We start from the raw sequence: 57,671 nt of genomic DNA on the forward strand, positions 1-57,671 counted from the left end.
CTGATGTTCTGCTCAGGCATGGTGCCAAGCGGGTTATAGCCCTTGATGTGGGCCACGGACAGTTGTTGGGTCGGATTGCTGCTGATCCTAGGGTGGTTGACATGAGCGGTGTCAACATACGCGAAGTTCAGCCGGGCGACCTGCCGTATCGCCCGGAATACGTGGTCTCTGATGTGTCCTTCATCTCGCTGACTTACGTCATTCCCGTCCTCCCTGCCTTGCTGGCACCTATTGCTAACTGCTTGTTGCTGGTCAAGCCCCAGTTTGAGGTCGGACGTAGCCTGCTGGGCCATCATGGCATTGTGACGGACGAGGACCGCAGGCAAGAGGCTCTGGAGCGCGTCTTAGCCTGTGCACGTGAGCATGGATTTGTTGTCCGAGCTACCACCCCATCGCCCATAAGAGGAGCTCATGGCAACGTGGAATATCTGCTTTGGCTGTCTTGGTCACAGTCGGCCTGAAGCCTGCAGTTCCCCACCTCCTGCGCGACACACCAGACTGGACAGAATCCAAAGTTGCGGTAGTATAAATGAGTTGTCAAAAACGAGTTCCTCGTCAAGATGATATGCGCCAGTAGCCCAACGGATTAGAGCAGCTGACTACGGATCAGCAGGTTGCAGGTTCGAATCCTGTCTGGCGCACAAGAAACCCTTGGAAACATTAGCTTCCAGGGGTTATTTAATATCAGGATCATTCCCTTTCAGACACGATTAGACACGACGGGCGAAAATGCTTTAGTTCAGTTGCCTGTCTCGCTGTTGTTCCATGATCTCGGCCACTTCATCCAGACGGTCAGGCCAGAGCGACGCATACACATTCAGGGTTATGCTGGCGTCGGCATGACCCAAGGCGTTCTGGACTGTTTTCACGTCTGCCCCTGCAGCGATGGATAGAGATGCGAAAGTGTGGCGGAGACTATGTATTGTGAGCCCAGGTATCTCAAGTCCGCTCCCGGCCACCGCTTTCACACAGATGCGGTTATACCAGTTCTTTATGTTGATGTGTTCTCCGCGTTTGGGGCGGAAAACGAAGGCTTCGGATGGTTTCCCTGAGCAGAGCCTTTTGAGGGGGAAGACGAGGAAACGGGAATCGCAACCCGCCTGCGTTCCCACGTTTTCGGAGATCCTAGAACCGGTTTGCCTTTGTCGTCTTCCGTCCAGGTTCGTAGGACGCTGACTCGCCGCTTCTCGAAGTCCATACCTGAGACTTTCAGTGCTGTTGCCTCGCTGATTCGCAGACCCACATATGCGAGGAATCGAATCAGGGTGCCGGACATGGTTGGATCAATCTTGTCTGCTTCCTCTGCCAGGTCTTCTACTTCCGCATAGGTCAGATATATCTTTTCGACTGTGACCTGCTTGCGAGGGAGTTTGATTCCTGACAGTAGGTCGATGGTAAGCCACCGGCGTTTAGGGGCTGCCGCATATCGGAGCACGCTGCCGAAAGTAACTTCCACTATGCTGTGAATGCTGTTGGGCGACAGTGGCTTGGGTTTGTGGGTGGTTCTAAATTCGCAAGGGGCTTCGCCTTTGTTGGGATCCTCGATTCCAGGTGTTTATGTCCGTCTCCGCTGTGGCGTTCACTGCACGTTGCCGCATCGTAGAAGCACATACTTCTTCTGTTCGCCGACGATATCGATTGATGCTTGATGCCTTCAGTTTATGCTTCGAACTCAGCTAGTCCTTGGTTGCCTCCCTGAAAATAATTCTTCTGAGTGTGTCCGGTACGTACTTGCCGCTTCTCAAATCCCCTCCGACTGCATCCCTGATGATTAGGCATCATTCAGCTTGGGGATATGCATCTTTGGGTACGATCTTCAATACCTTCATGCCTTTTTACCAGGTGGTGGTGGCAGCGTTCGGGGACAGAGATGTCACGGTGGTGCTGTCGGTTGGCCGTGATTTCGACCAGGCCAAGTTGGGCCGGGTTCCTCAGAATATATTCATCCACCAGTCTGTAGACCAGCTGGCTGTCCTTGAGAGGGCTGACCTGTTCATCACGCATGGCGGCATGAGCAGCGTGAACGAGGTTCTTTACTAAACGGTGTCCATGGCGGTGGTTCCTATGGCCGACGATAGCCGACAGTAGGGGCGAGAATCGCTGAGCTAGGGCTGGGAACGGTCCTGGTGAGCTACAGGAAGGTCAACGGACAGACGCTGGAGCGTGCAGCCTTGATTCTGGCAGACAAACATATCGCCGACAATGTCAACATGATCAGCAAGGATATGCGAAAGTCCGGCGGCAACCAGCAAATAGTTAAGGATCTGGACCACATCCTCAACCAAACCTGACCAACCCAGTACTCCGTGCGAAAAAAGATAGGACTAACATCCCCACGAGGAAACCTCTGTGCCTGCTTAACATATCAACCATTTCCGCAAAAGAGGCAGGGAAGTGTTGATCCGGCATTTAGGAGCTGGTGAAGTTCGTTCGAACAGATAAGAGTAAAAGCACATTGAACAACGAGAAGTTTTTTTATCCAAAATAGCTTGGTCCTAGCAATTATACCGATCTTCTGATTGCCTGCATGAATTTATTGCCTCACAAATGTGATGATTTCATATTCTTAAATACTATCTGTATTCTATATAATCGTCTTTTTGACATATTCGTATGACGTATGTAATCTCTTAATTATTAAAGGCGATTGCAAGGACGCAAGGAGAAAAATGGTTGTACACGTTGTCATCATGGGTGTTGCAGGTTGCGGTAAGACCACGACAGGTGAGGCGGTGAGCAATCGATTAGGCTTTGTCATGGCAGAAGGTGATGATTTTCATTCGCAAGCCAACATTGAGAAAATGAGTCGTGGCATTCCACTCACGGATGAGGATCGTTGGCCTTGGTTGAGGGCCATCAATCGGTGGATGATTCGTTGCGATACTCAAGGAAAATCAACTGTGGTCTCCTGCTCGGCTCTCAAGCGTGCCTACCGTGACATTCTTCGAAATGACGTTCCGGTGCTTTTTGTGCATTTGTCAGGATCTTCGCAGCTGATAGCCGACAGGCTCGCCAAACGGAGTGGCCATTATATGCCTGCTTCCTTGCTACCCAGTCAATTTGCTGACCTGGAACCATTGGAGGCTGATGAACCGGGCAGCACAGTATCAATTGACGGTACAGCGGATGAGGTTGCAGACCAGGTCGTTGATGTCATTGATGAATACCGTCGTGTATCGGAAGGAACTGATGCAGATCGGAAACATTGAAACTTGTGATGTGAACGTGACCTCATTTATGGCGCCCTCCGGGGGTGGGTACTGCCAAGTAAATGAAGTTCAAATAATACGACATCTTTAGAGAAAGGAAAACAAAGTAATCAAAATGATGTAGACATGGTGGAGTCCACGGATCATGTCCATAAAAAGTATTGCCTATATACTCTGACAAGGGAGTCGATAATGACTACATTAAGAACAGCTATCATCGGTTGCGGCAAAGTCGCCGACTTTCATGCTAAGGCCTTCGTAAACCTGCCTGATTCGCAATTCGTGGCAGTGTATGATCGCAATCTTCAAAGAGCCCAGAAATTCGCCGAACCGTACAATGTTCACGCCTATGATGACATCAAGGATATGATCAGCAAAGAGCATATAGATGTTGTCAGCATCTGTACACCCCATCCGGCCCATGCGGCGCCGGCGATTGAAGCTATGAAGGCCGGTGCGCATATTCTCGTTGAAAAACCGATGGCCTCGTCTTTGGAGGATTGTGATGCCATGTTGGCTATGGCTGAACAGGAGCACAAGAAAGTCGGAGTAATCTCGCAGCGTAGATTCTATAGACCATGTATGCGCATTAAGCAGGCGATTGATGCAGGGAAGATCGGCAAACCAGTGCTTGGCGCGGTTCGTATGCTTGGATGGAGAGACAAGCCATACTACGACAGCGATCCATGGCGGGGAACTTGGGATGGCGAAGGTGGCGGTGTTCTGGTGAACCAAGCTCCGCACCAACTTGATCTGCTGCTTTGGTACATGGGTGAGGTTGATGAGGTTTATGGCGTTTGGCGCAATTTCAATCACCCTTATATTGAGGTAGAGGACACAGCCGTCGCCGTGATCAAGTTTAAAAACGGTGCTTTGGGAAATGTTGTAGTCAGCAATTCCCAAAATCCCGCGTTGTACGGCAAGGTGCACGTGTATGGCGACAACGGCGCAGGGGTCGGCGTGCAGACCGATGGGGGAGCAATGTTCATCGCTGGAATGTCAACGATCACTGAACCCCCGTACAACGATTTATGGACCGTTGAAGACGAGGCCGATAAATTGGAATCTTGGAAAAAAGAGGACAGCGACTTCTTCAATGGCGTGGATTCGATGCACTATTATCATCAGCTGCAGGTCGAGGACTTCCTGAAGGCTGTCATCGAAGACAGCAAGCCTTTAGTCGATGGATATGAAGGACGTCGAACGGTCGAGCTGTTTACCGCCATCTACCAGAGCACCAAGGACGATGCTGTCATCAAGTTTCCACTGCATACCAGTCAGGATCGGTGATCGGTTATGAAACTTGGATTTAACGAAGCAACTTCTAGAGATTGTTCTGATTTATCAACCGATTTGAAATTATGCGAACGTGCAGGTTTTGATTCCATTGAAATCCGTTTGGACATGCTCAGGAACTACATGAAGGATCACGACCTTGATGAGTTATCAGATTTCTTCGCTACGAGCCATCTGAAGCCCCACGCAATGAATGCCCTCTATCTGTATGAGAAGCTATTCGCGCAAGACGATGATCCTGCCGAGCGAGAAACCGCCATGGACGATTTCAATCTGGCCTGCCGTGCAGCCCAGCACATCGGTTCCAGATATCTGATCGTGGTGGTGCCTCTGCATAGAAAGCCGGACGTTGAAGGCCCTTATGATGCGCCGTGGCCAGAAGTATTCTCCAACTGCGTTCGAATTCTGATGACCCTAGGGCAGATGGCTGCGCCATTCAAGGTGAATCTGTGCCTGGAGTTGGTTGGACATGAATACAGCGCTGTAAGGACGGTAGAACGGGCTTGGGATATTGTCAAAGCAGTCGATATGAGCAATGTCGGCCTTTGCTTTGATGCATGCAACCTCTATCTTTATCATCATCTTCAGGATTTTTCTGTAATGGAGTTGGTGAATCCGGAGAAGATCTTTGACGTGCACATCAATGACGCGGATGATTCTCCCATGCAAGGATTGATGCAATCCAACAGGGTCTTCTGCGGAGAAGGAAATATAGATCTGATGGACTTCCTTCGTGTGCTTCAACGCCTTGATTACCAGGGCAATGTGTCCATCGAAACATTCCGGCCCGAGTATTGGAGTTGTTCGCCGCAGTGGGTGGTGGATAATGCCTATCAGTCCACTAGATCAATGATGCAGAAGGCAGGTATCGTCTTCTAGCAACAACAGCTAACGATGCGGTGAGCAGGGAAATGCGACTATGCCGTCGATTGCTGACCGCATCTTTAGAGGGGACAAGAACGTCAACATACCAGGAGGTACACCGTTGACACCGACAATTTTTCTTATAGTTTTGGTGCTAGCAGTCGCACTGCTTGTCTACACCACCATCAAGCTGAAGATTCATCCGGTCATTTCCCTGTTCGTCATAGCCGTAATACTGGGTTTGGTGCTCGGCGGCTCTCTTGGCGACACTATGGACAAGATCAATAAATACTTCGGATCCACTCTAGCGGGCATCGCCATTGTCATCATCTTCGGCGCCATTATCGCCATGGGTATCCAGGACACTGGTGCAGCCACAAAAATTACTAATTTCTTCATACGAATCTTCCGAGGCAAGCACCTTGAGCTTGCGCCATCCTCTGCTGCTTTCGTAATGACGTTGGCAGTGTTTGGAAATATTTCCGAGGTCCTGACCGCGCCGATTTCTGCCATCATAGCCAAGCGCAAGAAGATCACCATGGCGCTGATTGCGCCTCTGGTCTGTTTGGGATTGACACTGACCCACGGACTTGTTCCGACACATCCGGGGATTCTAGCAGTGAGCATCATGTTCAAGGCCAACATCGGCAAGGTGATGGTATGGGGCATCATCATCAGTTTCATCGCTTTCGTTGCCTCTTATCTCATCAGCAGACCCTTCTTGGGCAGAGAATACATCGCGCCAAATCCTGAATTCGCGGATGGCTATGAGGAGGCGCCGGAAAACGCCCCGCTCGATCAGCTCTACATCAAGGAAGAAGGCACTCCTTCGACCTTCTGGTCTTTCATGCCTCTGATTGTGCCGCTGGTTCTGATAGCTGCCGGATCCTTGGGAACACTTGGCGTGAAGAAAGGCAGCACAGCATATGCAGTTTTCAATTCCCTGGGCAACACCACATTTGCCCTTTTCGTAGGGGTCGTCCTGGTTGCACTGCTGGTTGTCGGACGCAAGAACAAGGTGCTCGCCAGCGCTCGCAAAAGCGATGCATCCTTGTCCGACAAGTCTTCTGCCTTGGAGATCACTATGAACAGCTGGGTGGGTCGTGCCATGAAGACCGCCATCGACCCATTGATCATGATTGGCATGGGAGGAGCCTTGGGCGGAATCCTTCAAGATAATGCCATGGTCAAGCAACTAGGCTCCATGATTGTCAACCTCAGCGTTCCTGCGGTTACCATTCCCTTTGTGCTGGCGGCGGTGATGATGGGAGCCACAGGTTCGATGACCATAGCAGTCATGATCTCTGCGTCACTGGTCAACCCTATGATGGGCGCTTTGGGGTTGTCTCCGGTCGTCGCAACTCTTGCTATCGGCTGCGGCTCCATGGTATTCTGGCACGTCAATTGCAGCGGCTTCTGGATGATGACTTCGCTGTTCAATCTCAATACCAAACAGGGTCTCAAGTATCTGACCACACTGAATGCCTTGGGGGGAATCATCGGTTTCGCTGTGCTTTGCGGAGCTAGCGCCCTGGGTTGGGTCTGATTAGCCATTCTGGAATCTCGAATACCCAACGGGTCATTATCTGGTGCGGGCTAACCTGCATAAACAGGTGCCTGCACCTGTTTATGCCATAATTGCAATTTTTCATTCATTTGCAGAATTTCAAGGCTCAGGACTGTTCAGTTGTAGTCCGTACTTCGTCGACGATCCGAGTCATGGCCTCTCTAGCAAGGTCAGGTTCTCCCTTCCATATCGCTTCTGCCACCTGATCATGCGCCTCCAAAGCTTCCGTTCTGGGTTTGGCTGGGTACATGCCCAGTTCGACCCTGCTGGAGAGCATGGTGTTGACCAGCGGTGAAAGCGAGGCGAATAACTCATTGCCGCTGTATTTGAGAATTTCATCGTGAAATCGGATATCGAGCTGGTGAAATTCCTCTAAATTTCCGGATGTCCCGTCTTTGTGCATTTTCATTGCTAAAACCGGCATCAAGGCACGAACTTCAATCGGAGCTCTTCGCGCGGTGTCTTCTGCAGCTATCGGTTCTACTGCCAAACGTAGTTCAGTTAGGGAAAGCAGCTGTTCCTTACGATGAGAGGAATGTAATTTCCAACGCATGACTTGGGTGTCTAATGAATTCCATTGATCAAGGCTCTTGGCAATGAGCCCCACCCTTTTTCTAATATTCACAGCTTGCACGGATTGCAACGTTTGCGCTGTTTCTCTGGCTATAGTCCGGGACACCGAAAAACGTTGCTGTATGTCTGCCAGGGTAATGCTCGTTGTAGGCGGCCAACGTCCTTCGATGATGTCAATGGCAAGCAGCTCCGCAATATGAGTAGCATTGGGCCTAACGGATTTTTCGGTGTCGCAGTGGCTGGATGCTCCGCTGCGGGACTTTTGCGAAGCACTCAGTGTTTTGCCGCTTCCCGTTCTTGTCGGTGACGTTTCGAGACTGCTGGTAGTGCTCATACTTTACAGATTATCAATACCATATGGCCAAAGAGGGTTCCTTCTGGAAGTTTGGATAGACGCAGGAACGGTATGCCGCAATAGATGCCCGGCCGTCCAGCATTTCATCATAATCCGGGCGGCCGTTGCTCAGAGTACTCTGAAGCGCAGCATTCTTGTCATTGCGCCGTATAGCCACCATCAACAACAAACTCGGATCCAGTGGAGAAGGAAGAATCATCACTGGTGAGATATAGGGCCATGTTGGCTATTTCACGGGTTGAACCCAGCCGACCCATGGGGTGCAGTTTCTCGAGATCGCCACGCATCTGGGGATAGGCATCGACCATGCGAGTGCGGGCGTATCCGGGATGAATGGAGTTGATCCGGATTGGGTATCTATGCTGAGCGCAATAGAGGGCGGCCGACTTGGTCAGCAGTCGTACCGCGCCTTTGGCGGCGTTGTATGCGTACAGATTGGCTATGCCAATCAATCCTGTAATAGAGCACATATTAATAATGGAGCCGCCATGCTCCTTATGTGCGCAATAGCATGTTTGACGCCCAGCATGACCCCATCCCAAATCTACAGATAGGATTTTATGCCACTCGTCCATTGCAATATGCTCAGCGTCTTCAAAGAAGAGGATGCCCGCATTATTTACCAGTACATGGCTTCGCCAAACTTGTCGCGTGTGGCACTGAAGACAGGCTCCCAGCTGTCCTCCTTTGCGACATCTTGAGCTACGAGAACTGCCTTGTCCCTGCCTATGGCGTCTATGGCCTTCTGTCCACCTTGCTCATCCAGATCGGCGATGACCACCTTGGCTCCCTCCTGCACGAGCAGTTGTGCAGTTGACAGACCGGAGCCCTTGGCTCCTCCTGTAATGATTGCCGCTTTACCTGTCAATCGTGCCATAGTTGACCTCTTTGTCCATGACACCTTCTTTTATTCATGCTACTCGTGTGGCCTATAGCTGGATGGCGCTTCTATCATGCAAGCTTTAGCTGGATAAAGCGAGTCTGTCGGATTTGGACTTGACGGAGTATTGCTCATAAGGTAGATATAGGAAGAATCCCCCGTAGTTGTTAGGTCTCTATGCAAGGGCCCTTGGATTGCTAGGGCAGACGCCAAGGTTGTGCTGTTTCCATCTGTAAGGTGGTAAACGATAGGACCGACAGTAACTCCTAACTATAAATCCCCCCTCCTCCTCCTCTAGAATCCCACCTGTGCAACATTGCGCAAGTATTCTTATAGCCCAGGTATGAGCCCTTCATCGCGGGAATGGGTAGTATGCAAATCTAGTCCAGAGGAGAGTGTGTCAAAATTACGTATACAGAATCAAACTTTTCTGTCAGTTCAGCATATGCGTATCCCCTTGTTTTTGAGAAAACAAATAGAAATTATCATTGGATAATTTGTTTTTCAAATACGTTGAAATTCAGTAACGAAAAGCACGGACATTACCAATTATAGATATTGACTATCTTTTTGCAATCTGAAAAGATATCAAGACAAATATCGAGTAGAACTCTATCGTTTTCGTTGAACTCGGGAAAGGCGTTGAGCTTGCGCACAATCAGAGTACAGCGATTCAGTTCAAATAAGTCTAGGACACTCTGAGCAGAAATATTAGGAAATATGTTAACGCTTATCACTTCAGCCTAGTTTGCGAGCAATGACATGAAGGACGCGGGTGATAAGAGCTAAATCCCATCTGGAACCACCCAATATAGTTTCGAAACACAACCTGCTTTTATAGCAAAATATAGCCAGTTAGAAATATCTATAGAATCCTCATATTGGTATACGTCCCATACAAGGGTTCGCACTCCTTCTCGATTTCATGGCCCTCGTATGATATCGTTCCTGTCTTGTAAAAAGTAGGTCCGGTTCGCAGGCGTCAAGGATCTCCACTCGTCGAATGCCGGTCAGCAGCCGGGACCACATGTGTCTTCCAACGGAGTTGCCAGATGAGGACGCCGCAGCGCACAGCATCGATTCCATTTCGGACATGCTAAAAGTGGTCTTTTCTCCGACGATCTTCTTGTACTGAGCATCCGTGCTTCGAGGAATGGGTATCTTTACAGCTGTGTTGGACGGGATGATCCAGTTTCTTATTGGCATTATGGAAGACAGAGTGGAGCATCGACCTCAGCTATTTCTTTAGGTTGATGCCTGCGTCTCCGAGTATTCGCCCCTTACAGTCATGAGATTCGGCTGTGTCCAGTATGCGCGTAATAACATCAGGGATGAACTTCACCAGCCGCTTGTCCTGATAGTCTGCGAGGTGGCTTTGCAGGACGTTGATATGCAGTCTGTAGGTCTTTGGAACCGCTATCTCTCTTTTCTTTCCCAAGAAGACGGGTGGGGGGGGGATTATGAATCTAACGTGGCTGTCTTGTTCGCTTCCACCCCGTCTTTCTCTCCTTGCCTCGTTGCATCAGGTGCGGGCTTTCTCTGCGACGGATCCCGATTTGTCTGCGGTGAAGGTCTTCTTTCGCCGCCGCCCGTCCGGATAGTACCCTAGGTATATTTGCTGCTTCTACTGTATCTTGCTTTTGATGACGGGTTACTGTCCCTGTCTTTGTTCGTTTAGGCGGCCTTGTACTCGAAAGGTATCCCGGCTTCGATAGCTCTTTTGCGCTTCAGCTTCTGCCTTCCAAATTTTCTGTGACATTTGGGTGAAAACATCAGACCTTCGGTTGTGTATTAGTCGTGTATTTATGGTGTAAAATCGTTGATTTTCTGGCAATCTGTCAGGATAGTTCCTTATCTGCTTTTATTGCGCTGCTGATCCGTAGTCAGCAGGTGGCAGTTTTGAACCCTGTCTGGTGCACGAGAAGTTAATAGTTCCAGAGCTTCAAGGCTGGGGCCATTCTTGTTTTCAGAGTCGGGCATATTACTTATACGGGATTCCCCTTCGGACTGACTCTGGCCGCATAGTATTGCGGCAGATAAGAGTCGCTACATTCTCGGGCCGGTATCTGGTCAGGAGTCCTATGTGCAAGTATGGAAGCTCGATTTTCTGCGTTTTCCATACGTTCAGTGTGTGTTCATCTGTACCGGTAGGATCTCGGCAATCTCTACGGATGCCAGCGGCTTTGTTCGGCGGCGTAGCCATTTTCACTTTCATTGGTTCTCATGACTCGATTTGGCTTTGATATATAACCGGCACGGGGGACTGGGAAGACGCACTGAGATGGTCGTTAGGTCTTCGTCAGATATGTGGACAGGATTGGTTCTATATCGTTTTTCGATGTTCCATCTCGTATTCGGGTCCCATTTTGTTGGGCATCTCGTTATCCACTTCGAAGTAGCCGTTAAATTCCCATCAGCTCCATAGTCAATTCCTGGCAGTTCTGAGCTCTTGTATTATATTTTCTGAAGTCATTGTCATGGCGTGATATATAAGCCACTTACCCGATCTGCTCTCTATTGAGTCGCTTTGGTAGATGGCTACCATTTCCAAGAGACGGCCTTTAGAATCCATGCCTATGGCTATTGAAGGAACGGATCTGTCGATTCTTGCCACGGAGATCATGCCCGATTTCCAGGACAATACTCAGGGATTGGCGTGGGCAATTGGCGGCGAGTGTGCTTGGCGCGGCGTTGATAACCCGTCTGAGGTGCTTCTCCAGCCTGCACTTTGGTTGAGCCATGCTGATAATCCTTAAAAAATGAGGGTGTCAAAGACTTTTGGCAGGGGAATTTTTGGTGGGCGAGGGTTGGGTTGATAGCTTGAGGGTGTCGGACTTGCGCAGGTCACGATGATGCAACCACATAGTTATTAACCAACAATCAGTCAGCGAACGATGGTCAGGGAAAGCGAGTGGCAGGGGTATGGAACTGGGCAATCAGATTCGCCGGTATCGCTCGGAGCGGGGCATGTCCCAGGATGATCTTGCGGGGAAGATATTTGTGTCCCGCCAGACCATATCCAACTGGGAGAACGACCGTACCTACCCGGACGTGCAGAACCTGCTCCTCCTGTCCAACCTCTTCGATGTGACCATAGACCAGCTGATCAAAGGAGACCTCGACATCATGGATAAGAGCATTGATTCGGAAACCAAAAACCTTCGCCGACTCGGTTTGGTCTGTGGAATTCTCACGGTCTTCATGTTTTTGACCCTTATCGTCGGATTTACTTTCTATTTGAAGTTGAATAAGTCAGATGTGATTCTGTATGCTATGCTTGCCTTGGCTCTGATAACGGGCATTTTGGATATTATAGCTGCCGCGTACATCGAGCAGATTAAAGCCCGCAATCATGTGCAGACCTATCGGGAGATCAAGGCCTTTCTGTCGGGCGAGGAAGTGGACCGCAGTAAACGAACCCGCTTTGAACGAAAGTGGGTCATACCCGGAAATCGATACTACAGCCAGGCGTTTAAGTCCCATCCGATTGTGGGGCCGGTCATCAATTTCTGTGTGACTTCTGCCGTTGGATTCTCTCTGGGTGCAGGTATCATCTGGACTCTAATTCATATCTTTGGCATGATCTGACCTGCATAGGGAAAGCAGATCGCACCTAAGAAATACGCTTTTGTATGACATTTCTTGGGTAGAAGTTGAGGGGGGGGGGCTATACAGATATTTTTTTTTACTGCTTCTTGAGGTGAACGGTGGTTGTGGTGCCCATCGCGCTGGCCTTGTAGGTGATTTCACCGTTTTCATACGTGAAATCTTTGGTGTCGTCCTGTGAGGCGAGCAAGCTCTGCGACATTTTGTCCTTGTTTCCCTGGCTGGTCCAAGAGTAGCCGCCAGCGGTGGTTGGCGGGGTGAAGCTGCCGGACCAATATAGGCTGGTGGTGTCGGGGCTCACCCAATTGATTTCTATACTATCAGCGGTCACCGTTGCCTGCTGGTAGTGGTCTTTATCGGAACCGTTTGTCTGCTTCCATGTCCCTGTTAGATCGGCCGGTTGTGGGGCTTTGTTCGTTTTCTTCGGCTCCCCTTGTGAACTGGTCGTTTGCTTTCCTGCATCCGAGCTTGTTGAAGAATTTCCTCCGCAGGATGACAAGCCTATCAACATGACTATCGCGGCAACTGGAGCCGCGATGCCCTTGCGCATTTGCGCTTCCTCTCGTCCTCAGTGAACGGCAATAGAATATCATGCAGACCTAAGTGAGATTGAAGTCGGCATTCATATCAGCCCCCCTGTAGGTCACAGAGATGACAGGTTTACGATGCTAATCGAATGCTGTGGAAAACAGCCCCAAGTTTGGAAACAATTCGTTAGCGTTGCTTTTGTGCATAGCTCCTGTGGACAAATATTCGATTCGATTGATAAATTGCAGAATAGGGTTCTCTTGCTTGAAAGTTTGAGCGTGATTCGTCCTTATACTTTTTAGAGTCAATGTGCTGTCAATCTGTCAGTTATTTGAAGAGCAGACGATGTTGTTGATTAGATGCTTGAATGGGAAAGTCATCAGACGATAGATCGAGTCTTTTTTATCAAAGAGGTGTTTGCGCGGCAGGATTGATATGTCTGCTGTGACATTAAAGTTAAGCCTATTTACCTTAAAGCCCTACCGTTTTCAGGGCGCTTGCCGCTTACTGGGTCAGAATATACGAAAAGTACTGTATTCAGTATGTTTAAGGTTTGATGCAGAGTCACCCCGCATTATATATTTCCCCCCACATCTTCTGCTGCAGAAGTTATAGCGGGCAGGGAAGCAATGGGAATGTTCAAGAATTTGTTTCAAAGGTAAGTTTGTTTTCAGCAGTCATAGCAAAGACATATAAGCGACGCATCAGTTACTGCCGGTCGATGTTCAGTATCGTTTTGCCGAGTTACTTGATTATGGCATGTTGTAAGTGAGCGAACTTATGCAGAAAGCGATATATTCACACTGGACCTTGCATGAGTCATGCTCTTCGTTCCCTGCAAAGGTGTCCGTTGATGTTTACACGCACTGATAGAGGGAATCCGAATAATGTTGATGGGTTTCCAGGCTGCGGTGTAGCTTATCAAGCGTGAGGAAAAGGAAGAATGACAAGGGCACGTTGCTGGGTATTGTCATTCTTGCAGTGCTTGGTGTGATCATCATGCATCCGGTGATCTCAGGAATCAGTATTGCGGTTATCATTCTGTTGGTAGTGCTGTATGCGATGGCGCATAAACAGAAGACTAAAGACCTCGGAAATGAGCATATAAGCCCAACCGCTAAGAAAAGGCATGGTCCGAGAGGAAAACATGCAAAACGGCCCGCTGACGAGCTAGTTCCTTTGAACGATAATGCGAAACCTGCCGACAACGATGACGGCTTGCCTGTGGATTATGTGGTGCTTGATACCGAGACGACGGGTCTGCGTGCACAGATGGATCAGATCATCGAGATCGGGGCAGTGAAGGTTCGCGGCCGGAGCATTGTCGACAGTTTTGATACCTTGGTCAATCCCGGCAGGAGTTTGGACAGCAGGATTGTCGAATTGACCGGCATTACTGATGCCATGCTGGAGGGTCAACCGAAAATCGGCGATGTGTTGCCTTTGTTCTGGTCCTGGGTAGGAGACGGCCCTGTTGTAGGTCATAATTTGCGTTTCGATATGAGGTTTTTCGAAGCTGAGAGTGCACGAGTCGGGTACACCATGCCCGGCCCAGTGTGCATGGATACCTTGCAAATGAGCCGAGCTTTGTTTCCGCAGGAGAAGCACCATCGGCTGCAGGATCTTATTCGCAGATTCGGCATCGCAGAGAACGAGGAGCATCGTGCATTGTCTGACGCCGCGCAGACGCAGGAGTGCTTTGAATGGATGCGCCGGTATATGAGCGGACTAGGCGGTGGGTTCACTACTGTTCTCAATGCGTCAACTTCTTCAGCCAGTGCTTCTATGGTATTGAAGCAGCCTAGGCAGTCCCGGCGTTTCAGGGGGAAGGGTGTGCATCGCCCATGCAATCAGCGTCCCGATGGTCAGTGCATCGTAGAGGGTATAGATAAGTGGCAGACCGTTGGTGTGTCGGGTGCGGCAAAGCATCAGGACCTGTTTTACCGATTCTCCACCAGTGACGAGGTCTGGGTGAGATTGCTGCATGGATTCATCAAAACAGGTAAGTACAAAGGCTGGCCGACAATCCAAGTCTGGCTTGACGGAGAATATGCGGGATGCCTCACCGTATTGCAGACATCACGCCATTACCGTCAGGTTCCGCCTGAAGGCGGCGTATCGTACGCACATTTCGGCGCTAGGACTAAAAGGGGAACCTGCCAGTTGCGGGTCTCATTTCCCTATGCCCATGCCGAGATAGAATTGAGCCAATTCGCGCAAACAGCTTCACTGAAGGAAGTTGATATGACTGGTTCGGCGCAGATGAAGTTTGAGATGTAGCCAAATATTCAGATCTGCCTTGATAGTTATCCAACAGAACCGTAAAGCAAAGAAGCAAGAAACTTGGCTCAATAGTTCGTATTCCGGGTGAGCTCTGCCTAGGCAGACAGCATTCTGAATAGTCGAGTGCCGATGGCTACCTTGCCGCCAGCCGGGCGGCGGGGGCCGCTATCATGAGAGCCGGAACAGGATCGAGCGGGTCCTTCGGATCGGGGCCCGATGAAGGAATGCGGTATGGCGGATATGGTTGACGATCACAATGACGATGAGGGCCCGGACCTGGGCAGGACTTACCACAGCGGTCCGGTAATCATGCGCGGGCCCATGATTCCTGAGGCGGACGCCAACGCTGGTTTGCTTTCATCGGGCGGTGATACGGACTGGTTGCATATGGATCCCTGGCGGGTGCTGCGCATCCAGGCTGAGTTCATCGACGGGTTCGGCGCGCTGGCTGAGCTGGGGCCGGCGGCTGCGATCTTTGGATCAGCCCGGACCGGCAGGGATGATTCCGCTTATGCTGCTGCACGAAAGATGGGCGGCGACCTGGCCAAGGCCGGTATGGCGGTCATTACCGGGGGAGGGCCTGGCATCATGGAAGCGGCCAACAAGGGCGCGGCGGAGGTTGGCGGCAAGTCCGTCGGCCTGGGCATCGAATTGCCCATGGAGCAGGGGCTGAACCGCTGGGTGAATCTGGGCATCACCTTCCGCTACTTCTTCGTACGCAAGATGATGTTCATGAAATACTCCTCGGGCATCATCGTCTGTCCTGGCGGGTTCGGCACCCTGGACGAGATGTTCGAGGTGCTGACCCTGGTCCAAACCCATAAGGCGCCCAGTATGCCCATCGTCCTCTTCGACAGGGCCTATTGGCGGGGACTCTTCGACTGGATCTCGGACACGCTGAAGCAGAGGGGGATGATTTCTGAGCTGGACCCTGATCTGGTCATCCGCACTGATGATCCTGATGAGGCTGTCCAGGCCATCCTTCGTCACCGTGTCTGAATAAGCAGGCGGGTAGTAGTCAGCGGGCGCGGGTGGCCATGATCATGCCCGTGCCGATGGGCAACAGGCAGGATTCCCAAGCATTGTCTTTGCTTATGGCCTCCATGATGGTCCGTAAGGCGGTCGTTTTGGCGGACCTGTTGGCCGGGTTGAGCACACCGCCCTTGTCGGGGTCCTCAAGCAGGTCGAAGGCATCAGTGAAAATCAGCTGTCCCCGTTCCTTGAGCAGGCGCGGAGCCTGGTCCATGACCTGCTGGTAGTTGTCCCCATTGCCTGAGACGACGATAAGGTCGTAGTCGCTGGGGTTGAGCCTGGGGAAGTAGGTCTTGGCAGCCGCGTTGACCGCCCGCAGCCTCATGCCTGCATGGACTTTCTCCATGCCAGCGAATATTTTTTTGACCAGCGAGGTGCCTTGGGCTGTGGAGTCAACGGCGGTGAACTGACCATGACCGTGCAGGCCCGTCATCAGGCGCAGGGCTTCGACTACAGAGCCGTTGCCTACCAGGATAATGGATGCCGGAGCGTTCCGGCCGGCCAGGAACTGCAGGAAGGCGCCTTGAGACCGGGAACATTGGGCGAATCCGGCCTCTGTAGCCTTGTCTCGCAAGGTCTGCAACTTGTCGGATTCGACGTTCAGAGCGCTTGCCTCGGCGAATTCCCATCCTCTGGCGACGTTGTTGTACGAGGTTTTGTCCATGCTAACCATGGTAACGACTAGAGGGCACAAGCCTGTCGCCGGCTCTTGTTGCCCTGTGTGGGCATGAGTCTGGCTACTCCTTGACGGCTTCGACCAGCTTCCACATCTCTTCGCCCACGTCGATCCCTCGGGGGCAGGGTCGGGTGCAGGCCCGTATGGACTGGCAAGCCTGGATCCCGTCCACCTGGTCAATGGCTTCAAGACGTTCCTGCCGATGGCTGTCGCGGGAATCGTTGATGAATCGAGCCGCTGCGATCATGGCTGCCGGTCCGGCGAAGGCCTCACCGCCCGCATAAATGGGGCAGGCCCCCTGGCAGAGTCCGCAGGCGATGCAGGTGCTGAGTAGCTCATACCGGGCCAGCTCTTCCGGAGTTTGCTTGTATTCAGACGCTGGTTCTGTGTTGGCTGCTTTTGCCTTGGCTAACGGGTCTAGCTGAGAATCATGGGTTTGCCGTTGATCAGATTCTCGATGACTCTGGCCGCTATCGGCAGAGGGATCATCATGGAGCAGATAAGGCTTGAAACGTCGAATCTGTTCAAACATGGCATCGGTGTCCACTATCAGGTCTCTGAGTGGGGTAAAGCCGGGAAGCGGACGAATCTCTACAACTGAGGTTTCTGCATAGTCTGGAGTTTTTGTAAGGCCTGTAGCCTCTATAGGGACTGAAGGGTCTGTAGGGTCTGAAGCTTCCGAATGATTTGTAGCGCTGGGTTCTGTGTCCGAATTCGAATGCGCAGCCGACGAGGATACGCCAGTTACGGCGGCTGCCGTACCAGTGCGACGGAAGACTGAAGGCTGTTGGACCTGTGGATTTCCAGCAGCCACGCCGGGTGAGGCGTATGCGTTCAGCATGGTCTTGGATGCAGACAGGCAGTCGGCGATGGTGGCTGCGCAGAGCAGGTCCGGACGTCCGTTGATGAGCACGGCATCCGACCCGCACATGCCATGCCCACAGGAGTACCGGAAGTTCAGTGTAGGATCCGCCTCTCGTTTGATCTGCAGAAGGGCATCCAGAACGGTATGCTGCGGGGCAATGCGAATTGTGTACTCCTGCGTCCAACGGCGACCTCGAGCCCGTCGACTGCCCGCTGCGGCGAAAGGATTGCTTTTGGCAAAGGGATTGATTCGCGCCGGACGCTCTGATTGAGGTCGTGGGGTAAACCGGGCTATTCGGAAAGTTACCGGACGGGGATCGCTGTCCGATGCGGATGCCTTGGATCCGTCTGATTCCGTGGACTGTGATGTCACAGTTGCTCCTGTCCTTGCTCGGGATATGGCCCGATGCCCATTGATATGCGCGGACTCCATCCTAATCCCTGACTGACCTGAATAGGTCTCGATTAGGTGCTCGTCTGACGAGTTTGGGTTCAGAGTCCATAATCGGAGTCCATCAGTAGTTGCGGCCCTTGGGAGGCATGTCGACGATATGAACAGGCTGCCAGGAGACGTCTTCCTTAGCATCGATCATGGTGTGAGCCAGATAGTGTTCGTCATCGCGCTGCGGATAATCGCTGCGATACAGGGCGCCACGGGATTCCTGACGCTGTAGGCTGGCATTCAACACAGCCCGGGCCAATGTCAGCAGGTTGTCCACCTCCATGATGGCGGTGACTTCCTGGTTGAGTACTGCTGTCTCACTGTGCGCATGTAGCTGTTTTGCATCAGTTTCCAGTTGATCCAGACCGCGCAAACCCTTTTCAATGCTGCCCTGATCGCATCGGACGGCAACGGCCTCCTCCATCAGCCGTCCCAGTCGGCCCATCAGTGCATAAGGGTTGTTCAGTGTGGCATCGTCATCGGAGTCGGAGGCTTCGTCTTGGTCGTCAGCCAATGCTGGTTCCGAGGATTCGCCGTTGCTTGCGCCAGCCAGCAACTCGTCCAGGAAGGCCTGACGCTTTTGCAGAGCTTGTGTGAGCGGAGACGTGTCGGTCGTGTCGTTTGGCTCATCGGCTTTGGTCATGGCGGCGGCGATGGTCTGCCCGGTCCTGGTGCCAAAGAGGCAGGCGTCCAGCAGGGAGTTGCCGCCCAGTCGGTTGGCCCCATGAACGCTGACACAGGAGCATTCCCCGGCAGCGAACAGTCCGTCGACGATTCGACGGTGGCCATTCTGCCAACGATAGACGCGGCCACGATCGGTAATGGGAATGCCTCCCATGGTGTAGTGGGCGGTGGGTTTGACCGGAACCATGTCCACAGTGGGATCCAGGTGGGCGTAGCGATGGATGGTCTCGGTGACCTGGGGGAGCAGGGCAGTCATGCGTTGGCCATCAATACCGGTCATATCCAGCCAGACGCAATCATGAGGTCCGTCCGGGTCCGATGGATCGGCCACCCCGCGACCTGCATCAATCTCGGCCATGATGGAACGGCTGACCACATCCCTGGCTGCCAGGTCGCCGTGTCCCGGCGCGTAGTCCTGCATGAAGGCCCGGCCTTGACTGTTCCGGAGCACGCCGCCTTCTGCACGGGAGGCCTCCGACAGCAGGATGCCGGTGTGGCCCAGGCCGGTGGGATGGAATTGGATGAACTCCACATCCTCCAGCTGCAGGCCGGCCTGCAGGGCGAGCGCCATGCCGTCACCGGTCAGATCCCAGGAGTTGGAGGTCGTATGGAAGAGTCGGCCCGCCCCACCCGTGCACAGGACGATATTGTCGGCTTGGATAGCTTGCAGCTTGCCGGCGTGGGTGTCCAGGACGATCAGTCCACGGGCATGGCCGCCGGTTTCCTCATCAGCAGGCGGATCCACGACCAGATCGGTCACATACCATTCCTCAGCGAACTCGACTCCCAGACGCAGACACTGCTGCCAAAGAGCGTGCAGGATCTGGTGGCCGATACGGTCGGCTGCATAGGCTGCTCTCCGGACTGGGTGGCCACCATAATCGGCGGTATGGCCGCCAAACTTCCGCTGGGCGATGTGCCTGTCTTCAGTCCTTGAGAAGGCCACCCCGTCATGCTCCAGTTCGATGATGATGCCCGGGGCCTGCTCGGCCAGAATCCGCACGGCATCCTGGTCAGCCAGCCAGTCGCTGCCCTTGATGGTGTCGTAGTAATGCCAATGCCAGTCATCCTTCTCCTGATTGCCCAGACTGGCCGCGATGCCACCCTCTGCTGAGCCGGTGTGGGACCGCAGGGGCTGCAACTTGGAGACGACTAGGACCTTTGGCGACGAATCGTTCCTATTTCCGTCGCTCTCCAGAGCCCTGTACAGTCCCAGAGCGGTTGACAACCCGGCCGCTCCGGCTCCGACGATGACGGCATCATAGCGGCTTCTGACCTTCTGCGGATTCATACCATTGATACTGTCACAACCCGTTGATAGTGGTGGCCCTTCCGGCTCATGTCTGCTTACGCGGGCAGAATAGATCTTATGACCGAACTTTCCTTCTCCCAGCAGGTGTATCAGGTCGTCAGGCGGATCCCTCGCGGCAAGGTAGCCACCTACGGTCAGGTCGCCTCCCTGACTGATCACCCACGCAACGCCAGGTTCGTGGGTTATGCACTTCATGACAACCCCGAACCCGGGGTGATTCCCTGTCATCGCGTGGTCTTCCGCGATGGTTCTCTGGCGCCAGGATTCGCCTTTGGCGGTCCTGAACGTCAGCGTCAGCTGCTGGAGGATGAGGGCGTTCATTTTGTTCCCCCCGTAGTGACGAGTCGGCTGGTGCAGATGGCTGGGTGGTGGATTTGGACCGCTGCCGCTGGCAGGCCTGATTCTTCGGGTGCTCAGCTACGACGCATCCGTCCTTCAGGCTGATCAGACCACGAATCTCTAGGGATCCCAGCAGTTGCATCAGATGCCTGACGGAGAGCTCACGTCCTTGATTCGCCAGCTCAGCGCGAAGCTGTCCCGTCATGGGCGGACCTTCCCGACGCTGGTAGGTGCGGATAGCCGCCAGCACGGTTGCCTCTTCTTTGGTTAGAGACTCGTCATCTGCTTTTTTGCCTTCACTGTCAGTCCCCGAATTTGATGACTGGGTTGAAGGTTCGTCTCTATCGGTCGGGGATTGTTTAAGCACGGTTGGGCCCGGTTGGCCGCCGTTTATGGTCTGGTCCCGATGATCCGAACCAACCGTCGGTGTGCGTCGCGCGTTCTGCCTGTTCGTTTGATTACCGCGTGATTCGGCGGTATTGACTGAAGCGGAGGCTTCTTGACGGACGGACTTGCCGGGGTGAACCGGTCCATGGGCAGGGTGGCAAATGTCTCGGATGTCGGATGCAGACAGGAGTAGCTCCGCCTTGCCCTCATGGATGAGCCGGTTGCAGCCGGTGTTTTCCGGTTGATCGATTCTGCCAGGAGCGGCCAGTACGCGACGACCCAATTCGACGCCCCAGTTGGCTGTGTTCAACGCGCCTGATCTGTGCCGTGCCTGTGCCACCACAATATCGGAGGCTAGGGCGGCGATGATCCGGTTGCGCAGCAGGAAACGACGCGCCTCGGGGATGGTTCCGGGCGGCAGTTCGCTGATCAGTGCGCCGCCATCTGCCTCGATGTTTTCGAACAGACGGCTGTTGCGCTTGGGACCCATATGCAGCAAGCCTCCGGCAAAAACGGCGACCGTGCGTCCGCCGCCAGCGGCCAGGGCTCCCCAGTGAGCGGCGGCATCCGTACCCATGGCCCCACCGGAGACGACCAGATGGCCTTCGCCGGCGGCCTTCCTGGCTAACTGGTGAGCAGTGGACCGACCATACTCGTCACATGTCCTTGACCCGACCACGGCCAAGGGTCGGTCACAGCAGATCAATGTTTCGGGATTGCCTTGCCCCCACAGGCAGAGGGGAGGGGCCCAATCGGAGCGGCGTGCCAGGTCATCCACCTGGCCTGGCCAGCAGGGATCGCTTGGGGTCATCACCCAGAATCGGCCTCCGCCAGTCATCATGGTCCGCACCTGGTCGGTGTCCATGGCAAGCAAGGGTGTCAGGCGTCTCCGCCAGGAGTTGCTGATCTTGTGGAACCGAGTGAGGTCCTCGGGGCTCGTTTGTCGTCCCCACCGGGCCGTCCCCTTCAGAAAGCGTTCATCCAGTCTCGTGCGAGCAGCATCATGATGGCTGTCAGTCCCTGCTTGGTTTGGCGCTCTTAGCTCGATCAGATTTCGACAAAGATCGGCCGCCTGGTCCGAGCCCAACAGACAAGCAATCATAAAAGCATCGGGACCATCTGCCGCTAGAGTCAGCACGGTTCTGGCAAGCCAGTCGCTTTCGACCATGGTCATCGGTTGCGGCTGGTCGTCAAGCATGGTCTTTATCATGGGTTGGGCCATCTCAGACGGCCCTTGTTCTGAGCAGAATGCCGGTGGTCACATCGTCGGCACCGGGGCTGGTCCGCCCGTCCAGGTCTGCCAGAGTCCACGCCAGGCGCATGGTCCGGTCGGCACCTCGCAGACTGATCCGCTGCCTGCGCAGGGCCTGATCAACGACCGAACGTGCCTTGGCTGATGTGTTCTGACGCAGCCATTCGCCGCTGATCTGAGCGTTGCAGGTCCAACCTTGCTTGCGAAAACGCTCTTTTGCCGTCTGGCGGGCGTGGGTCACACGCTGGCGGATCTGAGCGCTGTGCTGGCGTGGACGGTGGTCGTCGAATCCCGGGTCGGTCACCGGGGGGACCGTGGTCTGGATGTCGATGCGGTCCATGATTGGTCCGGAAAGCCTGTTCCAGTAGCGGAGGCGTTCGCGGGGCGTGCAGGTGCAGCGCTCGCCGGTGCCGTATCCGTACCCGCAAGGGCAGGGGTTGGCAGCCATGACCAGCTGGAAACGAGCCGGGAAGGTGGTGCTGCCCTTGGCCCGGGACAGGAAGATTCGCCCGATCTCCAGGGGCTCGCGCAGGGATTGGATCACCCTTGGGGAGAATTCCGGAGCCTCATCCATGAAGAGGACGCCGCGGTGGGCACGAGTGATGGCTCCTGGGGTGGCCAGTCCGGCGCCACCTCCGACCATGGCCGCCATGGAGATCGTATGATGAGGAGCCTCGAAGGGTGGCACATCGGAGATCCCATACTGGCTCAGCGTGCCGCACAGGGATCGAATGGAGGCCACCTCCAGCTGTTGAACAGCATCCAAGGCGGGCATGATGCTGGGAAGCCGTTCAGCCAGCATGCTTTTACCGGCTCCTGGAGGGCCGACCATGAGCATGTGGTGACCGCCGGCTGCAGCCACCATCATGGCCCACTTGGTCTCCTCCTGCCCAATCACGTCAGCCATGTCCGGCTTGGGCGGAGATGGGTCGGCATTGGCGGGGGAGTTGTCTTCATGCTGCCCGATTCTGGGATGCGCCTTCGCTATGGCGGTCGACTTGTCGGTGTCTAGGTGGCTGTCAAGCTCAGGAACGGCGATCCTGCCTCGCCCGCCCAAGGTTTGAATGAGCTGGCCCAGGTGGCGTAGTCCCACGACCTCGATATCGGGTACCAGATGAGCCTCGTCCAGGTTGTCTGCGGGGACGAAAGCCCGTGTGATCCCCTGGGCTCTGGCCTGCGTCAGGATGGGGAGCAGACCGTTGATCGGCAGAATCGTGCCATCCAGGTTGAGTTCGCCCAGGATGACCGTATGATCCAGGCCTTCCGTCGGCAGTGCCCCGCCGGCTTCGAGGACACTGGTCGCAATGGCCAGGTCGTGCGAGGAGCCATGCTTGGGCTTTGAAGCTGGGGACATGTTGACGGTGACCCTGGTCTGCGGCCACCGGAATCCGCAGGCCGAGCAGGCGGATTTGACCCGTTCCCTTGATTCCGACAGGGAGGCATCCGGTAGGCCGATGATGGAGAAGTAGGGCAGCCCTGGGGAGATGAAGGACTGTACGTGAATCAGAAAGGCCTTGAGGCCTATCAATCCCACGGATTCAGCGGATCCAAGACGCATCAGAAGGCCTCCCTGGTGTGCCTGAGGAAGACTGATCCCGGATTCCATCCACCCTTGCCCGAACAATTGGATCCTGTGGCGGCCTTGGCGGATGCCTGACTGGAAGCCAGGGGATAGGGGTTCTCGGAATGCATGCTTCTGCCGGGGTCTGACTTGACTGACAGGCTGATGACATCGAAACGGGTGCCACGATGCCGTGCGCTGGGAACTCGGTCATGGCTGATCAGCCATTGGACTGCGGCGCGACGAAGATGGGTCTGTTTGCGCGGGCCGACAGCCTGTTCTGGGGATCCGAACCGACCGGTGCGTCTGGTTTTGACCTCAACGAATACCAGAATTGATTCGGGATCCAGGGCGATGATGTCCAGCTCGCCGAACCGGCTTCTCCAATTCCGGGCTAGAATCTTCCAGTTGCGTTGCCGCAGCCACTGGCAGGCGTAGTCTTCGCCCAAACGTCCGAGTTCTCGGCTGCTTACGCCCCTGGCCCTGATCTGTCGCTCAACATCTGCCAGCTCCATGTCGATGGATTCATGGTTGCTCGTATTTAACCTTGTTCTTCCAGGCGGCGTGGTTTCTGGATTGTCGGCGGACCTGGTGGTAGCAGGCAAAGCGCTTATGGGCTGCGCGACCGTTGAGTCTGGAATCTTAATATCGGCGTCAGTGCTGCCAACCCGGTCGTTGAAAACTGTGAGGAGATTACTTGGTCTAGTCAGTGCTTGTGTGTCCATGTTTCAAGGAGACCACTGGAGGGAAGTCGGTGACTAGTCGAACCAGGCATGTGGTCGAATGAACCAGCGCACGCACGAAAGTGGATGAACGAGTGGATTGACGATACTGATGCTGTAGCTATCGCACTCATCTCTGCATCGGGCAGAGGCGGCAGAGGCAAGAAGGACCGAAACAAAAACCAAGGTATGCAGAAACCAAGCAAAGCGGGACTAAGCCAAGCGGAACTTAGGAAACAGAAACCAGGGAAATAGAAACGAGTGATACCAGGTAAAGCAAATGAACAAGGGGAGCGGGGCAATAGGCAGGCAAAAGAACCAGAAGTAAAGAGACAGCAGAGGCCGGAAGACATCGCCGGCGAATTCGCTGGCAACGCTTTCCGGCCTGCTGTGGTCAACTATCCTTGTGATTGATTAATCACCTTGTCGACCGAGTATTTGTCTGAAAGGAATGAGGCGATTGGGGCGGTTTGGGTTCCATTTGTCCACTCCTGTCTTCCGCTCTTGACAAATGCCCAGACTCTTAGGCGATTTTCACCGGCCTCGAGCTCACTACTCCTGCATCAGAGCAGTCATCTGCCCCAGATCCAGCTCGAAGCTGACCCCGCGCTGCTGATAGTCGGGCTGATTGCGTGTGTGCTGCATGGCCGAGCGGACGAATTCGCCGGCAATTCGGGCTGCATCGGCCAGGCCTCGTCCTGCAAAGAGCGCCCCGCAGAGGCTGGAGGCAAAGGCATCGCCGGTGCCGTGGATCATGAAGGGCAGCTTGTCGTGGACCAGCTCGGTGCGCTCGCTGACCCCGCCATGATCTGCCGAGGCCACGAAGTTGCGCAGCTTGCCGTCCTTCCGATCGATGCCCTTGATGATGACGTTTTTCGCGCCCATGTCCAGCAGGCGGCCCAGACGCTCGTCAACCTGGGTGTGGTCGAGGTCCTGGCCTTCATAGTCGATGCCGGTCAGCAGACTGACCTCGGTCAAGTTGGGCATGAGCAGGTCGGCCCCATCGACCAGATTGGTCACGGCCCGGCACATTTCCTCGGTGTAGGTGGGGTACATGGATCCGCCGTCGCCCATGACCGGGTCGACCAGCCGCAGGGCCTTGGGGTATTCGCGATACATGCGCTGAATAATGTCGACCTGCTCGGCGCTGCCCAGGAACCCGCTGTATATTCCGTCCAGTTCGACGCCCTCCTTCTGCCAGGCATCCAAGTATCCCGGCAGCATCTCGGTGGTGTCATGGAAGGTGTAGTCCTTGAACATGGTGTGCGCGCTGAACAGGGCGGTGGGCACCGGGCAAACGTCGCATCCGGCTGCCGAAAGGATGGGGATGGCGGCCGTCAGCGAGCACTTACCATACCCGCACATGTCATGCACAGCGGCGACTCGGGGGATGTACTTGCTGTCGCGCTGGTAGAGTCTGTTCTGATCGTCCGTCTGTCCGGCCATCTTTGAACTCCTTCATGCCTGCTGAGGCTGTTCGCAGCGGAGTCTTCTCCGTCGCTTACTCGACTCTACAGCGGAGGGGTTAAACGGGCACCGCCGCGTGTGCAATAGCGAGATAAAAAAGGCCAGTTTTCAACCTTTTGGAAGCTGTTATAAAAAAGGACGATACCGAAAAGTCTCTTCTGGCTTGAACAGGTGGGCTTGTGCCGCTTATGGTCACATTCAAGAACATGGACGACGCACGTCACCAACAGATAGGAATCGACATGACCGACCAGAACCCGCACAAGTACCATTTCGAGACGCTTCAGCTCCACGTGGGCCAGGAACAAGCCGACCCAGCCACTGATTCCCGGGCCGTGCCCATCTACGCCACCACCAGCTACGTCTTCCACGACTTCGATCACGCCGAGGCCCGGTTCGCGCTGAAGGATCCGGGCAACATTTATGGCCGTCTGACCAACTCTACCCAGGGGGTTTTCGAGGACAGGATCGCCGCCCTGGAGAACGGCACCGCCGGTTTGGCTGTGGCTTCGGGAGCGGCAGCGGTGGAGTATGCCTTCCGGAACATCACCCAGACCGGGGACCATATCGTGTCCTCCAAGAACATCTACGGCGGAACCTTCAACCTCCTCAAGCACACTCTGCCCCGTGATGGTGTCGAGACCACCTTCGTGGATCCTTCGGACCCGTCCAACTTCGAGTCGGCCATCCAGGACAACACCAAGCTGGTCTTCTTCGAGACCTTCGGCAACCCTAACGCCGACCTGCCCGACTTCGAGGCCATCTCCAAGATCGCCCATGACCACAACCTGCCGGTGATCGTCGACAACACTTTCGCTACTCCTTACCTGTTCCGTCCACTGGAGCACGGTGCGGATGTCGTCGTGGAATCGGCCACCAAGTTCATCGGCGGCCATGGCACCACTCTGGGCGGGGTCGTCGTTGAAGGCGGCAAGTTCGACTGGTCGGCAGTGCCCGGGAAGTTCCCCACCTTGACCGAGCCTGACCCCAGCTATCACGGGCTGCGCTTCTACCAGGATCTGGGCGCTGCGGCTTTCGTCACCCGCATTCGCGCCATCCTCCTGCGCGACACCGGCGCCGTCATCTCGCCCTTTGCAGCCTTCCTCCTCCTGCAGGGGACCGAGACACTCTCGCTGAGGGTTGAGCGTCACGTTGAGAACGCCCTGAAGGTAGTGGATTACCTGCAGACCGTGCCAGAGGTGGAGTCGGTCAGCCATCCGGCCATCGAGGGGCGCCCCGACCACGAGCTCTACAAGCGCTACTTCCCCAACGGCGCTGGTTCCATCTTCACCTTCGATCTGAAGGGCGGCAAGGATGCGGCCAGGGTCTTCATCAACAACCTGCATCTCTTCTCCCTCCTGGCCAACGTGGCTGATGTGAAGTCGCTGGCCATCCATCCGGCATCGACCACCCACTCCCAGGAGACGCCGGAGGAGCTGGAGGATCAGGCTATCCATCCCGGTACCATCAGGCTCTCCATCGGCACGGAGAACATCGAGGACATTCTGGATGACCTCAAGGCTGCCTTCCAGGCATTGAAGGAGTCCGGTCTGGCCAAGTAACCGGCAATTACACTTCCTTCTTGGTGCCATATCTGCGCGATATATGACCGAGAAGGCACAGAAGCAGAAGGTGCCTGTCGAAACCTCATTACGTTTCGATGGGCACCTTTGTATATGCCCTCTCATCCCCTCGCTCCAGTGGCAGAGAGCACCTGACCAGTCAGGCGGAAACGTTCTGGTGGGTATGATGGGAGTATGAAACATGGAGCAAAGACGAGGGCGTCTTCCGATCCGTCGTCCGGTGCGGGGAAACCGAGGCAAATCGCCCAGGTGGCCATCAAGGCCAAAGGACTGACCAAGGACTATGGGAGTGGGGAGAACCTGGTCCATGCCCTCCGGGGTGTGGATGTCGAATTCGAACGGGGCAGGTTCACGGTCATCATGGGTCCCTCCGGGTCGGGCAAGTCCACCCTCATGCACACCTTGGCGGGCTTGGACACCGTTACCTCCGGACATGTCTACCTGAACGGGACCGATGCCGTCGGCGTGAAGGGCAGGCGGGCCCGTCGTCAAGGAGGGCGGAGGGGCGTGGTCGATCTGACCAAGCTCAACGACAATCAGCTGACCCTCTTGAGGCGCCAGAGTCTGGGCTTCATTTTCCAGAGTTTTAACCTCCTGCCCATGTTTACGGCCAAGCAGAATATCCTCATGCCTCTGATCCTGGATGGAGCCAAGCCAGACACAGCCTGGTTGGACATTCTGGCCAAGACCCTGGGTCTGGAAGAGAGGCTGAGTCACCGGCCCAGCGAGCTTTCTGGTGGTCAACAGCAACGTGTGGCTATCGCCAGGGCCCTCATCACCAAGCCTTCCATTGTCTTTGCAGACGAACCCACCGGAAACCTGGACACGGCCTCTTCGACCGAAGTGCTCAGCTTCTTGCGGGATTCGGTCCGCGAGCTGGGGCAAACCATCATCATGGTCACGCATGATGTCTTTGCGGCCTCCTTTGCCGACCGGGCTTTGGTATTTGCGGATGGGCGAATCGTGGCAGACCAGGACAGACCCACTGTGGATTCCATGAACGCCTTGCTCTCCGAGGAAGTCATGGACTCCACAGCTACAGCTGACTCGGCTGCTCATCGCTGAGGGGAATGCTCATGTGGTTCGTTGCTAGGAAAATGATGCGGCATGACCTGGGCATGATGGTTCCCGCCGGCATCGCCATTGTCGTCGGAACACTGTTCATCGCCATGACCTTCCTCTTCGGCAACACCATGGACGTTTCCATGCGGCGGATGGTCTCATCCGATGCCGCCCAGGCCAACTACGCCATCATCCCTGCGGAGGGCAACCATTCAGAGCAGAAAAGGGTGAAGGACTTCAAAACCGAGGAGCTGGCAAAAGTCCCAGGTGTTCACGCAGTCAGATCAGACACCCAGCTCATGGTGGATGTCCGCGTCGGCAAGATCAAGAGCGAGAGCGTGATTGCCATTCCTATGGCGGATTCATCGCTGATGCCGATCGGTCTGGCCAAGGGATCCTGGCCTAGCTCTGATGACCAGGTGGTTCTACCCGGGCCGACTGTGTCCAGGCTCAAGCTTTCCCTCGGTGACAAGGTGGATCTGAACCTGTCGCCTAACATGCTGTATATTTCCGAGGACCTTGGGCCGAAAGGGCAAGCCAGCGCTGACCAGGTTGCGGGTAGGTTCATATCGAAGCCGCTGACCTTGTCGGGTGTCAGTTCGAACCAGGGCAACGAGGGCGACAGGTTTGGCGAATCGGGCGGCGCAATCGTACTGACCCCCAAGACCATAGATGCCTTGATGGCTACAGCAGGTCTTGGCAACATGGGTAACCTGTATGCTCAGAACGTTTACCTGAATGTTGGCGGGCAGGGCAGCGACCTCGATGGGAGTCTGGCCTCTCTGCGCAAGCTCATGCCTTCCGGCTATTCCCTTGAGGACCGTCACACTATGGAGGACCGACTGGTCAAGACCGCACTCGGCGGTTCCCAAAACCCCGTGACCACCTTCCTTCTGGTCTTTGGCACGCTGGCCATGTTTGTGGCTGCCACCGTCATAGCTAACACCTTCCAGGTTATGGTGGCTCGGCAACGTCGCTACCTGGCCCTCCTGAGGACAATAGGCGCCGATAAGGGGCAGGTCAGGGCCAGCGTCCTGTTACGCTCCGTCATCCTGGGCGCTGTGGCCTCCCTGATCGGGGTCGTCGCCGCCATCGGCATCATGGCCGTTCTGGGTGTAGCCAAGGCTCATACGAGTTCCCTCTACTTCCAATTGAAGCTGACTCCGGCAGTCATCCTGGTGCCTCTCGTTTTCGGCATCGTCGTTACGGTCTTGGCCTCCCTGGGATCTTCATGGGCCGCCACCAGGGTCAGTCCTTTGGAGGCGCTGAGGCCTGCCGATCTTCTGCAGAACAAGCGGACGAGCAGAATACGACTGTTTGTCAGCGTGGTCATGATTCTGCTGGGCATCACCATGACGGTCTGGTCTCTCTGGCAGGTCAGGCTCAATGTCACGGCAGACAAGGCCAGCAAGGCATCCGGAGACGGGCCGAATATCGTCGCTGCCATGGCTGTCATCGGCATTGTCCTTGCCTTCCTAGGTATCCTTTTCAGCGCCAATCGTTGGATTCCTTTCATGCTCAAGGGAGTCGGGTCCCTGGTTTCGCGGATTGGGCCCTCGTCCACAATCGCCGTGGCTAACATTGCACGGAATCATTCCCGTGTGGCGGCAACAGGTACCGCCCTCCTGATCGGCGTAACGCTGGTCGCCACCTTGACCACAGGCGCCGCCAGTGCCAAGCAGACCATGGCCGACATGATGGATGAGCACTACTCGGTCGATCTGCAGATCAGCGCCGATGGCCTGGATGCCAAGGCTCTGAACGCCATTCGACGGATCGACGGGGTCGCACAGGCCGAACTGGTGCCCCAGTATGCTGCCATGGTCAAATCAGGCGGCGAGAACGGTGCAGGAATGACTATTTTCGCCCTGGATGCACACAAGATCGATCGCCTCCTGAATGCCAAGGTCGGCAAGGATCTTTCCGGACAAGATGCCCTTCTGCTTCCAAAAAGCCTCATGGATAAACAGAAGGATTTTCATGACGGCGGAAATCTGGGACTCAATGTACTCAACCCAATTCAAGGCGACGCTCAAGGCGGATCCGCATCGGTGGCTCAAAGACTCTTCGTGACCAGTGTCTACGCGCCCTTCCAGGGGATTGATGCCAGCGATTTATATGGCCTGACCGACTCCTCCTCGCTCAATGGCGTTCAGCCTCAGACCGTGCAGATCTGGGCCAAGGTCCATGGCTCGCCAACAGTCTCGGCGTTCATAGACAAGGTGAAGAGTGCACTTTCTGGGTATTCGGCTGTTTCCGTGAAGGGCGGGCTGGCTGAGAAGCAACAGTGGGACCGGACCATCGACAACCTGCTCATGATTATCCTCGCCCTGCTGGCGGTGGCAGTTGCCATCGCCTTGATCGGCGTGGCCAACACGCTTTCCCTTTCGGTGCTGGAACGTCGGCGTGAGTCCGCCACCCTGCGGGCCATCGGGATGACCCGCAAGCAGATCAGTCGGTCCTTGGCTGTGGAGTCAGGGCTGATAGCCCTGGGGTCGTCCTTGTCTGGCATGGTCCTGGGCCTGCTCTTCGGCTGGGCTGCAGCCTATGAGATCTTCTCCTCTCTGGGGACTGTGGCTTTCCCCATTCCCTGGTCCACTGGACTGGTGATTCTGGTGGTGGCACTCGTAGCGGCGATCCTGGCAAGCGTCCTGCCAGCTAGACGCGTCAACCGGACTCCACCGGTTGTGGCTCTTGCTGAGGAATGACGGCAAGCAACCAGCGCGCATCATAAGCACCAGCCTTTATCCCAGCGCGCCTTGGTCGGCGTCGGGAATGATTGATTTGTCTCCCCAGATGCCGTCTTTACTGATGCTGCTTGGAAGGGAGCCGGCTTGAGCGAAGGGACCTTGATATTCCCGGAGTCAATCAAGGAGATCGAGGTAACTGTTGCAATCCATTGATCCGATGGTTGCATGTCTTGAGGCTCACGTCTTTTGCGCTGAACATGATGTTCTTCATCTCCCAGATGTCCATCCCCGCCGCTCCGCGTTTATTTGGATGGTGCCAGCCTAACAGGAAGAGTTTTTCAGCGCACTCATCCGTAAGAATGATTATTTTCATCCTTCCTAGGGACCATATCGCGGCAGCTGATAGCCGCATAGGGTCGGAAGCTAACGGGAGAAAGGCTTCCTGGCGGATAAGGAGCACCATGCAGAACAAAGCGGATACTTCACCTTCACAAGGGTTAATCGACAGTGCAGGCCCAGGCGTCGCGGGACCGCCGGCCGTCAGCGCCAGGCAGCTGACCAAGGATTATGGGCAAGGCTCGAATGCTGTCCATGCCCTGCGCGGAATTGACGTGAATTTTGAACGTGGCCGGTTCACGGCCATCATGGGGCCTTCAGGTTCGGGCAAGTCAACGCTCATGCACGTTCTGGCCGGTCTGGGTACTGTCACCTCTGGCCATGTCTATATGGCCGCTGATCTTCTGCAGCCGAAGAGCAGACATCGTCATCATTCATCGATCGATCAGGCTGGCCGAGTCGACCTGACACGAGTGGACGACCGTCAGCTGACCCTGATCAGGCGACGACATCTGGGATTCATCTTCCAGAGCTTCAACCTGCTGCCTATGTTCACGGCCAAACAGAACATCCTCATGCCGCTGGTACTGGATGGCGTTCGGCCCGACAACTCGTGGATGGAGCAGCTGGTAGATACTCTGGGTTTGTCGGAGAGGCTGGACCATCTTCCCGGGGAATTATCCGGGGGGCAGCAGCAGCGGGTCGCCATCGCCAGAGCGCTGATAACCAAACCCGGTCTGGTCTTCGCGGACGAACCGACGGGGAACCTGGACCTGGCCGCCAGCACTGGTGTTCTGAAGTTCCTGCGCGATTCCGTACGCGAGCTGAACCAGACCGTCATCAGTCACCCATGATGCCTATGCCGCATCCTATGCCGACCGTGCGCTGGTCTTTGCCGACGGACAGATCGTTGCGGACCGACAGGATCCGACGGTGAAAGCCATGAACGATCTTCTGGCTGAACAAGTTTCGGCTGGCGCTGCTGACTATTCCCGGGTACAGGACTAGGGGGTGCATTGTGTGGCGTATAACCCGTACGATGATGAAGCGCGATGCACGAATGATGATGCCGGCTGGTCTGGCCATCGTGATCGGCACCCTCTTTATGTGCCTGACACTTCTTTTTGGCAACGTGGCGAATGCCTCCATGCGTCGCGAGATCAGCATGGATGCCGGCCAAGCCAACTATGCTGTGACAGCCAGAAGGGATCAGGACAAGCCAATTCTGTTCGACGAGTTCGATAGCAGGGGGTTGTCGAAACTGCAGGGGGTTCGTGGTCTGCGCCCCGATGTCAACCTCATGGTGGATACGGAAGCAAACGGTCGGTCCAGCAAGGGGATTCTGGCCATTATGGGTGCCAGGCAGGAGCTCATGCCTATCGATTTGGATCGGGGACAATGGCCGGATTCAGACGATCAGGTGGTACTGCCGCGTTCCGTCGCTGACAGGCTACAGGCCAGCCTTGGTGATAAAGTGCGCCTCCATCTATCCCCGTTGATGCTCCCAGAAAGTGACAGTGCTCAGGATTCTTCAAATAAAGAACGCCTTGTTGACCAAGGTTCTGTGAACTTGACCATCTCAGGTATCAGCAAGAGCCGTGGTGGACAGTACGACGACTTCGGCGGAGCTGTGGTGCTGACGGGTTCTCGGATTGGTCGTCTGCTGACTAAGGTGGGAATGGTTGGACCGGAGTCCCCTCCTTTGGAAAACATCTATCTGTTGGTTAATGGCCAAGGCAAGGAACTTCAGAACACTCTGCATGACATCAGTCGATACGTTCCTGACGGATAACGGTTGGAGGGCCGTCGCGCCATGGAGGACAGGCTGCTCAGTGACCAGACTGGCAATGGTGTGAACATCATGACTGTCTTCCTCATGACTTTCGGTGTGCTGGCCATGGTGGTGGCTGCCTTGGTGATTGCCAACACCTTCCAGATCATGGTGGCCAGACAGCGCAGGTATCTGGCCCTGCTGAGGGTTATTGGTGCGGATCGACGGCAAATCAGGTTAGGCGTGCTGCAGCAGGCACTGCTTCTTGGTGTCATATCGTCCTTGATTGGCATCCTGCTGGCCATGGGCTTGATGGGTCTTGCCGGTTGCCTTGGTTTGCATTCGGGCACCATGGAGCTTGCACTTCTGCTTACTCCTGCTGCCCTTTTGGTTCCATTTGCGCTTGGCGTTCTGGCAACCTTGGTGGCTGCCTTTGGGTCTACGCGTACGGCTATCAAAGTCAGACCGCTTGAAGCCCTGCAGCCACTGGATTATCAGGAGCAAGGAAACAGGAAACGGACCGGTCTGCTGATCAGCATCCTGTTGGCGGTCATTGGCATAGCGTTCGTGATCTGGTCCTCTTGGCGCGTCAGGGAGCTAGTCAGGACAAACACCGGCGATACAGTCCAGACCAGTAATCAGCAGGAACTCTTGCTGGGTCTCGCAGTATTGGGTGTTTTGCTGATTTTTCTGGGTGCGCTGATCGGTGCGCGTCGATGGATTCCATCTCTTCTGCGTTGCCTGGGTAGACCTGTGTCCCGGATTGGACCATCTTGCAGGGTTGGAGTGGCGAATATCGCTCGAAATCCCTCACGAGTAGCTGCCACAGGTGTTGCTCTGCTGATTGGCGTAACCCTGGTCTCCACTCTAGCTACAGGTGCGGTAACCACTAAACGGACCTTGGCCAAGGATATTGATCAGCGTTATTCCTTGGATATTGAAATATCTGGCCAGGGGCTGAACAAGAATAATGTGCGGGCCATTGAGCGGATCAAAGGTGTTGCTGATGCAGAGCTGGTGCAGAGATTCAATGCCAAGGTCGAGTCGGGAGGTCCCTCACAAGATTCCATGACTGTCTATGCCTTGGATGCTTCACGTATCAGGCGTGTGCTTCATGCCGATCTGGGTCTGGGTATGCAAAGGTCGGATGCACTGCTGGTATCGACCAGAACGATTTCCAAGTATTCCGGTTACCGGAGCGGAAGTCAGTTGAAGTTGTCGATAGCTGATCCTCAGGCGGACGATGAACGTGGAAAAGAGTCAGTTACAAGAAGAACATTGACCGGGGTCTTTGCCGGATTCGGCGGGCTGGATACCAGTGGCGTCTATGCAATCACGGATCCCCAGAATGTCGCTGGGATAAACACCGAGACGCATGAAATCTGGATCAGGACGCAGAGAGATCGTGATGCCGCACTGCTCTTGGATGACATACGTCAGGCTGTCGGAGAGCATGACGACATGGCTATCAGCGGTGGGCTGACGCAAAAGAGACTATGGGGCGAAAGAATCGATTCCTTGCTGGCGATCATGGTGGCATTGCTGGGCGTTGCGGTCATTATCGCCCTCATAGGGGTCTCCAACACTTTGATGATGTCGGTGCTGGAACGCCGTCGTGAGACCGCCACGCTTAGAGCAATCGGCATGAGCAGCGTCCAGGTTCGCCGATCCTTGGGAGTCGAAGCCTGCATGATTGCCCTAGGAGCCAGTCTGGCTGGAATCGTTCTAGGAATGCTATTCGGGTGGATAGGAGCCTATCAGGTCTTTGTTCCCTTAGGATCCGTGACCTTCACCGTGCCATGGTCGGCTTTTGCGCTGGTACTGCCGGTGGCCTTGCTGGCTGCGGTGGCAGCCAGTGTGCTGCCAGCCAGGGAGGCAGTTAAGGTTTCACCCATTGAGGCGCTCAGTGATGATTGATACTGCTTGATGGCCGTGTTCATACCAGATGGTTTTCGTAAGGGAAGACCACTGCTTGGACACGGTCGCGGGCATTGTTTTTCTGGAGAATGTGAGTGACATGGGTTTTCACCGTGGGCAGTGAGATCCCCAGATTGTCGGCAATCTCCTGGTTGCTCAGGCCTTGGGCTATGAGAGCCAGGACCTGCAACTCGCGATCAGTGAGCAGGTCCGCTTCGGGATCGCGATAGGTTGAGCCCGATGGCATGGATTTGGTCTCAGGCTTGTCATGAGCCATATGCTCGATTAGGCGTTTTGTAGCCGAAGGGGCGATGATCGCATTGCCCTGGTGAACTGTACGGATGGAGGACAAGAGGGTTTCAGGTTCGGTATCCTTGAGCAGAAATCCTGATGCGCCGGCTTTTATGGCAGCCATGACGTATTCTTCAAGATCGAAGGTGGTCAGCACAATGACCCTGGGCTCCGGACGGTCAGGCGACAGAGCAGTGATCCGGCGGGTGGCTGTCAAACCATCCATGCCGGGCATTCGGACATCCATGAGGATCACATCAGGCCGCAGGCGTGAAGCCAGGTCCACCGCTTGATCGCCGTCCGCGCCTTGGCCAACCACGGTCATGTCATCCTGGGAGCCGATGACCATGGCAAAGCCAGCCCGGACCAGATCCTGGTCATCCACGATGGCAACGCTGATGGGTTCGGTCCGTTCCATAACTGCCTGCTTCTTTCCGCTAGATGATGGTCAGCGCCACCATCCGATTTTATCTGAGTCGAGTGTGGCTAGGAATTGCGACTGGTCTCAATTTGTAGCCAAGGTAATCGCTGTCTGACTGAGTGTTGTCTAAGCAATGGCTGTCTGAGTGATTGTTACCGAAATAACTGTTGACGGAGCCACTACCAAATGGTGAAGTGATCCGCTTCTGTCGTTGATTCCTGGGCTGGGCTGATCTTCCGGTCCGTGATTCATAGAATGCTCGATTCTTCTGCTGGGCTCATTGCCTGCTGTGTTCATTTCCTGTGTATCCATTTCCTGTGTGCTCGCCATAGGAGGTGCACATCATCAAGAACGCTCATGTCTGCAGTCCGGTTGGTCCGATTGGACGCGCTTTGATTCCTTATCCTGTTGCGAATGTTGCGGAGGGTTGTCAAGCCGATCGTCAAGATCTACTGGCAAGGGTTTGGCTGGGTGAAGAGCCGGCAATGGTGCGGTCTTGTGGGTGGGATCGACCATATGGTTCCTGTCTGAATTGGTGCTCACGTCTGACACGTCGGTGGTGTCATTGTCTGAACGCAAATCAGTACTGGAACTGTGACGCAGGACAGTGAGCAGTTGTCGCATGCGAGCCAGGGCCTGGCGTCCTTGGGTTGCAATGTCGCCGAAGGCTTGCGCTACCTGTTCTGGGTGAGGGTCCACCTCCTTGGCTCGATAATCGTTCAACTCGGCGATGGCCTTGCCGGTGGATGCAATGACTGTATTCAGTGTGGCGGCCACCTCTACCTGCATGGTGGCGCCGATAAGTTCACGCTCTTGATTGGCTGCCAGAGCCTGGCTTTCCTGCAAGGTCTGGTTTAGCGCGCGCTCGCGCTCCTGCTGGAGAAGCAGAACCGAACCACGAGTGCGTCGGCGTGAGGCAATCAGAATGGTCAGCAGACAGATCAAGGCCGGCGCGGCCATCACTATGAAAAGCGCTAAATGGGATGCAGAAAAAGAGGCTTCTGCTGGTCCTTTTGTTATGTAGGACAAAATGGTGGGACACCCTTGGTTATTGACTGCACATCTGACAGTCCACAAAACCATATCTGTGATGACCGCGAACGGAACCCAGCGCCTGGTGGTGTCTTTACCGTAAACCATTGCTGAATAGACGGCGATTGGGGATAAGGCTGCAGCTTCTGGTAGCCAGGGCGAGAAAAGGAGCAGCAGGGCGGCAACTGCAGCTACTATGGCGGCGCAAATGCCGGGACGGACCCTGCGCACAATCAGGGGCAAAGCGATAGCTAGTGTGGCAATGATTCTTGCTGGCCGGCCTGGATCATATTGGGGAGTGACAGGTGCTATGGCAAGAGCTTGACCTGGATTTTCTACCAATACGATTCCGATTACCAGACCCAGGTCTGCCGTCAACGGATGGCGTTGGAACCAAACGAAGAGCGTGGAGACAATCGAACGCAAGGACCATTGCGTTTGTCGGTTGACGTGTATTCCTGCTTCAGGGTCGGGTTTTGGCGGAGCAGCAAAAGGAATCCGCGCCTGGAGGTGGTAACCGCCTTCTGGCTTGGGACCAGCTTGAAGGCTGCCACCCAGGGAAGTCAGTCGTTCGCGCATTCCCAAAAGGCCGAAATCTGAATGCTCAGGTCGATCCATCTGCGGCGGAGAATCTGAATTGGTAGTGGCATGGTCGAGCGGGTGGTCGTCAATGGTGAGGCACAGACCGTCTGTGAGCCACTGTTCTTCAATCAGCACATCCGAAGCCGGAGCGGCATGCTTGCGAACGTTGGTCAAGGCTTCTTGGAGGACCCGATAAGCAGTCATGGCGCGGCTGCGATCCAACTTTTCTGGGTGGGGTCGGCCTTCGAGGCGTCGGTTGAATTGAGATTCTGGCTGAGCAAGTTGGGCGGCATCTATCAAGTTTGTCCATGATTCGTAGCTGGTCGGCGGATTGCTTGAAGAGGTGGCATCTGAGGACCAAATACACGCATTGTCGGCCGTATCAACGTTAGCCTTGGCAGTGTTAGCAGCTGGAGTCTCTTTGCCTGTGTGAAGATAGTCGCTGGCTTGGCTTGGCTGAGTGCGATCCGTTCCGGGTGGATTCGGATCATGAGCGTTCGCGGATTGACGAGGGGAATTCGTTTGGGTGGTTGTTTGAGATTGGTCAAGGGTATGGATGTCGGCAGGGTCGGTTGGTGGTAGGGAAGACGGGTGTTGACCGGGAGGGGAATCCGCTGTTTTTTGGCTGGTTTCGGCCGCTGGGTTGGTCGGTGATTTGAGTTTGCCGAAGAGAGAGCTCAGCTCGCGTAGGGCGCGACGGCTCTCTTGATCGATGGTGCGCATAGTCTTGAGGGCTAGGCTCGCATCGGCAGTGGCTGCGTATCTGCCGGCATCGGCCTGCACGATGACGATGGACAGTGTGTGGGCGACGACATCATGCATGTCACGAGCTATGCGGGCCCGCTCAGCGCTGGCGGACAGGGCAGCGCTCTGTTCTGCCTGCAGGGCCAGAGCGTGGTTGCGTCGACGAGCCTCGTCAAGGGCATCTCGCCTGGTCCGCGTCCAGTAGGCTGCGACGATGGCTACGAGCAGTAAAAGCCCTTCGATCAGAAAATTCGATAGGAAGGTGGTCGCCAGTTCTCTGAATGAGATCGGCCACATAGAGGTGAGGTTCGGCTGTGCTCTTCCCGGAGGCAGAAACCCCAAATCGACCAATGTGAAGATAAGGCTGGACAAGGGCGTCATGACCCAGGCCAAGGTCAGGTAGAGTCGACGCAAGGATGGGCGTCCGTAGAGCAGACAGGAATAGACCATAACCAGGCAGACTGCATGGGCGGGCATGATGGCTGGTCCCAAGAAAAGCTGAGCCAGAGCCACAGCAACGAAGAGCCAGGCTGCCAGGTCGGGGAATCGACGACGGATAACGGCAGGGGTTATGAGCAGGACCGTCCACATCAGGGTTAGGTTTTCCTGCAAGGGGATCAGGGCTCCATCTTTGAGATTGGCGGTGGAGCCGCTCACTAGAAGCAACAGAAGGATGGCGAAGAGAGCGTCAGTCAGCAGCGTTCGATTGTTGGACCTGGTGATTGGTCGCTGCGCTGTTTGACTGACTGTGTTCATGGAATGAACACTATTCGGGGGCGGAGGGAGGTGCCATCAGTCCGAGGGATGATGTGGTCAAATGTGGGCCCAGGCTGTCTCAAAGTGGATAAGTCGGAGCAGTCGCAATCGGAAGTGGGTGCTGAATGGCGAGTCGGAAGATAGCGAGTCGGAAGATGGCGGCTTTGCAGATGGCGATTGCCGTTATCGGTCTAGCCGCTTTGGCTTTGGGAGGCCTAGTACCGTTCCTTGCCGTGGTGCTGTACATGCATTCTTATGTACACGCATTCTTACATGGAATGGCTTTCTGCATAGCATGCACGGCCGAGACGTATGCGTACCCCAATGCACGTCCCAACCCTTGGAGGGCTTTAACTGGCAATAAGTATGGATTCTGTGCTTGGATTCAACAGGCAGTGAGAGCGGATCGCAGACTTGCGCTCAGTCGGCAATGAGTTTGGGTTCCATATGGATTCCACATTTGTGCTCAACCGGCAATTGGCAACCGGCAACAAGTATGCACCCCATATCCATCCATCCAGCCTGTATTCCACAGATACCAGTCAGGCCGACGAATCGTCGTGCATTCTGCAACGGTTCGTCGGCCTGACAACGCAGGGGAGGGCACCCAATCTCAGGAGAAGCGCAGCCGAATCTGCTCGGCCGTGCCGTAGGAGGCCTGCGCCCCCTGTCCGGTGGCAGCGTAGGCGGAGACGTAGGAGGCCAGCTGGGCGGCCTGCACCAGGGTCATGTCGGAGGCCAGGCCGGCCAGCACGGTGCCCATAAAGGCGTCCCCGCAGCCGGTGGTGTCCACGGCGTCTACATGCACGGCGTGAATCCGGTAGGTCTGGCCCTGGTCCAGCACCATGGATCCCTCGCCGCCCAGGGTGACGATGGCCCGGTGGAAGCCGAAGTCCTGCATGGTCTGGTTGATCCGGTCCCAGTCGGCCCCCAGCCAGTCGCCGTTCTCGGGCTCGTCGATGCCCAGCAGCTGGGCCATCTCATGCTCGTTGACCAGGATCAGGTCCGAGTTGGCGATCAGGTCGGCGGGCAGGTCGGCGCGGAAGGGGGAGTCGTTGAGCAGCACGGTCATGCCTGCCTCGTGGCCCATGCGCGCGACCTCGGTGACCGTCTCGATGGGGCTCTCCAGGCACAGGCCCAGCACCTTGGCCGAGGTCAGGGCCTGGCGGGAGCGGTGGGCGTAGTCCACATCCACCTTGCCGTTGGAGCCGGGGGAGTAGACGATGGTGTTCTCGCCGCGCGCGTCCACGGTGATGACTGTGGTTCCGCTGGCTCCCGGCACGGTCATCACATGGGAGACGTCCACCCCGGCGTTGCCCAGCTGCCCCAGCAGGAAGTCGGCGTTGGAGTCGGATCCCACGGCCCCGAAGAGCCTGACCTGCGCGCCGATGCGGGCCGCGGTCGCCGCCTGGTTGGCCGACTTGCCCCCGGGCAGCACCTGCAGGGGACCCCCGTTGATGGTCTCGCCGGGCTTGGGCAGCCGGTCGGTGTTGACGGTGTAGTCCGCATTCATGGACCCGACCACCGAGATGGATCCCGTGATGGTATCCAGTCCCTTGAGCACCTGGTCGGGTGCCGCCGCCATATCTTGAATCATGTTTCTCCGTTCCTTGATGAGCTTGTCCGCCTTGATGATCACGCTGTGACAGGTTCAGGGATCCTGGCCGGTGTGTGCGGGCGGGCGACCCACCGAGGCGCAGTGGCGGTAGCTGGTCTGCAACCGGACCGACCGCACGGGCGAGCCTGCCATCAGAGCCAGGAGCATGTCCACGCAGCGGGTCCCCATGGTGTCGATCTGCTGGGAGATGGTCGACACGGCCGGGGTCAGGATGCGGAAGACGGGCAGGTCGTCGAAGGTGATCATGGACAGGTCCTCGCCGATGCCGATTCCTTGGGACTGGGCCGTTTTGATGGCGCGTATGGCATCCAGGGAGGATCCGAAGAGCACGCCGGTGATGCCCTGCCGGGCCCAGAGGTCGATCATGTCGGGGTCGAAGGTGCCGGGCTCTACTTGGTCGGACAGGGGGTCGTCCATGCCCTCGATGTCTGCCAGCAGGTCCCGGTAGACGTTCAGGCGTTCGCGGAAGGTGGCCGATTCCTTGAGGGGCCCGGGCACCAGGGTGATGCGTCGGTGGCCTTCGGCGTGCAGATCTTTAAGGGCCTGCCTCAGGCCGGGCTCGGGGTCGGCGTCCACGCAGGGGATGGTCCGTCCGTCGCGTCCGGCGGCACCCTCGGCGGCACGGTCCACGCAGACCAGGGGCAGTCCGCGTCTGGTCAGCTCCTCCAGGGTGTGCGAGGAACGCGGCCCGGGCACGATGATGGCTCCGTCGATGTGTTGGCCCAGTAGGTTGCGCACCTGGGCCCGGTCCTCGCCGGGGTCGCCCTGGGTGGAGGTGCAGATCAGGGTCTGGAAGCCATGGTTGAGCAGCTGGCCCTGGATCAGGTAGGCCAGGTCCGCGAAGTAGGAGTTGCGGATGTCGGGGATGAGCAGGCCGATGGTGCGCGAGTGTGCGGAGTGCATGGATCGGGCCCGGGAGTCCGGCACATAGTGCAGGTCGTGGATGACCTGGTTGATGCGCTGTCGTGTGGCGGGGGAGATGCGCCCGGAGTCGTTGAGGGCTCGGGAGACCGTCGATACGGAGACTCCGGCCCGTTGGGCCACATCCCTGATCGTCGCGTACGCCATCATGGCCTTTCGTCGAAGTGGTCGGCCGCCGGGCCGGACTGCCGACCTCGGCGGTTGCCTGACCGCCGCCATGGGCAGGCGAACGGTTCTGACAGCCTTCAGTTATATCAGTGCGGTAACGATACCGCAACTTTCACAGCATGGCCCGTCGAGGCTTGGCTTTGAGTGAAGGCGAGCGAGGTTGAATGCTCGGGGATGAAGCTGCTGTTTGCGCGATTATGCTGGGATAGGGAGATGGACAGCGGCCGGGCTGGCTGGAGGCTGTTGAGCCTTTTGGCTGGCCTGGCCGTGTTTCCCTCCTCTCCCGGGCGGGGGCGGGGGCGTGCATGCCTGCCCTCGGCTTCCGCCTGCAGAAGTGTGGTGGGGGCGCGGGAGGAGGTGTCGGCTCTCTTGAGGTTTGAGCCTTGATTGGCGTTTCCTCCCTGCTCCCCCTGTATGGGCCGGGGGCGGGGGGATTGATACGCCGCCCGGCCGTTCTTACTCGTGCGAAGTGTGTAGCAGTTGGCGTTGTTCCCTTCTGTGGCGGCGTGAGGCGAGGACCCCGCCCATGCCGGTCATGCCCGTGGCGAGGGCGAGCAGGATGCCTTCCCCGCCTGCCTTGGGGAGCACGCCTGCAGGCAGGTACGTGTACCTGAGGGAGGTGTCGGGCGTTTGGGGTGCGCCGCCCAGCGTGTAGTCCACGCTGACTGTGACCGTGCCCGGCTGGTGTGCGGGCGTTGTCACGCTGACGCTGCTGCCGTCGCCGCGCGTCAAACCTGATACGGGTGTCTGGTCGAATCTGACGCCGGTGATCACCAGCTGCAGGTTGAACGCCACCGGCACAGGAGCCGACTTGGTGTTTGTGGTGCCGTCGCCGAGCTGGCCATTGTCGTTCCATCCCCAGGCGTAGGCGTTCCCGTCGCTGCCCACGGCCAGCGAATGATGGAATCCGCCGCTCACCTGTGTGGCTTTCAGTCCTATGCTCTTGTCGGTGGGGTTGGCGGGGTCGCGCACGCGCGGAGGAACAGGATTCACGTCACCGTACCAGCTGACAGTGTTGTTGCCGAGCGGGCCATCCTGGTTGCATCCCCATGCCCAGGTGTTTCCGTCGCTGCCCACGGCCAGCGAATGATCGTTCCCGGCGCTGACCTGTGTGTAGGTGAGATCCGCGGTCGTGTCTGTAGGCTTCCCTACTTTGACCGGCGTAGTACGGCTGGTGTCTGTCCCGTCGCCGAGCTGGCCATCGCCGTTGTCTCCCCAGGCGTAGGCGTTGCCGTCGCTGCCCAGGGCCAGCGAATGCCGACTTCTGGCGCTGACTTGCACGTAGGTGAAGTCCGCGGGTGTGCCTTCAGGCTTGCTCACCTTGACCGGTGTAGTCCTTTGAGTGGTTGTCCCGTCGCCGAGTTGGCCATACCAGTTGTCTCCCCATGCGTAGGCGTTCTCGTCGCTGCCCACAGCCAAGGAAAAACCATAGGATCTCCTACTGTCGTATGATGATCCGCTGACCTGGCTGAACCTGATGCCTCGGCTGGTGTCTGGCGGGGTGAGGATGGTGGTTTCGTTGCCGAGCCGGCTGCCCTGGTCGGGGTTGATTTTCCATGTATTGTTGGGGTCTTTGAAGGTCCATTTGGCGGTCAGGGTCAGATCCTTGGTGACGGGTTTGCTGAAGTCGTAGGCGACTTCGCCGGTGAACCATCCGTCGAACTGGTAGCCCTCACGCGCAGGGTCGGGGGAGGGCCGCTTCGCCCTGCCGTTCGGGGTCGGGAATTCCTGGTTTGCTGGTTCGGGTTTTCCTCCGTCCGTGTCGAAGTGGACCGTAAACGTGGATTTTTGCTCAGTGCCTCTGGTCAGCGTCTGGTCGACGGTGTAGTTGAGGTTTTTGGTGAAGGGCTGGCCGTCCTGTCTGCCGGCGAGTGTGATGGTGGCTTGTCCCGGCTTGTGGGCGGGTATGTCTGTCTGCCAGGCGTCGTTGTTCTTGGTGAGGTTGAGCGGCTGGCTGTCCATGCCGGCTGATTCCAGTGTGGGTGCCTATGCGGTGTCGGGTCTTGCCGGCTGGCCGCGCTTGCCTTGCCCGTCCAGGCTCCACGTGAGTATGTTGCCCTTCGTGCTGATGGCGGTGATCCTGCTGCCTGTCTTGACGGCTTGCATGTAGTGCTGGTTCCCGTCGTCCGCTCGGGTGAGTGTTTCGCCTGGCTTCCAGGCCCAGAGGTGGCCGTTCGTGTCGGTGATGACGGCCTGTCTGTCGTTGGCGCTGATCGAGTTGGCTTTCATGCGTTCCGGCAGGCTGACCGCTGTGGGGCTGGTCGTGTTGTCGGCCAGGTAATGGATCTGCCTTTCTGCGTCCAGGAGGAGGAACCCCTGGTCGAGGGCCTGGGCCTGGAGAATGCGCATGCCCGGGTCCTGCCTGATGCGTTCGGGTTCGACGTTGCCGGTGTTGCTCGCATGCCAGGTCCAGGCCTGCCCGTCCGCGTCCAGGGTGAGGGTCCGGCTGCTGGTGGCGGCCGAGAGTACTGCCTGAGCCTGACCGGGCAGGTCGACTGTGGCTTGTTCTGTGGGTTTCATGTTCGGACCGTCGGTTTGGCTGGCCTGGTAGGCGTGGACCTGTCCCTGCCGGTCGACGGCCAGCAGCCGGCCGCCGTTGATGCTGATGCTGGTGAACTTGGTGTTCTGGCCGGTATCAAGAATCGTGGGTGTCGCTTGTCCGCGGGTCCAGGTGTATATCTGCTGGTCGGATCCGAGGGCGGCCTGCCATCGGCTGCCGGCTGCAACCTGCAGGTAGCGGAACCCGCCGGGAGCCTGGGCAGGAGTGGGAACCTGCATGGGTGTGTTGTCCTGCGTCCATGTGTAGATGCGGCCGTCGCCGGTCAGGCCTACGATCTCGTTTCCTGCGCTTTGGATGCTGGTGTAGTAGGGTTCCTGCGGGCTGGGTGGGCTGATGGTCAGCCGGGCGCCGGAGGCGGGCCCGTGGTCCGGATTCAGCGTCCAGTCCGTGGTCTTCGACCATTGGGCTGTCAGGGTGGTGTCCTGGAGGATGGGGGTCTGGAAGTCGAAAGGCTGGCCGTCGAGTGTTCACCCGTCGAACCGGAAGCCTTGACGTTGCGGATTGTGTTGCGGGGGAGTGGCGAGGGTGCCGGTTTTCACGGTTGACTGTGTTGGCTTGCTGCCGTCGTCGGGGTCGAAGCGCACCATGTGCGGAGTTTGATCATCACTATCGGATGGCTTGGTTGAAGCGGATCATGTGGTGTCAGGCGTTCCGGTCGGCGATGACGGGGTGTTTGGGCTTGGTGTCGTGGTGCTTAACGGTGAGGAAGGTGTCAGTGGTGATGGTGTGGGTAGTGGCGTGCTGGTTGCGTTGCTGTGGAGAGTGGCGGGAGTTTGCTCAGATACACGAGGGGTCTGAAGCCCCCCTGTGAGGATAGGAGCGTCCGACTGGGCGATGCGATGCCCAGGCCTGCCAGCAGGCCCAGCAGGACGATCATCATCACCATGATGCGACGCAGTTGGGAAACCAGGTGCATGACTTGTAAACCCCTTCACCAAACACCAAGCGAAGCCAACAGCTCGCTGATAAATGTCGTCTTTGTCGGAAAGCTGTCCTTTCTTTCAACGCCGGATCTGTACCGGATCGCAGGAACCATGGCGGAAGCCAGCCGTCTTTTCGTTACCCCTGTTTTTCACCATACCACCCATCCGGCAAACAATACACATAAACTAGCTCAGCAGTCCCGTGACAATAATCATCCTCAGTTGGTGGAATGCTGTTGTTCAAAGCAATTATGCCAAGCCGTGAGGCAAGGATGAGAGCTGAGCTGGCTTGGAGTCATGTGACCTTAGTGAGTCTGGCCACGTCAATATCTGTCTCAGGCGGAAACGAGAGCGGCTCGCCCGTATTGTCGTCGATAGAAGTGTGGTGGGGGCGCAGGAGGAGTGTCGGCTCCTTGGGGATTGAGCCTTGTATGACACTTTCCTCCATGCGCCCCCATTGAGGCGGGTGGACGGGAATTGACCCATCTACCGGCCTTCTTACTCGTGTGAAGTATGTAGGAGTTGCTGCGTTTCTCGCCTATGGCGGCGGGATGCCAGAACCCCACCCATGCCCGTCATGCCGGTGGCCAGGGCCAGCAGAATGCCCTCACCGCCGGCCTGAGGGAGCACGCCTGCAGGTGTGTACGTGTATCTGAGGGACGTGTCGGTCAGTGTGTTTCCCGCGCCGCCCATCGTGTAGTCCACGCTGACCGTGACCGTGCCTGGCAGATGTGCAGGCGTGAGCACTGTGACGCTGTTGCTGTTGCTGACAGGAGTCAGATGTGTGCCGGGGCTGGTGTCGAACTTGGCTGCGGCGATCACCGGTTGCAGGTTGAACATCACCGACACGGGAGCTAACTTACCGTTAGTGGTGCCGTCGCCGAGCCGACCGTTTCCGTTGTTTCCCCATGCGTACACGTATCCGTCACTGCCCACGGCCAGCGAATGCCAGTATCCAGCACTGATCTGTGTGGCTTTTAATCCTTTGCTCGTATCAGTGGGGTTGGCGGGGTCACGCACGGGCACAGGAACATACGAATCCGTTTTTGTGTTGTTACCGAGCTGACCATACCAGTTGTATCCCCAGGAGTATGCATATCCGTCACTGCCCAGAGCCAGCGAATGCCAGTATCCGGCGCTGACCTGTGAGGCTTTCAGTCCTTTGCTCGTATCAGTAGGGTTGGCGGGGTCGCACACGCGCACAGGAAAAGGATTTCCACCGTAGCTGTCGTTGATGGTGTTGTTACCGAGTTGGCCCTTGACGTTCCATCCCCAGGCGTATGCATATCCGTCGCTGCCCACGGCCATTGAATGATCGTATCCGGCGCTGATCTGTATGGCTTTCAGCCCTATACTCTCATCAGCAGGGCTGTCGGGAGTGCGCACGAGTACCGGGAAAGGCGAATACTCACTGGAACCGCTGGTGTTGTTGCCGAGTTGGCCATACCAGTTCCATCCCCAGGCGTATGCGTATCCGTCGCTGCTTAGAGCCAGCGAATGCCAATATCCTGCGCTGACTTGTACGGCCTTTAGTCCTCTGCTCTCGTCAGTAGGGCTGCCGGGGTCGCGTACGCGCACAGGAACATGCGAATCCGTTTTCGTGTTGTTGCCGAGTTGGCCCCAATTGTTGTTTCCCCAAGTGTAGACGTATCCGTCGCTGCCCACGGCCAACGAATGCCGACCTCCGGCGCTGACCTGTACGTAGGTGAAATTCGTTGGCAGATCTGGATACGTCTTGCGATCAGGTTTCTGTACCATGACCGGCGTATATCTGGAGTTTTTGGCCGTCCCGTCGCCGAGCTGGCCATACGTGTTGTCTCCCCAGGCGTACGCGTTCCCGTCGCTGCCCACAGCCAGGGAGAATGAACCAGTGTTTGAGCTGCTGATCTGGTTGAACTTGATACCGTTTGTATTGGTTGGTGGGGTAATGGTGGTCCTTTCACCGCCGATTTGGCTGCCCGTATCAGGGCTTATTGTCCATTTGTTTGACGACCAATGTGCAGTAAGTCTGAGGTCCTTGGTGACGGGCTTGCTGAAGTCGTAGGCGACTTCGCCTATGAACCATCCGTAGAACTGGTAACCAGCGCGCGTCGGGTCGGGGGAGGGCCGCTTCACCCTACCGTACGGGTAGCCGACTTGCTGGGGTTCCGGTGCCTGGCCTCCTCCGGCTGTATCAAAAGTGACCGTGTGGGTGGAACCCTGTTGGACATCCCTTAACAGCGGCCGATCGACGGTGTACTTGAGGCTCCTGGTGAATGGCTGGCCATCTTGTCTGCCTGTGATAGTGATGATGACTGGTCCGGGCTTATGGGCTGGAGCTTCTACCTGCCAGGTGTCGTCTGTTTTGCTGAGCGTCAATGCCTGGCCGCTCATGCTGGCTGATTCTAGTGTGAACGTTGTGATAGTGGCGATTCTTGCAGGCTTGCCCTGATCACTGTGAGGGTTCAGGCCCCAGGTGAACAAGTTGCCTTGCCCGTCTATGGCAGTGATCCTGCTGCCGGCTTCGGCGGCCTGCATGTACTGCTGGCTCCCGTTGTCCATACGCATGGGTGCTTCGCCCGGCTTCCAGGCCCAAAGGTGGCCGTCCGTGTCGGTGATGACGGCCTGGCTATCGTTGGCTGTGATCGAGTTGGCTTTCATGCTTTCCGGCAGGCTGACCGCTGTCGAACTGGTCGCGCTGTCAGCCAGGTAATTGATCTGCCTTTCTGCGTCCAGGAGGAGGAACTCTTGGTTGAGGGCTTGGGCTTGGATGATGCGCATGCCCGGGTTTTGTTTGATGCGTTCGGGTTTGATGTTGCCGGTGTTGCTCGTGTCCCAGGTCCAGGCTTGCCCGTCCGAGTCCAGGGCGAGGATCCGGCTGCTGGAGGCGACGGCTGTGACGGATTGCGTCTTTCCGGGCAGGCTGGTTGCTGCCTGCTCTATACATTTCGTGTTCGGGTTCGGGTTCTGACCGGACTGGTAGGTGTGGATCTGTCCTTGCCGGTCAACGGCCAGCAGCCGGTCGTCGTTGATGCTGATGCTGGTGAATTTGGTGTTCTTGCTGGTCTCGAGGATGGTGGGCGTGGGCTGTCCGTTGGTCCAGGTGTATATCTGCTGGTCGGATCCGAGAGCAGCTTGCCATTGGCTGTCGGCTGCGGCCTGCAGGTAGTGGAACCCGTTGGGAGCCTGGGTGGGGAGAGGAAATTGTACGGGTGTGCCGTCTTGCGTCCAGGTGTAGATGTGGCCGTCCCCGGTCAGACCGATAAACCGGTCTCCTGCGCTTTGGATGCTGGTGTAGTAGGGTTCCCGCGGGCTGGGCAGGTTGATGGTCAGCCGGGCGCCGGAGGCGGGCCCGTGGTCAGGGCTCAGTGTCCAGTCCGTGGTTTTCGTCCATTGGGCTTTCAGGGTGGTGTCCTGGAGGATGGGGGTCTGGAAGTCGAAGGGCTGGCCGTCACGTGTCCATCCGTCGAATCGGAAGCCTTGACGTTGCGGGTTCTGTTGCGGGGGAGTGGCGAGGGTGCCGGTTTTCACGGTTGATTGTGTTGGCTTGCTTTCGTCGGCTGGGTCGAAGCGCACCATGTGCGAAGCTTGATCATCCGTCTTATCGGATGGCTTGGTTGAAGCGGATCCTGTGTTGCCTGGGCTGCTTGTCGGCGATGACGGGGTGTCCGGGTTTGGTGTGGTGGTGCTTAATGGTGAGGAAGGTGTCAGCGGTGATGGTTTGGGTAGTGGTGTGCTGGTTGCGTTGCTGGGGAGAGTGCCGGGGGTTTGGTTAGCTACGCGAGGGGTCTGACGACCCCCCCCCCCCGGTGAGTATGGGAGCGTCCGCCTGGGCGGATGCGACGCCCAAGCCTGCCAGCAGGCTGATCAGGACGGTCATCATCGCCAGGATGCGACGCAGACGGGAAACCAGATGCATGAAACCAAAATCCCTTCACCAAACACCAAGCGGAATCAGAACCGCTTACCGAATAAAGTTCTGTCTGTCGGAAAGCCACCCATTGCTCAACGTCAGTCCGTGCAACAGATTGCACGAATCCTGACGCAAGCCAGTCGTCTTCTCGACGTCCCCCGCCTTTCACCCTACCACCCAGCCCGCCAACAACACACAAGCCAGGTCCAACCGCCCGGAGACAATGAACCCGACTGATCTCAAAGAAAGGAGCCAGCGCATGACCAACCAGGGATACTATCTGCCGGGACTCTACGTTCGGGAGGGGTCCATCCCCGTTCCCTTGGACTGGGCGGGCAGTGAACCTGGCGTCTGGCGAGCCGAAGACCATTCGGACCAGGCGGTCATCCGCTGCTTCTACCGCGTGGTCTGCGCACCCGAGCACATCCACGACGACCTGCCGCTGCTGGTCTACCTGCAGGGCGGACCCGGCTCGGGCGCCCCACGGCCGCTGAACGCCACTGCCGACGGGTGGATGGCCGAGGCTTTACGCCACTTCCGCATTGTCCTGCCCGACCAGCGGGGTACAGGCCGGTCCAGCGCCATCGACGGCTCCACCATGGCCTCCCTAGGCGAGCCCCGGGCCCAGGCCGACTATCTGAAGCATTTTCTGGCGGACTCCATCATCCGGGACTTCGAGCACCTGCGTCGTACGGTCTTCGCCGGCCGTCCCTGGGTGGCCCTTGGACAGAGTTTCGGCGGCTTCCTGACCCTGGCCTACCTGTCGAACTTCCCGCAAGGGCTTGCTGCGGCTTTCACTGCCGGGGGCGTGCCGCACATCCCCACGGATGCCTATGAGCTCTTCTCCCACACATTCGCCAAAATGGCCCAACGGTCCCAGGCTTTCTACCAGCGCTATCCGGGGGATCAAGACCGTGTGGCAGCTATTGCCGACCGGCTGGCCCAGGGCGATGTGGTCCTGCCCGGCGGCGACCCCCTGAGTGTGGAGCGGCTGCAGACTCTGGGCGCGGACCTGGGCAAGAGCGGCGGGTTCGAGCGCCTTCACTGGCTGCTGGACACGGCCTTCCTGGATGGCGACGGCAGCCTGCCCGTTTCCAGTGCTAGCAGCTCCCGGGCCACCCTCTCGCAGACTTTCCTGGAGGGGGTGCGGGCGGCCACCTCGGTCAGCCCGATCTACTGGCCCCTGCAGGAGTTCATCTACGCCGACGGGAACTGCGGCCCCCTGCGCTGGGCAGGGCAGCGGGTGCGCGACACCCGCCCCGAATTCGACACCGCTGCCCGCCCGCTCATGTTCACCGGGGAGGCGATCTTCCCCTGGATGTTCGAGCAGGAGGCGGCCCTGCGCCCCTTCGGCCCGGCGGTCAGCCTGCTCATGGAGGAGGGTTCCTGGGGTCACCTGTACGATCCCGAGCGCCTGGCCGACAATCAGGTTCCCCTGCAGGCCGCGGTCTATGCCGACGACCTTTATGTGCCCTCCGAGCTCCAGCTGGACACTCTCTCGCGCGTGGGCCACGCCCATGCCTGGGTGACCAACGAGTTCGAGCACGACGGCCTGCACGGGGACAGGGTCTTCGCCCACCTCTACCGGCTGGCCCTGGGGCGCGGCGATCTGGAGGGGCTCTTCCCGGCGCGCGGCTAGACTTGAGGGCATGAACACGGACTCATTGACTCTCGGATTCATCGGATACGGCAACATGGCCCAGGCCATGGCCCAGGGGCTGGTCGACGCTGGTGTGCTGCCCGGCGGCCGGATTGTGGCCTGCGCAGCCCACTATGACCGGCTGGTGGGGCGTGCGGCGCAGCTGGGTGTGCGGCCCATGCACTCAGGCACCGAGGTGGCTGCGGCCGCCGACCTGGTGGTTCTGGCCGTCAAACCGGGGCAGGTGGCCCAGGTCTGCGAGCCTATCCGCCATGAGCTGGCTGACCCGGATCGCATGGTCCTCTCGGTGGTGGGCGGCATGACCCTTGAGGACTATGCCGACATTCTGGCGGAGGGCACCCACCTGATCTGCGCCGTTCCCAACACCCCCATTTCAGTAGGGCAAGGGATTCTGATCACCCAGGAGGGCGACACCCTGACCGACCAGCAGCGGGAGCTCTTTACCCGGGTCTTCGACCCGGTGGCCATGATCGAGCGGCTGCCCCGGGAGCTGGTCTCGGTGGGCACGACCATCGCCGGATGCGCGCCCGCCTACACGGCCATGTACATGGAGGCCTTGGCCGATGCCGGGGTGGAGCATGGGCTGCCCAGGCAGGCGGCCTACCGGCTGGCGGCGCGAATGGTGGAGGGGACAGGAGCCCTCTACATGTCCACCGGCACCAACCCCGGGGCCATGAAGGACGCGGTCTGCTCGCCGGGCGGAACCACCATCAAGGGGGTCGCCTCCTTGGAGAAGCACGGCTTCCGTGGAGCGGTCATCGAAGCCATCGATGCGGTGGAGCGCGGCGACTGAGCCTGCCGTCCTGAGGGGAGCCACGCCGGGGGCAGTCCGGGCAATAGACTGGTGGATATGTCGTTAACCATAGGAATCGTCGGGCTGCCCAACGTCGGCAAGTCCACACTCTTCAACGCCCTCACCCGCAACAACGTTTTGGCGGAGAACTACCCTTTCGCCACCATCGAGCCCAACACCGGCATCGTGCCCCTGCCCGACGACCGGCTGCCCGTCTTGGCTAAGTTGGTCCACACAGACAAGATTGTGCCCGCCACGGTCACCTTCGTGGACATCGCCGGCATCGTCAAGGGGGCCTCGGAGGGGGAGGGGCTCGGCAACCAGTTCCTGGCCAACATCCGCGAGGCCGACGCCATCTGCGAGGTGGTACGCGCCTTCAATGACGACGATATCGTCCACGTCAACGGCAAGGTGGATCCGGCCGACGACATCGACACCATCAACACCGAACTGATCCTGGCCGACATGCAGACCATCGACAAGGCCCTGCCCAAGCTGGAGAAGGACCAGCGCGGGGGCAAGATCAAGCCTGCCTACCTGGACACCGTCCGCAAGGCCAAGGAGATTTTGGGCCAGGGTCGCACCATCGACCAGGCGGCCAAGGCCGGTGACATCGACAAGGACGAGCTCTACGACCTGCATCTGATGACCGCCAAGCCATTCATATACGTCTTCAACGTGGACGACGACGAGCTGCAGAACGAGGACTTGAAGAAGCAGCTGGCCGACTCCGTGGCTCCCGCGCCTGCCATCTTCCTCAACGCCCAGTTCGAGTCCGAGCTGACCGAGCTTGACGAGGCGGACGCCCGCGAGATGCTGACCGATGCCGGGCTTACGGAGTCCGGCCTGGACCAGTTGGCCCGGGTGGGCTTCGACATTCTTGGCCTGCAGACCTTCCTGACCGCCGGGGTCAAAGAGGTGCGCGCTTGGCAGATCCACCAGGGCTGGACCGCCCCGCAGGCTGCCGGTGTCATCCACACCGACTTCGAGAAGGGTTTCATCAAGGCCGAGGTGGTCTCCTACGACGACTTCGTGGCCGCCGACGGCTCCTACGCCAAGGTGCGCGAGGAGGGCAAGATGCGCCTTGAGGGCAAGGACTACGTCATGCAGGACGGCGACATCGTAGAGTTCAAGACCGGCATACCCTCCGGTTCCAAGAAGTGAGCGCCAAGCCAGGGTTCGCCATTCGCCGGGGTCGTGGGCTGCCGCTGATCTTTGCGCATGGGTCCGGTGTGGACCACCACATCTTCGACGACCTGGATCCCGTATTCGAGCGGGTGGGCGGCTTCGAGCGGATCTATCTGGACCAGCCCGGCTTCGGCCGCACGCCGCCCGACCCGTCCATCCTCGACCTGGACGGTCTGGCCCGGTGGCTGAATGACCAGGTGGACATTTTCAGTGGCGGTGGCCCTTTCGCCTTGGTGGGCAACTCCATGGGCGGGCTGCTCAGCCGTCATGCCGCCGCCGGTCGACTGGAGCGCTGCCGGGGGATGGCCCTGCTCTCCTCGGTGGTCGACCCTGTGACCGCCCACAGGCGCCTGCCCCCACGTCAGGTGCTGATCCGGGACGACCAGGGACTGGCCGACGTGGACGAGTTCACCAGGCATGCCTACCGGCAGATGGCCGTGGTGGAGTCCCGGAAGCACCTGGAGGCCTACCAACGGACCATCATGCCCGGTATTCGTTCTGCCGATGCCGATACGGTGGCTCGAATGGAGGGGCACTATCAGCTGGATATGGACTTCGACCAGGTCTGGTCCGGATTCATGGCCCCTGTGCTCTTTGTCTGTGGACGCCAGGACGACCGTGTGGGCTACCTGGACCAGTTCGACCTGGCCTGCCGCTTCCCTCGAGCCTCCTACTCGGTGCTGGATCGGGCCGGCCATAATGTGCAGATCGAGCAGAACGCCTTGGTTTGTGACCTGCTGGAGGACTGGGCCAGGCAGGTGCTGAAAGGCTGAGTCTCTCCCGGTTTCGTCTGCCATTACAATGAACTGTGCATACAGGTTCGTTCAATGGCGACGAAGGGGAAGGACATGGCTGTCTGGGGATTGGATGGCGAACGCCTTAAGCGGCGTGCGCTCGCCATGCTCCGTTGGTTGCTGGACCCTGTCCGCCGCACGCCTGTGGTAGTGACAAGCGCCCTGCTGACGCTGTTGCTGACAGTCCTGATCGTCAACCTGTTCCAGCCGGTGGATGCGGCTCATGCGGAACGAACCACAGCTGCGAGCGCTTCGAGCACATCCACCGTTTCGGTCAGACGATTCCCCAAGGCACATCATCCCGGCAAATCTGCCTCCTCCTCTTCATCAACCACAAAGAATCAGACAAAGCAGCAGAAGCCAGACCCTGCTGCTACTTCCGCTCATCCTGTCGATTGGCTCAAGCCTTCCGAGCAGGTTGATTACCCGGATCCTGCAGCCCATCCTGGCCTATCCTTGGAGGTCAGCCTTCAGGACCAGCGGGTCTATGTGCGCGACGGGTCTGAACTGCTCTACTCCATGTACGCCTCGACGGGCATGGATGACTCCACGCCCAGGGGTAGCTTCCGCATCCAGGCCGAGCGCGGCGACCACTTCTACAATCCCGGCGAGGGGATGGGCGCCCGCTACTACACCAGTTTTCTGAACCACGGGGTCTTCCTCTTCCATTCGGTTCCCACCGATTCCAAGGGCGGATACATCAAGGAGGAGGCCGATATGCTGGGCATCCGCCCTGGCTCCCACGGCTGCATCCGACTGACGGTGCCCGACGCTCGATGGATCATGCAGTCCGTGCCCACCGGCACGCCCGTCCTGGTCAAGTGAATCCAGTCGGTGCCGGAACAGCTGCGTCCAAAATGTGACCATTCGCCGTCGTGCCTGCCCTCGGTTTTCTAACTTTGCCCTACCACAGAGAGAGCTATCGAGAGGAAGTGGTCAGGAATAATGCAAAAGGTGCAGCGGTTCAGTGACTGGTTGACTAAGTGGTTCATCCTGGTGGTCCTAGCCTGGGCCGCCATGAATTTCTTCGTCCCGCAGATGAGCATTTGGGCCCGCAGCTACACCAACTACTTCCTGAGCATTATCCTCTTCGGTATGGGGCTGACCCTGAGCCTGGACGATTTCAAGCGAATCATCAAAATGCCGCTCATGGTCATCGTCGGCACCGTGGCCCACTACCTGATCATGCCCCTGTTGGCCGTGCTGCTCTGCCGCATCTTCCGCTTGGACGGCATGATCGCCGTGGGAGTCATCCTGGTGGGCTGCTGCCCCTCGGGGACCTCCTCCAACGTCATGTCCTATCTGTCGCGCGGCGATGTGGCCCTGGACGTGTCAATAGGCCTGCTCTCCACCCTGTGTGCGCCCTTCATGATCCCCATGCTGATGAACCTGCTGGCCAGCCTGTATGTGGCCATCCCTACCAAGCAGCTCTTCCTGACCGCCCTTGAGGTTGTGCTGATCCCTATCGCCCTGGGCCTGGCCGTCCACGCCTTATTCAAGGAAAAGGTGCAGAAGGTGACCGTGGCTCTGCCGGCAGTCTCGCAGATCGCCATCCTGGTCATCATCGGCGTGGTCGTCTCCGTCAACCACGCCAAGCTCTTCACCGCCGCCACCGCCCTGGTCCTGCCGGTGGTCATGCTCCACAACCTGTGCGGGTACGGGCTGGGCTTCCTCTTCAGCCGGCTCATGTACCGCATCTACCCGAAGGGGTTCCGCTACGCCCAGCAGAAGGCCATCACCTTCGAGGTGGGCATGCAGGATTCAGGACTGGGCGCGACCCTGGCCCTGCAGGCCTTCGCCGCCGACCCGATTGTGGCCATCCCGTCCACTTTCTTCAGCGTCTGGCACAACATCTCCGGTTCGGTGCTGTCCGCCTGGTGGCGTCGGCATGACGACCGGCTGGGGATTGCTGCCGACTCCGCCCAGGGTCGTCCCGAGTCGGCTCGTGCCTGATTCTCGAACACCTTTCTTGCTGGCTGGGTCTCTGCTACATGCCTGGTCCGGCCAGCAGGAAGCCCAGGGCCGTCAACAGAGGCGGCAGGAAGATCGATGCCGCTAAATAGCCCAGGGCTTCCAGATGTCGCCTCTGCCCAGCCAGGGCCAACACTTCGTTGACTGCTGTCGAGAAAGTGGAGAAGCCGCCCAGCAGTCCTGTGGCCAGCAGCAGCCGCCCCCAGGCAGGCAGTCCGTGGAAGGCGGCAAGGGCGGCCACCAGCCCTGCAGCCAATCCGGCCAGCAGGTTGATGATCATGGTTGACAGGGGCAGGTCCACCTTCCAGCGGGCCTTGACCAGGGTGTCCAGCAGGTAGCGCAGTGTGGCCCCCAGGCCGCCGCACAGGCAGATCAGCAATGTAAATGTAATGGTCATCGCCCACCTGCCTGGATGTGTGCAGCGAGTTGCGCTCCCAGCGCGGCCATGGCCCAGGAAACCAGGAGGCCACCGGCAAAGGAGACCAGCAGGTAGGCAACCGTTGCCTGAGCTTGACCGCCCGACAGGCCCTGGACCAGTTCCAGCGAGAGGGTGGACATGGTCGACAGGCCTCCGCACAGACCCATGCCCAGGCCCTTGTTGGCCAGCTGCCTTCGGCGTGCATGTGCGCTTTTTGGCAGCCCGGCCAGGAAGGCGGTCAGCAGGGCATAGCCTGCGCAGGCGATCAGATTGGCCAGGAGGGTTCCCGGATGCAGTGGGCCGCTCTGGCCCGGCAGGAGGCTCAAGGCGTACCGGCAGCCGGTGCCCAGTGCTCCGCCCAGCATCACCGCCAGGGTTGTGGCCATATCAGGTCCAGTAGGGGGTTTGGTCATTGAAAGTCTCGGTTCCCGACGGATCAACGTCCGCAGGGTGGGGCTGAACGGCATGCGCCTGCACCCGGCCCGCAGACGGGGGCGTCGAATCATGGTGCAGGAACTATCAGCAGTTTGCAGTTCGGGGCTCTAGCCCCGGGCGGGTTCCATCGCCCGAGGCTCATTCTAGGAGAACAAGGGGACCGCAGCCGCCACAGCTGTCGTGACTGCTCACTCGGTGTGGTTCTCCGGGTCCAGGGTCAGCCGGTCGTCGTCGGCATCGTAGTCAAAGAGCTCCCCGTATCGACCCCAGGTTATGGCCGTGTCGAACTGCTGGACGGCCTCCTTGTCCGAGTGGTGGGCTCTCAGCAGGTCCAGAATCAGGGAGCCGTGCAGGCTCTTGTCGTCGCTGTTCTTCAGGGCCCGGTCGATGATGCGGATCAGCGGAACATGAGCCATCAGCATTCGGGAAAACATCTCCTTGCTCTCCAGGATGTCCGCGTCGTTCCAGGCTCGGCCCTGGTCGGTCAGGCTGACGTGCCCGTTGTCGGCCTGGAAGATGCCCAGCATGAGTCCGGCATCGATCAGCGGGAAGAGGTCGTCCACCTCGAAGGAGAGCTTGGCGGCCAGGTCGGCCAGGTCCATGCCGTTGGGCTGGTTGACCATGACGTCGGCCAGGCCGGCCAGGCCGCCGGGTGTGGCGTCGGGCAGGTTGCGTTCAGTGATGTCCTCGTCCCGTACCGAGTCCCGCACGGCCTGACGGTTGCGCACCTTGGTCTGTAGACGGCGGCGGATGTCCTCGCTGTCACGCCGGCCGGTGAGGATCGAATAGAGGTAGTCCACGCAGGACTGGAAGAGGTCGGACTGCTTGTCCCGAGGCCTGTCCAGATGGATGGGCACGTCTGCGATGACCCGGCCGGGATGCGAGTCCAGGACCAGAACCCGGTCGGCCATCTCTACGGCCTCCTCAATGTTATGGGTGACGATCAGCACCGACTTGACGCTGCCTGCCTCCTCCGACCAGACCTTGAGGACCTCCTGCCGCAGATTCTCGGCTGTCAGCACGTCCAGGGCCGAGAAGGGCTCATCCATGAAGAGGGCGTCTGGCTTGAGGACCAGGGCCCGGGCGATGCCCACGCGCTGTCGCATGCCACCGGAAAGCTCCTTGGGGTAGGCGCTTTCGAAGCCGTCCAGGCCGATGGCGTCGATGGCGGCCAGGGAAAGGCTCTCGCGCTTTTTCCTGGGCACCCCCCGGGCCTGCAGACCCAGCTCAACGTTGTTCTTGACGG

General features: G+C 57.5%; 43 protein-coding genes, 1 tRNA gene, 4 pseudogenes and 1 riboswitch (2 of these 49 running past the window's edge). Of the genes and pseudogenes, 25 read left to right on the forward strand and 23 right to left on the reverse strand.

Annotation, left to right across the window (positions count from 1 at the left end):
- Both J3T93_RS02415 and J3T93_RS02420 read left to right on the forward strand, forming a co-directional pair.
- Positions 1-461 carry the 3' portion of a TlyA family RNA methyltransferase gene (locus J3T93_RS02415; protein WP_267430600.1) on the forward strand. The gene continues 298 nt to the left of window position 1, outside the view, so 461 of the gene's 759 nt are visible here — the last part of the coding sequence; its start codon lies beyond the left edge, outside the window; the stop codon is at positions 459-461.
- Positions 462-567: 106 nt separating this feature from the next.
- A tRNA-Arg gene (locus J3T93_RS02420) sits at positions 568-641 on the forward strand.
- Positions 642-734: 93 nt separating this feature from the next.
- On the opposite strand, the gene J3T93_RS02425 is transcribed toward J3T93_RS02420, so the two are convergent.
- Both J3T93_RS02425 and J3T93_RS10015 read right to left on the reverse strand, forming a co-directional pair.
- Complete coding sequence (locus J3T93_RS02425) at positions 735-1,112, reverse strand: tyrosine-type recombinase/integrase (protein ID WP_267430397.1); 378 nt, start codon at positions 1,110-1,112, stop codon at positions 735-737.
- A gap of 47 nt (positions 1,113-1,159) precedes the next feature.
- Positions 1,160-1,456 (reverse strand): annotated as a pseudogene (locus tag J3T93_RS10015) (tyrosine-type recombinase/integrase); the annotation flags it as partial.
- A 371-nt stretch (positions 1,457-1,827) separates the two neighbouring features.
- Between J3T93_RS10015 and J3T93_RS02430 the strand changes: the two are divergent.
- The 6 genes from J3T93_RS02430 to J3T93_RS02455 all read left to right on the forward strand — a co-directional run bounded on the left by J3T93_RS02430 (position 1,828) and on the right by J3T93_RS02455 (position 6,915).
- On the forward strand, positions 1,828-2,040 hold the full coding sequence (locus tag J3T93_RS02430) for a hypothetical protein (protein WP_267430398.1): 213 nt from the start codon (positions 1,828-1,830) through the stop codon (positions 2,038-2,040).
- An 86-nt stretch (positions 2,041-2,126) separates the two neighbouring features.
- Complete coding sequence (locus tag J3T93_RS02435; protein WP_267430399.1) at positions 2,127-2,291, forward strand: hypothetical protein; 165 nt, start codon at positions 2,127-2,129, stop codon at positions 2,289-2,291.
- A gap of 378 nt (positions 2,292-2,669) precedes the next feature.
- On the forward strand, positions 2,670-3,209 hold the full coding sequence (locus J3T93_RS02440; RefSeq protein ID WP_267430400.1) for a gluconokinase: 540 nt from the start codon (positions 2,670-2,672) through the stop codon (positions 3,207-3,209).
- Between the two features lie 192 nt (positions 3,210-3,401).
- Positions 3,402-4,499: a Gfo/Idh/MocA family protein gene (locus J3T93_RS02445; RefSeq protein WP_267430401.1), complete on the forward strand. Its 1,098-nt coding sequence runs from the start codon at positions 3,402-3,404 to the stop codon at positions 4,497-4,499.
- Between the two features lie 6 nt (positions 4,500-4,505).
- Positions 4,506-5,384 carry a sugar phosphate isomerase/epimerase family protein gene (locus J3T93_RS02450; protein WP_267430402.1) on the forward strand — a complete coding sequence of 293 codons (879 nt, stop codon included), beginning with the start codon at positions 4,506-4,508 and terminating at the stop codon, positions 5,382-5,384.
- A 40-nt stretch (positions 5,385-5,424) separates the two neighbouring features.
- Positions 5,425-6,915 carry a GntP family permease gene (locus tag J3T93_RS02455; protein WP_267430403.1) on the forward strand — a complete coding sequence of 497 codons (1,491 nt, stop codon included), beginning with the start codon at positions 5,425-5,427 and terminating at the stop codon, positions 6,913-6,915.
- A gap of 127 nt (positions 6,916-7,042) precedes the next feature.
- On the opposite strand, the gene J3T93_RS02460 is transcribed toward J3T93_RS02455, so the two are convergent.
- Both J3T93_RS02460 and J3T93_RS09940 read right to left on the reverse strand, forming a co-directional pair.
- On the reverse strand, positions 7,043-7,843 hold the full coding sequence (locus J3T93_RS02460) for a FadR/GntR family transcriptional regulator (RefSeq protein WP_267430404.1): 801 nt from the start codon (positions 7,841-7,843) through the stop codon (positions 7,043-7,045).
- A 158-nt stretch (positions 7,844-8,001) separates the two neighbouring features.
- Positions 8,002-8,741: pseudogene (locus J3T93_RS09940) on the reverse strand (SDR family oxidoreductase).
- 2,579 nt (positions 8,742-11,320) lie between these two features.
- Here J3T93_RS09940 and J3T93_RS02475 point away from each other — a divergent pair.
- Together J3T93_RS02475 and J3T93_RS02480 are read left to right on the forward strand one after the other, a co-directional pair.
- Entirely contained in the window at positions 11,321-11,500 is a 180-nt protein-coding gene (locus tag J3T93_RS02475; protein WP_267430406.1) for a hypothetical protein, read from the forward strand.
- Between the two features lie 166 nt (positions 11,501-11,666).
- Positions 11,667-12,332, forward strand: coding sequence for a helix-turn-helix transcriptional regulator (locus J3T93_RS02480; protein ID WP_267430407.1), 666 nt, complete (start codon positions 11,667-11,669; stop codon positions 12,330-12,332).
- A gap of 97 nt (positions 12,333-12,429) precedes the next feature.
- On the opposite strand, the gene J3T93_RS02485 is transcribed toward J3T93_RS02480, so the two are convergent.
- Positions 12,430-12,900, reverse strand: a complete 471-nt coding sequence (locus tag J3T93_RS02485) for a hypothetical protein (RefSeq protein WP_267430408.1) — start codon at positions 12,898-12,900, stop codon at positions 12,430-12,432.
- Between the two features lie 905 nt (positions 12,901-13,805).
- On the opposite strand from J3T93_RS02485, the gene J3T93_RS02490 reads away from it, so the two are divergent.
- A complete protein-coding gene (locus tag J3T93_RS02490; RefSeq protein ID WP_267430409.1) occupies positions 13,806-15,158 on the forward strand; it encodes a PolC-type DNA polymerase III in 1,353 nt (450 codons plus the stop codon).
- A 234-nt stretch (positions 15,159-15,392) separates the two neighbouring features.
- Positions 15,393-16,160, forward strand: coding sequence for a TIGR00730 family Rossman fold protein (locus J3T93_RS02495; protein WP_267430410.1), 768 nt, complete (start codon positions 15,393-15,395; stop codon positions 16,158-16,160).
- 19 nt (positions 16,161-16,179) lie between these two features.
- Here J3T93_RS02495 and J3T93_RS02500 read toward each other — a convergent pair whose 3' ends face one another.
- From J3T93_RS02500 to J3T93_RS02510, 3 genes are all read right to left on the reverse strand, one after another.
- Positions 16,180-16,857, reverse strand: coding sequence for an O-methyltransferase (locus J3T93_RS02500; RefSeq protein ID WP_267430411.1), 678 nt, complete (start codon positions 16,855-16,857; stop codon positions 16,180-16,182).
- Between the two features lie 73 nt (positions 16,858-16,930).
- Positions 16,931-18,106, reverse strand: coding sequence for a succinate dehydrogenase/fumarate reductase iron-sulfur subunit (locus J3T93_RS02505; protein WP_416378812.1), 1,176 nt, complete (start codon positions 18,104-18,106; stop codon positions 16,931-16,933).
- Positions 18,107-18,248: 142 nt separating this feature from the next.
- Positions 18,249-20,150, reverse strand: a complete 1,902-nt coding sequence (locus tag J3T93_RS02510; protein WP_267430412.1) for an FAD-dependent oxidoreductase — start codon at positions 20,148-20,150, stop codon at positions 18,249-18,251.
- 78 nt (positions 20,151-20,228) lie between these two features.
- On the opposite strand from J3T93_RS02510, the gene J3T93_RS02515 reads away from it, so the two are divergent.
- Positions 20,229-20,615 carry an MGMT family protein gene (locus J3T93_RS02515; RefSeq protein WP_267430605.1) on the forward strand — a complete coding sequence of 129 codons (387 nt, stop codon included), beginning with the start codon at positions 20,229-20,231 and terminating at the stop codon, positions 20,613-20,615.
- A 484-nt stretch (positions 20,616-21,099) separates the two neighbouring features.
- Here J3T93_RS02515 and J3T93_RS09945 read toward each other — a convergent pair.
- From J3T93_RS09945 to J3T93_RS02535, 4 genes and pseudogenes are all read right to left on the reverse strand, one after another.
- Positions 21,100-22,119 (reverse strand): annotated as a pseudogene (locus J3T93_RS09945) (DNA-processing protein DprA); the annotation flags it as partial.
- A gap of 1 nt (position 22,120) precedes the next feature.
- Positions 22,121-23,707, reverse strand: a complete 1,587-nt coding sequence (locus J3T93_RS02525) for a YifB family Mg chelatase-like AAA ATPase (RefSeq protein ID WP_267399748.1) — start codon at positions 23,705-23,707, stop codon at positions 22,121-22,123.
- On the reverse strand, positions 23,707-24,225 hold the full coding sequence (locus J3T93_RS02530) for a YraN family protein (protein ID WP_267399749.1): 519 nt from the start codon (positions 24,223-24,225) through the stop codon (positions 23,707-23,709). The genes J3T93_RS02525 and J3T93_RS02530 overlap by 1 nt, the downstream gene beginning before the upstream one ends.
- Before the next feature lie 759 nt (positions 24,226-24,984).
- The gene (locus tag J3T93_RS02535; protein WP_267430413.1) at positions 24,985-25,878 is read right to left on the reverse strand and encodes a pyridoxamine kinase; all 894 of its coding nucleotides are present in this window, start codon (positions 25,876-25,878) and stop codon (positions 24,985-24,987) included.
- A gap of 263 nt (positions 25,879-26,141) precedes the next feature.
- On the opposite strand from J3T93_RS02535, the gene J3T93_RS02540 reads away from it, so the two are divergent.
- The 6 genes and pseudogenes from J3T93_RS02540 to J3T93_RS02565 all read left to right on the forward strand — a co-directional run bounded on the left by J3T93_RS02540 (position 26,142) and on the right by J3T93_RS02565 (position 35,258).
- Positions 26,142-27,461 (forward strand): O-acetylhomoserine aminocarboxypropyltransferase/cysteine synthase family protein, encoded by a 1,320-nt coding sequence (locus tag J3T93_RS02540; protein WP_267430606.1) that lies wholly within the window; start codon positions 26,142-26,144, stop codon positions 27,459-27,461.
- A gap of 195 nt (positions 27,462-27,656) precedes the next feature.
- Positions 27,657-28,547 (forward strand): ABC transporter ATP-binding protein, encoded by an 891-nt coding sequence (locus J3T93_RS02545; protein WP_267430414.1) that lies wholly within the window; start codon positions 27,657-27,659, stop codon positions 28,545-28,547.
- Between the two features lie 32 nt (positions 28,548-28,579).
- A complete protein-coding gene (locus J3T93_RS02550) occupies positions 28,580-31,252 on the forward strand; it encodes an ABC transporter permease (RefSeq protein WP_267430415.1) in 2,673 nt (890 codons plus the stop codon).
- A 443-nt stretch (positions 31,253-31,695) separates the two neighbouring features.
- Positions 31,696-32,578 (forward strand): annotated as a pseudogene (locus J3T93_RS02555) (ABC transporter ATP-binding protein).
- 79 nt (positions 32,579-32,657) lie between these two features.
- The gene (locus tag J3T93_RS02560) at positions 32,658-33,362 is read left to right on the forward strand and encodes an ABC transporter permease (RefSeq protein ID WP_267430416.1); all 705 of its coding nucleotides are present in this window, start codon (positions 32,658-32,660) and stop codon (positions 33,360-33,362) included.
- A gap of 21 nt (positions 33,363-33,383) precedes the next feature.
- On the forward strand, positions 33,384-35,258 hold the full coding sequence (locus J3T93_RS02565) for an FtsX-like permease family protein (RefSeq protein ID WP_267430417.1): 1,875 nt from the start codon (positions 33,384-33,386) through the stop codon (positions 35,256-35,258).
- A 19-nt stretch (positions 35,259-35,277) separates the two neighbouring features.
- Here the strand turns inward: J3T93_RS02565 and J3T93_RS02570 are convergent, their stop codons facing one another.
- The 8 genes from J3T93_RS02570 to J3T93_RS02600 form a co-directional block, all read right to left on the reverse strand.
- A complete protein-coding gene (locus tag J3T93_RS02570; RefSeq protein ID WP_267430418.1) occupies positions 35,278-35,967 on the reverse strand; it encodes a response regulator in 690 nt (229 codons plus the stop codon).
- Positions 35,968-36,315: 348 nt separating this feature from the next.
- On the reverse strand, positions 36,316-38,721 hold the full coding sequence (locus tag J3T93_RS02575; RefSeq protein WP_267430419.1) for a sensor histidine kinase: 2,406 nt from the start codon (positions 38,719-38,721) through the stop codon (positions 36,316-36,318).
- A gap of 976 nt (positions 38,722-39,697) precedes the next feature.
- On the reverse strand, positions 39,698-40,681 hold the full coding sequence (locus tag J3T93_RS02580; RefSeq protein ID WP_416378813.1) for a ribokinase: 984 nt from the start codon (positions 40,679-40,681) through the stop codon (positions 39,698-39,700).
- Positions 40,682-40,735: 54 nt separating this feature from the next.
- On the reverse strand, positions 40,736-41,773 hold the full coding sequence (locus J3T93_RS02585) for a LacI family DNA-binding transcriptional regulator (RefSeq protein WP_267430420.1): 1,038 nt from the start codon (positions 41,771-41,773) through the stop codon (positions 40,736-40,738).
- 474 nt (positions 41,774-42,247) lie between these two features.
- Positions 42,248-43,753: an InlB B-repeat-containing protein gene (locus tag J3T93_RS09950; RefSeq protein WP_324123861.1), complete on the reverse strand. Its 1,506-nt coding sequence runs from the start codon at positions 43,751-43,753 to the stop codon at positions 42,248-42,250.
- 24 nt (positions 43,754-43,777) lie between these two features.
- Positions 43,778-44,569 carry a hypothetical protein gene (locus J3T93_RS09955; protein WP_324123862.1) on the reverse strand — a complete coding sequence of 264 codons (792 nt, stop codon included), beginning with the start codon at positions 44,567-44,569 and terminating at the stop codon, positions 43,778-43,780.
- 1,203 nt (positions 44,570-45,772) lie between these two features.
- The gene (locus J3T93_RS02595) at positions 45,773-48,784 is read right to left on the reverse strand and encodes an InlB B-repeat-containing protein (RefSeq protein ID WP_267430421.1); all 3,012 of its coding nucleotides are present in this window, start codon (positions 48,782-48,784) and stop codon (positions 45,773-45,775) included.
- Positions 48,785-49,025: 241 nt separating this feature from the next.
- Complete coding sequence (locus tag J3T93_RS02600; RefSeq protein ID WP_229131636.1) at positions 49,026-49,172, reverse strand: hypothetical protein; 147 nt, start codon at positions 49,170-49,172, stop codon at positions 49,026-49,028.
- Between the two features lie 253 nt (positions 49,173-49,425).
- Between J3T93_RS02600 and J3T93_RS02605 the strand changes: the two genes are divergently transcribed.
- The 6 genes from J3T93_RS02605 to J3T93_RS02630 all read left to right on the forward strand — a co-directional run bounded on the left by J3T93_RS02605 (position 49,426) and on the right by J3T93_RS02630 (position 55,554).
- Positions 49,426-50,805, forward strand: a complete 1,380-nt coding sequence (locus tag J3T93_RS02605) for an alpha/beta fold hydrolase (protein WP_267430422.1) — start codon at positions 49,426-49,428, stop codon at positions 50,803-50,805.
- Positions 50,806-50,815: 10 nt separating this feature from the next.
- Positions 50,816-51,619 carry a pyrroline-5-carboxylate reductase gene (gene proC, locus J3T93_RS02610; protein ID WP_267430423.1) on the forward strand — a complete coding sequence of 268 codons (804 nt, stop codon included), beginning with the start codon at positions 50,816-50,818 and terminating at the stop codon, positions 51,617-51,619.
- Between the two features lie 57 nt (positions 51,620-51,676).
- A complete protein-coding gene (gene ychF / locus J3T93_RS02615; RefSeq protein ID WP_254477376.1) occupies positions 51,677-52,783 on the forward strand; it encodes a redox-regulated ATPase YchF in 1,107 nt (368 codons plus the stop codon).
- Positions 52,780-53,580: an alpha/beta fold hydrolase gene (locus J3T93_RS02620; RefSeq protein WP_267430424.1), complete on the forward strand. Its 801-nt coding sequence runs from the start codon at positions 52,780-52,782 to the stop codon at positions 53,578-53,580. Before ychF ends, J3T93_RS02620 begins: the two co-directional genes overlap by 4 nt.
- A gap of 54 nt (positions 53,581-53,634) precedes the next feature.
- Complete coding sequence (locus J3T93_RS02625) at positions 53,635-54,426, forward strand: L,D-transpeptidase (protein ID WP_267430425.1); 792 nt, start codon at positions 53,635-53,637, stop codon at positions 54,424-54,426.
- 120 nt (positions 54,427-54,546) lie between these two features.
- Positions 54,547-55,554 carry a bile acid:sodium symporter family protein gene (locus J3T93_RS02630; RefSeq protein WP_267430426.1) on the forward strand — a complete coding sequence of 336 codons (1,008 nt, stop codon included), beginning with the start codon at positions 54,547-54,549 and terminating at the stop codon, positions 55,552-55,554.
- A 34-nt stretch (positions 55,555-55,588) separates the two neighbouring features.
- On the opposite strand, the gene J3T93_RS02635 is transcribed toward J3T93_RS02630, so the two are convergent.
- From J3T93_RS02635 to J3T93_RS02645, 3 genes are all read right to left on the reverse strand, one after another.
- Positions 55,589-55,969, reverse strand: coding sequence for a fluoride efflux transporter FluC (locus J3T93_RS02635; RefSeq protein WP_267430427.1), 381 nt, complete (start codon positions 55,967-55,969; stop codon positions 55,589-55,591).
- Positions 55,966-56,376, reverse strand: coding sequence for a FluC/FEX family fluoride channel (locus J3T93_RS02640; RefSeq protein WP_267430428.1), 411 nt, complete (start codon positions 56,374-56,376; stop codon positions 55,966-55,968). Before J3T93_RS02640 ends, J3T93_RS02635 begins: the two co-directional genes overlap by 4 nt.
- 117 nt (positions 56,377-56,493) lie before the next feature.
- A riboswitch (Fluoride riboswitch) is annotated at positions 56,494-56,566 on the reverse strand.
- A 47-nt stretch (positions 56,567-56,613) separates the two neighbouring features.
- Positions 56,614-57,671: the 3' portion of a nitrate/sulfonate/bicarbonate ABC transporter ATP-binding protein gene (locus J3T93_RS02645; protein ID WP_416378814.1), read on the reverse strand. Its footprint extends 295 nt past the window's final position; the window shows 1,058 of its 1,353 coding nt (coding positions 296-1,353); the start codon falls outside the window, past its right edge; its stop codon occupies positions 56,614-56,616.

This window comes from Bifidobacterium sp. B4111 (assembly GCF_026537235.1).
Lineage (GTDB): Bacteria > Actinomycetota > Actinomycetes > Actinomycetales > Bifidobacteriaceae > Bombiscardovia.

Bases quoted from the DNA above. Each gene is read 5' to 3' on its own strand.
- J3T93_RS02430 (WP_267430398.1), top strand. From the start codon at position 1,828: ATGCCTTTTTACCAGGTGGTGGTGGCAGCGTTCGGGGACAGAGATGTC.
- J3T93_RS02440 (WP_267430400.1), top strand. From the start codon at position 2,670: ATGGTTGTACACGTTGTCATCATGGGTGTTGCAGGTTGCGGTAAGACC.
- J3T93_RS02445 (WP_267430401.1), top strand. From the start codon at position 3,402: ATGACTACATTAAGAACAGCTATCATCGGTTGCGGCAAAGTCGCCGAC.
- J3T93_RS02450 (WP_267430402.1), top strand. From the start codon at position 4,506: ATGAAACTTGGATTTAACGAAGCAACTTCTAGAGATTGTTCTGATTTA.
- J3T93_RS02455 (WP_267430403.1), top strand. From the start codon at position 5,425: ATGCCGTCGATTGCTGACCGCATCTTTAGAGGGGACAAGAACGTCAAC.
- J3T93_RS02460 (WP_267430404.1), bottom strand. From the start codon at position 7,843: ATGAGCACTACCAGCAGTCTCGAAACGTCACCGACAAGAACGGGAAGC.
- J3T93_RS02475 (WP_267430406.1), top strand. From the start codon at position 11,321: ATGGCTATTGAAGGAACGGATCTGTCGATTCTTGCCACGGAGATCATG.
- J3T93_RS02480 (WP_267430407.1), top strand. From the start codon at position 11,667: ATGGAACTGGGCAATCAGATTCGCCGGTATCGCTCGGAGCGGGGCATG.
- J3T93_RS02485 (WP_267430408.1), bottom strand. From the start codon at position 12,900: ATGCGCAAGGGCATCGCGGCTCCAGTTGCCGCGATAGTCATGTTGATA.
- J3T93_RS02495 (WP_267430410.1), top strand. From the start codon at position 15,393: ATGGCGGATATGGTTGACGATCACAATGACGATGAGGGCCCGGACCTG.
- J3T93_RS02500 (WP_267430411.1), bottom strand. From the start codon at position 16,857: ATGGACAAAACCTCGTACAACAACGTCGCCAGAGGATGGGAATTCGCC.
- J3T93_RS02510 (WP_267430412.1), bottom strand. From the start codon at position 20,150: ATGAATCCGCAGAAGGTCAGAAGCCGCTATGATGCCGTCATCGTCGGA.
- J3T93_RS02515 (WP_267430605.1), top strand. From the start codon at position 20,229: ATGACCGAACTTTCCTTCTCCCAGCAGGTGTATCAGGTCGTCAGGCGG.
- J3T93_RS02525 (WP_267399748.1), bottom strand. From the start codon at position 23,707: ATGCGTCTTGGATCCGCTGAATCCGTGGGATTGATAGGCCTCAAGGCC.
- J3T93_RS02530 (WP_267399749.1), bottom strand. From the start codon at position 24,225: ATGGAGCTGGCAGATGTTGAGCGACAGATCAGGGCCAGGGGCGTAAGC.
- J3T93_RS02535 (WP_267430413.1), bottom strand. From the start codon at position 25,878: ATGGCCGGACAGACGGACGATCAGAACAGACTCTACCAGCGCGACAGC.
- J3T93_RS02540 (WP_267430606.1), top strand. From the start codon at position 26,142: ATGACCGACCAGAACCCGCACAAGTACCATTTCGAGACGCTTCAGCTC.
- J3T93_RS02545 (WP_267430414.1), top strand. From the start codon at position 27,657: ATGAAACATGGAGCAAAGACGAGGGCGTCTTCCGATCCGTCGTCCGGT.
- J3T93_RS02550 (WP_267430415.1), top strand. From the start codon at position 28,580: ATGATGCGGCATGACCTGGGCATGATGGTTCCCGCCGGCATCGCCATT.
- J3T93_RS02565 (WP_267430417.1), top strand. From the start codon at position 33,384: ATGGAGGACAGGCTGCTCAGTGACCAGACTGGCAATGGTGTGAACATC.
- J3T93_RS02570 (WP_267430418.1), bottom strand. From the start codon at position 35,967: ATGGAACGGACCGAACCCATCAGCGTTGCCATCGTGGATGACCAGGAT.
- J3T93_RS02580 (WP_416378813.1), bottom strand. From the start codon at position 40,681: ATGATTCAAGATATGGCGGCGGCACCCGACCAGGTGCTCAAGGGACTG.
- J3T93_RS02585 (WP_267430420.1), bottom strand. From the start codon at position 41,773: ATGATGGCGTACGCGACGATCAGGGATGTGGCCCAACGGGCCGGAGTC.
- J3T93_RS09950 (WP_324123861.1), bottom strand. From the start codon at position 43,753: ATGGACAGCCAGCCGCTCAACCTCACCAAGAACAACGACGCCTGGCAG.
- J3T93_RS09955 (WP_324123862.1), bottom strand. From the start codon at position 44,569: ATGCAGGTTCCCACTCCTGCCCAGGCTCCCGGCGGGTTCCGCTACCTG.
- J3T93_RS02600 (WP_229131636.1), bottom strand. From the start codon at position 49,172: ATGCATCTGGTTTCCCGTCTGCGTCGCATCCTGGCGATGATGACCGTC.
- J3T93_RS02605 (WP_267430422.1), top strand. From the start codon at position 49,426: ATGACCAACCAGGGATACTATCTGCCGGGACTCTACGTTCGGGAGGGG.
- proC (WP_267430423.1), top strand. From the start codon at position 50,816: ATGAACACGGACTCATTGACTCTCGGATTCATCGGATACGGCAACATG.
- ychF (WP_254477376.1), top strand. From the start codon at position 51,677: ATGTCGTTAACCATAGGAATCGTCGGGCTGCCCAACGTCGGCAAGTCC.
- J3T93_RS02625 (WP_267430425.1), top strand. From the start codon at position 53,635: ATGGCGACGAAGGGGAAGGACATGGCTGTCTGGGGATTGGATGGCGAA.
- J3T93_RS02630 (WP_267430426.1), top strand. From the start codon at position 54,547: ATGCAAAAGGTGCAGCGGTTCAGTGACTGGTTGACTAAGTGGTTCATC.
- J3T93_RS02635 (WP_267430427.1), bottom strand. From the start codon at position 55,969: ATGACCATTACATTTACATTGCTGATCTGCCTGTGCGGCGGCCTGGGG.
- J3T93_RS02640 (WP_267430428.1), bottom strand. From the start codon at position 56,376: ATGGCCACAACCCTGGCGGTGATGCTGGGCGGAGCACTGGGCACCGGC.